The following is a 56,055-nucleotide window of genomic DNA, read 5'->3' as shown; positions in this document are numbered from 1 at the left end:
GTAGTGAGTGAGGTCGGCGCGGTTCTCGGTGCGCATGTCGGCCCCGGGATGCTCGCCGTGATCGTCGTACCCACCCTCGACGGCTAACCGCGACACCGCTACCGCTGTCCACAGGACGGCGTGTCTCCACATCGTGGAGGTTGCGGACGCCGCACGAATCGGAGCATCCGTATCGTCGCGGCCATGAGGAGGGTCGACGATCTCGAACGGGACCGCCAGATCGCCGATATCAAGGCGATCCTGGAGTCCTCGATGCGTGACTATGACCAACGGGCAGCCGAGCCTGATGATCCGTCCGTGCTGGACGACGGCGAGACCGACCGGCGCTCGCTCGACGGCTTCGGCGACGGCTTCGAGCCCCCGCGCTCCGCCTGGCGGGCCAGGCTGCACTCGGGGCGCGTGTCGATCGGCGTCTTCGTCGTCGTCGCCGTGCTGACCGCCGCCGCCACTGCTCTCGTGACGTGGCTGCTGCGACCCGCGGGGACGGCTGTCGAAGGAGCCGCCACCACGATCGCTGCAGCAGATGAGCGAGCCGATCCCGATGAGCCCGGCGGGGAGACCGCGAGCGCGGCCGCATCGCCGGCCTCTACGTCGAGTGCCCCAGGAGTCTTGGTGGTCGCGGTCGTCGGCAGCGTGAACGTCCCGGGCCTGGTCACCCTTCCGGAGGGCGCGCGGGTGAGCGATGCGATCGAGGCTGCGGGAGGGGCGCTGCCCGGCACCGACCTGAGCACGCTGAATATTGCCCGCAAGGTGGCGGACGGGGAGCAGATCGTGGTCGGTCTGCCGGGCCCTCCCGTCGACTCCGGAACGAGCGAGCCGCAACCTACTGCGAACGGCGGGTCTACTGCGCTCGTCGACATCAACTCCGCGAACGTCACGCAGCTGGACGAGCTGCCGGGCATCGGTCCGGTCCTGGCGCAGCGGATCGTCGACTTCCGCGAGGAGAATGGGCCGTTCAAGTCCGTGGAGGAGCTGGAGAACGTCTCTGGTGTGGGTCCGGCGGTGCTGGCCAAGGTCAAGGATCTGGTCACCGTGTGAAGCACTGGCGCGAGCATGACGCGCGGCTGGTCCCCGGGGCCGCGCTGGTCTGGATCGGCGTTGCGTCCGGGGAGCTCGGATGGTCTGCGGGCCTCTGGTGGGCGATGGTCGCAATGGCGGCGACCGGATTGATCGGCGCATTCGCTGGTTGGCGCTCGGTAGTGCACAGATCCCGCTGCTGGCTGGTTGCTTTCTCATGTATGGCCGGGATCGCGGCCGCACTGCTCTCCTCGGCGCGCCTTCAGGACCGGCTGGACTCAGTGGTTGCGCACGCCGCGCGGGAGGATGCGTTCGTGCGCCTCGAGGGAACGGTGGAGAGCAGGCCGCGGCAGGTCGGCGGCACACCTGACCGGGTAGTCGTGCAGGTGGCCGTGAGCCGCATCGAGCATCGCGGCAGGGTGCACGAGGCCGACCAGTCGGTCGTCGTCCTGGGCACGTCCGATGTCTGGGCTGGAACGCTCCCCGGCGCGACCGCGTACATCGTCGGCACCGCGCACCCGCCCGATCGTGCGTCGTCCGTGGTCGCGTTCGTCGTGGCGTCCGATGGCTCGGTGGTCGATCCCGAGGCCCCGAGGTGGAGTGTTGTGGCAGAGGCGATACGGGATGGTCTTCATGAAGCAGCCTCGGTGAACGATCCGGATGCCGCTGGCCTGCTCGTCGCGCTGGTGGACGGCGACACGTCGGGGATCGGCCCGATCGTGCAGGAGGAGTTTCGGCTGTCCGGCCTGGCACACCTCTTGGCAGTCTCCGGTGCCAACGTGGCCATCGTCGTGGGAGCGGTGCTCTGGCTGACCCGGCTCTGTCGCGCACCGTTCGTGCTGCAGATCGGCTGTGCGGCCGGGGCGCTGCTCGCGTTCGTCGTGGTCGCGGGTCCGGAGCCCAGCGTGCTGCGCGCCGCGGGAATGGGCGTCGTGATGCTGGTGGGGTTGGCATCCGGCCGACCCCGCGCGGCGGTACCCGCTCTCGCGACCGCCATCGTCGTGCTGTTGACCTGTGTCCCGGCGCTGTCGATCTCGGTCGGGTTCCTGCTCTCGGTGCTGGCGACGGCGGGGATTGTCGTGGTGGGGGCGGAGTGGACCAGGCGCTGGTCAGAACGCATGCCGATGATGCTCGCCGCGCCGTTGGCGGTCGCGGCGTCAGCGGGGCTGGCGACTTTGCCGGTGATCGTGCTGCTGCTGCCGATGGTGAATCTCGGGTCGCTGGTGGCGAATATCGTGGCTGCGCCCGCCGTCCCGGTGGCCACCATATGCGGCGTCTGCGCTGCGGTCCTCGCGCCCATCGCGATGCCGCTGGCCCAGCTGCTGTGCGTCGTGGGCGGATACTTCACCCGGTGGATCGCGCACGTCGCGCATGTTGCGGCCGAGCCAGGACCGGCCCAGATACCGATGCCGCCGGGGGTCGGGGCGTTCTTCATCGTGGTGGGAGTGCTCCTGGTCGCGGCGCTCGCCTGGTGGCTGACGAGACGGCGTCCGCTGGCGCGTACGTCGCTGGCGGCAGCGGCGGTCGGCGTCCTGGTGCTGGCCACGCCGGTGCGGTGTGCAGTCGATCGGTGGCAGTCGCCGAACTGGGTGATCGCGGCGTGCGATGTCGGACAGGGTGATGCAGTCCTCGCACGGGCGGGACCTGATGCGGCCGTCCTGCTCGATGCCGGGCCCGATCCTGCGCTGCTGGACCGCTGCCTGCGTGAGCTCGGTGTCGAACGGCTGCCGCTGGTGCTACTGACGCACTTCCACGACGACCACGTCGCCGGCGTGCCTGCGGTGCTCGGCCGGCGTGACGTCGAACGGGTCGTCATCGGCTCGTACGACGGCGGGGCGGTCGAACAGTCGATCAGAAGCATCGCCCTCGACCAGTCGATCCCGGTCGACGAGGTAGGCACCGGGCAACGCTATTCCGCTGGGGACGTCGTCCTCGAGGTTCTTGGACCTACCCGCCCGATCCTCGGCACGACAAGCGATCCGAACAACAACTCACTGATAGTCCGGATCGACGTGGGCGGTCTGAGGCTCCTCGTGACCGGCGATGCGCAAGTCGAGCTCATGGCGTCGATGGCGGGGTGCGGTTGCCTGCAGGCGGACGTACTGAAAGTGCCGCACCACGGGAGCAAGAACCGCGACGACTCATTTCTTGCCGCCACCGGGGCGAGCCTGGCTCTGATCTCGGTCGGCGCCGACAACGACTACGGCCATCCGGCTCCGAGCACGATCAGCGAGCTCGAACGGCTCGGGATGACCGTCCGGCGTACCGACCGTGACGGCATGATCCTGGTGTCGGCGGCGGACGAGGGAGTCGTCGTGACGCACGATCGATCGTCCTGAGCAGAGATCTGCTTGCCTAGAAAGGCCGGGCGAAGACCTGCGTTATGCGAAGACGACGCTGGGGTAGCCAGCGTCCGCCTCGGCGGTGATGAGCTTGCGGAACTTCGGCGTACCGCCGTTGTAGACCAGGTAGCGGATCTTGCCCTTCTCGTGCCCCGGGACGTTCGAGTTGTAGCCGGTGAACCAGCCCTGGGCGTTGCGCATCAGCATCATCCCGTAGAGCTGTTCGACCTCCCGGGTCCACGCCTCTCCGGCCTCCGCCGTGGCCTCCACCCGTGAGTACCCGCGCTCCCAGGCGTACTGCAGGAGGTCGGTGCACCAGTCGACGCCGATCTCGATACCCCGCGGAAAGTTGGTGGTGGCAGAGGCGCTCTGCGGGCCGTTGGGCATCAGCATATTCGGGAACCCGGGCACCTGCAGCCCGTAGCTGGTCACCGGGCCGTCGGCCCAGAGCTCGCGCAGTGACTGACCGCCCACGCCCCGGATGTCGATCCGGTCGAACGCACCGGTGATCGCGTCGAACCCGGTGGCGTAGAGGATCACGTCGAGCTCGTACTCGCGCTCGGTCGTCCGTAGCCCCCTCTCGGTGATCCGCTCGATCGGGGTGTGCTGCACCGAGACCAGGTGCACGTTGTCGCGGTTGTAGGCCTCGAAATAGTTGGTCTCCAACGGGAGCCGTTGGACGCCGAACCCGTGGTCCTTTGGGATCAGCAGCTCGGCTACCTCGGGGTCGTGCACTCGAGAACGGATCTTGTCGGCGATGAACGCGCTGATCTCGGCGTTCGCCTCCTCGTCCATGAAGATGTCGCGGAAGTTCGCCAGCCAGATGCCGAAGCCCGGCTCGTCGTACAGCTTCTCCCACATCGCGATGCGCTCATCACGCGGCACCTCGAAGAACGGGCGGCGGTCGGGCTCGTGCAAGAACCCGTTACCTTCTTCGTGACCCCGTACGGCGGGGTTCTGGTCGCCAGGGTCGGCATGACTCAAAGCCCCTGTCTCTTGCATGATCCGGGGGGTGTTGTCACCGATTCTGGTGGCGTTGGCTGACCGCTGATAGGGACAGGGCCGCCCTTGGGTAGGTCTCTTCGTAACGTGGGTGCCGGCTTCCTTCGCCAGACGTGCGACCAGCACCTGCAACGAGCGGAGAGGAATGAACGATGCCGCGACCTGAGTATGCCGTGTTCCTTGGTCTGGACGTCGGCAAGCAGGAGCACCACGCCTGCGGGCTGGGCCCGGATGGCAAGCGCGTCCACGACGGGCCTCTGCCGCAGTCCGAAGCAAGGATCGGCGAGATCCTGGAAGATCTCAGCGGGCGCGGCCGGGTGCTGGTGGTGGTAGACCAGCCCGCGTCGATCGGCGCGCTGGCGGTGACCGTTGCGCGGTCGCTGGGCGTCGATGTGGCCTACTTGCCCGGGCTGGCGATGCGACGGATCGCGGATCTGCATCCGGGCAACGCGAAGACCGATGCTCGGGACGCCTGCGTGCTCGCCGAGGCGGCCAGGCCGATGCCGCACGCGTTGCGTCGCGTTGACGCTGGCGATGAAGCGCTCGCCGATCTAGAGGTCATCGTGGGGTTCGATGATGACCTGGCCGGTGAGGTCACCCGGATCAGTAACCGCATCCGCGGCCTGCTCGCCCAGGTCCATCCAGCGCTGGAACGCGTGCTGGGTCCCAAGGTCCAGCACCGAGCGGTGCTCGAGCTGCTGCAGCGCTTCGGTGGACCTCAGGGACTCGCGAAGGCGACCCGGCGTCAACTCATCGCCGCGACGAAGGTGCGTGCGCCACGCTCATACGAACGCCTCGTCGACGCGGTGGTGAAGGCGCTGACCGAGCAGACGGTGAGCGTGCCGGGCACTCGGGCGGCCGAACTCGTGCTGCCACAACTCGCCGTGACCCTCGGTGGGCTGCTCGACCAACGCGAACAAGCGGCTAAACAGATCGAGGAGATGCTCGATCCGCACCCTCTTTCCCGGGTCCTGACCTCGATGCCGGGGATCGGAGTCAGGACCGGCGCACGGATCCTCCTCGAGGTCGGTGACGGCTCGGCCTTCCCCACCAGCGGACACCTCGCGGCCTACGCCGGGCTCGCGCCGGTGACCCGCAGATCGGGCACGTCGATCCGAGGGGAACACCCCAGCCGGGCCGGGAACAAACAACTCAAGCGAGCGTTCTTCCTGGCCGCTTTCGCATCTCTTTCTGACCCGACCAGCCGGGTCTACTACGACCGCAAACGCGCCGCCGGGAAGAAGCACAACGCCGCCCTGATATGCCTCGCCCGGCGCAGAGTCGACGTACTCCACGCCATGCTCAAGAACGGCACCCTCTACGAAACGAGACAATCCTCAGCTCCGGCAGCTTGACGAACCTGATAGGGACACCCCCCTCTTCGGCAGGGACTGTCCGCCAAACGGTGTTTCTGGCCTGACACGCCGGCTCAGCTGGCGGGGAAGGTCATGTGATGACCGAGAAGATCACGAGCGTGAGCTCGATGCCGAAGAAGGTGAAGAAGACGACCTCGCGCAGCGAGGCCGAGCAGGCTGCGGTCCGGGAGCTGGTCAAAGCCGCCCGGGCCCGTGGTGAGGACCTGACCGGCCCGGACGGGCTGCTCAAATCAATCACCGCCACCGTCCTGGAGACAGCGCTGGAAGAGGAGCTGACCGAGCACCTCGGCCACGAGAAGCACCGGGTACCCACCGCAGAGAACGGCAACATCCGCAACGGCACCCGACCCAAGACGGTGCTGACCGACGCCGCCGGAGAGGTGACGATCGCGGTCCCCCGGGACCGGGCCGGCACGTTCGAGCCGGTGATCGTCAAGAAGCGACAGCGGCGCCTCTCGGACGTGGACGCGGTCGCGATCAGCCTGTTCGCCAAGGGCCTGACGACCGGTGAGATCAGCGCGCACTTCCACGAGGTGTACGGCGCCTCCATCAGCAAGGACACGGTCTCGAGGATCACGGACAAGGTGCTCGAGGAGATGGCCGCCTGGTCCTCCCGGCCGCTGCAACCGGTGTACGCGGCCATCTTCATCGACGCGATCTACGTCAAGGTTCGCGACGGGCAGGTCGGCAACCAACCCTTCTACGCCGCGATCGGCGTCGACCTGAACGGCCGGCGAGACGTCCTGGGCCTGTGGGCCGGGCAGGGAGGTGGTGAGTCGGCGAAGTTCTGGATGAACGTGCTGGCGGACCTGAAGAACCGCGGCGTACGCGACGTGTTCTTCATCGTCTGCGACGGCCTCAAAGGACTGCCCGACAGCGTGAACGCCGTCTTCCCCCAGGCGATCGTGCAGGCCTGCGTGATCCACCTCATCCGGGCGACGCTGCGCTACGCCTCGCGGAAATACTGGGACCAGCTGGCCAAGGACCTGCGCCGCATCTACACCGCACCCTCGATCGAGGCAGCATGGGCGGCGTTCGAGGAGCTGGAGGAGAAATGGGGCAAGCCCTACCCGGCCATCCCCAAGATGTGGAGAGCGGCGTGGGAGGAGTTCATCCCCTTCCTGGCCTACGACGTGGAGATCCGCCGGGTGCTGTTCTCCACCAACGCCCTCGAGTCCCTGCACGCCAGGTACCGGCGCGCGGTCACCGTGCGCGGGCACTTTCCGACCGAGCAGGCCGCCCTCAAGTGCCTGTACCTGGTCACCAGGGGCCTGGACCCCAAGGGCACCGGCCAGGCACGATGGACCATGCGGTGGAAGCCCGCGCTCAACGCTTTCGCCGTCACCTTCGCCGACCGCATGCCGGCCGCGGAGAACCTCTGAGATGAACGCCGGAAACACCGTTCATCGGACAGACCCCTTCGGCATGGTCGATAGTCAATGGTATCCGCTCAGAGGTCGGATCGGGTGGCCTCATCCGGTGCCTCGGTACCGGTCGTGGGCGTGTGGTGTCTCGCCAGTGCGGTTGCGGCGAGGGTGCCGATGGTGGCGAGGACGATGGCTGCGGTGGTGAAGGCGGTGGTCATCGCGTCGGTGAAGGCGGGGCGGACGAGGTCGAGCAGCATTGCGGCGCGGTCCTCGGGTAGTTGTTGGGCGGTGGCGACCGCAGCGCCGAGGGTTTCGGTCACCGCGTCGGCGATGTCGGGTGGGGTGTCGGCGGGGAGGGCGTCGGTGACCTGGGTGCGGTAGATGCTGGTGCCGAGGGCTCCGAGGGTCGCGGTGCCGAGCGCGCCGCCGAGCTCGTAGGCGGTCTCGCTGATGCCGGCTGCGGCTCCGGCCTTCTCGGGTGGGGCGGTGCCGACGATGACGTCGTTGGAGAGGGTGTCGGCGATCCCGATGCCGGCCCCGACGAGCGCTCCGCCGGTGAAGGCGATCCAGGCGATGCCGTCCAGGCCGAGGGCGGTGAGCGTGAGGTATCCGCCGGCGGCGAGGATGAGGCCGCCGCCGATGAGCCACCCGGCCCCGATCACGCGGGCCAGGGTCGCTGCGATCAGCGAGCCGAGGATCGCACCGGCCGCGATCGGCAGCGCCCAGAGTCCGGCGGTCAGGGGCGAGTGGCCGAGGACGAGCTGGAGGTACTGGGGCAGGTAGTACAGCAGCGCGGTGAGCGCGAACACCCCGGCGACGTTCGCGATCACCGCGGTGCTGAACGGCAGCGACCGGAACAGGGCGATGTCGATGAGCGGATCGGACAGGCGGCGTTGCCGGAGCACGAACACCACCGCCAGCGCGAGACTTGCCGTGACCCAGAGGGCGGGAGTGATGCCCCATCCGTGTGCGGCGGCGTCTTTGAGGCCGTAGACGCCGGTGAGCATCGCGGCCATCAGCAGGCCGGCGGAGAGCAGGTCGAACCGTCCGGGGGCGGGGTTGCGGAACTCGGGCACGAGCGGCGGGGCCGCGATCAGCAGGGCGATCATCACCGGCACGTTGATCAGGAACACCGATCCCCACCAGAAGTGCTCCAGCAGGAACCCGCCGACCACCGGGCCCAGGCCCGCACCACCGGCGAACGCCGCGACCCAGACCGAGACCGCACGACGCCGCTGGGCGGGGTCGGTGAAGATGTTGCGGATCAAGGCCAGCGTGGAGGGCATCAAGGTCGCTCCGCCGATGCCGAGCAGGGCGCGGGCGGCGATCAGCACCTCGGGTGACCAGGCGAACGCGGCCAGCATCGAGGCCGCCCCGAACGCGACCGCACCGATCAGCAGGAGTCTGCGCCTGCCGATCCGGTCGCCGATGTTGCCCATGAGCACGAGCAGTGCGGCGAGGAAGAACCCGTAGATGTCCACGATCCACAGCAACTGCGTGCCGGTCGGGGCGAGGTCTTCGCTCAGCTCGGGGATCGCGACCGCGAGCACGGTCAAATCGATGCTCATCAGCAGCACCGGCACGGTCAGGGCCGCAAGCGCGGCCCACTGGCGGGCGCCGGCGCGCTGGGGAACAGGGACGGGCGCGGACATCAAGGGGTCCTCTCCTTCGGCGGACACCTCACACTATCTTGGCCATATGGCCAAGTCAAATGGCCAAGTCGTTTGGCCAAGGTTCGGTAGAGTGGGGCCATGGAGACAGAGGAGCCCACCGAGACGCGCACGCACATGCGCGCAGACGAGCGCCGTCAGCTCCTCGCCCAAGCCGCGCTACGGGTGATGAAGCGCGACGGGGTGAAGGCGGCATCGACCAGGGCGATCTGCGCCGAGGCGGACATGCCGCACGGGGCGTTCCACTACTGCTTCCGATCCAAGCGAGAGCTCTACGCGGAACTGCTCTCAGCCGACATCAACGTCGACCTCGACCACGCCTGGGCACAGATCGACCCCACCGGCGAGGTCCGCGCCAGCATCCACGCCCTCTTGGACGCCTACTGGCGCACCGTCGAGGCCGACCCTGCGGCGCAGATCGTACTCACCGAGCTGACGACCCTCGCCCTGCGCGACCCCGAACTGCGCGAGCTGCCCGAGTGGGAGCAACGCGCCTACCACCGGCGCGTCACCGAACACCTCGAACGCTTCGCCGCACTCGCCGACATCGAGTACGCCATCCCCGTGGCGCTGCTGGCCGAGATGATCCTCGCCGCGCTCTCGGGCATCACAAGCTCCTGGCTCTCGGCACGAGACGACGAGAACGCCAGGCGCGCCCTCGCCGAGTTCGCCGACGTCTTCGCCACCTACGCCCACAGGACCACCCGATAGGCACTGTCCCCCTGCAGCGCACGTCCACAGGTTGACGATGTAGGCACTTCTGCCGCAGTACGGGGTGCGCCTCTCCACCTAGGGCGTGTCTCCTAACCTTGCGGGTTGGTTGACGGCAGGCTTGACGCGTGTCGCGTACTCGTGTTCTCTCGGATGCTGCTTGGGCTCGGATCGAGCCGTTGATGCCGGTCGCCTCCCGCAAGGGCGGCCGGCCGTTCCAGGACCATCGCCGGGTCGTGGAGGCGATCGTGTGGCGGTATCGGACGGGGTCTCCGTGGCGGGACCTGCCGGCGGAGTTCGGGCCGTGGCAGACCGCGTGGAAGCGGCATCGCCGGTTCAGCGGTGACGGCACGTGGGATGAGATCTATGCGGAGATCCTCGCCGAGGGGGACGCTGCCGGTGAGATCGACTGGGCCGTGAGCGTGGACTCCACGATCAACCGCGCGCATCAGCACGCGACGAACCTCCCGCGCGACACGGGGGGCTCTGTCGAGTTACAAGAATCTGCGCGAGGAGCCTCCTGATCATGCGATTGGCCGGTCACGGGGCGGTTTGAGCACCAAGATCCATCACCTCGTCGACGGGCGCGGGCTGCCGCTGGTCGTGCTGGTCGGCCCCGGGCAGGCCGGTGACGCGCCCATGTTCCCGGTGCTCCTGGATCACCTCAGAGTCGCCCGGCGCGGCCCGGGCAGACCGCGCTCGAGGCCGGACCGGGTCCGCGGCGACAAGGCGTACTCGTCGCGCGCGATCCGCACCCATCTGCGGGACCGCGGGATCGTCGCAGTCATCCCCGAGCCCGCAGACCAACAAGGCCACCGCCTGCGCCGGGGCTCCCGCGGTGGCAGGCCGGTCAGCTACGACGCCGAGGACTACAAGGGCCGCAACGTCGTCGAACGCGGCTTCAACGAAGACAAGCAGTGGCGCGGGCTCGCCACCCGCTACGACAAACTCGCTCTCACCTACCGCGGCGGAGCAGTCCTGCGAGCCATCACCCACTGGCAGAAACGGTTAGGAGACACGCCCTAGCTGCGCCCCTCTCGATTGTGGCAATGGGCGAGGGCCTATCACTCTCCGGTGGTGCTAGAGGCCCCGGGGAGGGGCCACCGCCACCCCCTGCCAGTGTTCGGGTGACGGCGTGTCGCGGTCGTTGTGCCAGCTTGGGACACACCTCCGGTGCATGAGAACACGACTCACAGCCTCGCTAGCCCTCTGCCTACTGCTCGCCGGACGCGGTGGCTCAGATGACCAGACCGACGGTGGCACAGCCGGCGGATCTGATGCCCTACCGACAGCCGGCGTCGGCGTTCCGGTGACGATCACCGACGATGTCGAGCTCACTCTGACCGACGGCTACCCGCGCGGCGCGATGACCGCCGAGTGGACGGTCAAGGCCCTCACCAACGGCGCGCCCTGCCCGACGATCGAAGACACATACGTGCAGCGCCAGGACGGCGCGCGGGTCCCGTTCGTTGAGTCCCCGTCGTGGTCCTGCGTCACCCTCATGGAAGGGCAAGAGGGGAAGGCGCGGATGTGGACCGAGAACGGTTATCCGATCAGTGACGGCGACCTCATCGTGTGGGCTCCCGGCGGCCAGCCTGTGGCTACTTGGGTCCTGCGGGATAGGTAATCCCTGCCCGGCTCAGTCGTCGTAAGCACCGAGGAACCGGTGACCGCCACGGGCGGACCTCATGAATCCCCCTCGATCGCGCGGACCCATGGAAGGGCCCCCAGCAAGCCGACCCATGGAAGCCCCGACCCCCGGGGACAGCACCGCCCCGGTGCAGGGTCCGGGGCGGTGCGGTGCGCTGCTGTGGACGGCGCGCGCTCAGCCTACGGTGTCTACCGTCAGACCTAGAGAGCCCCCAGGCATGACTGTGCCCCCGGTCTGGACACCAGGGGCACAGTTCGCTGGGTTGAGCCAGCCGACATACGAAACTCTCGACAGCACCATGGTACCCGAAACCAGCGGTACCGAGTAATAGCTTGCGGGTGTGTCGGGGCCGCCGCTGATGCCGTCGCGGTCGGTCTGTGTGCTGCACGACGTGCACGTCATGCTCTCCTAAAACCGCAGGTCAGGGCGGGGTGTGCACGCTGTGCACGCACGTTTCTATTATCGCCCCCCCCGGGAGTCCGCGAGCACGCGGCGAAGATCTCGTCGTATCGCGCCTTGATTCCGGCCATCTCATCGGGGGAGATCTCGGAGTTGTTCAGCGGGGCACTCCAGTTGGGCCGGCGCTGGAACACCGTCAGGTCCTCGACCTTGTCGGCGATCTCGGCGATCAGCTGGATCGCGGTCGCGCCGGTGCCGATCACTCCGACCCGCTTGCCGGCGAGGTCGACGCCGTCGGGCCAGTCGTAGGTGTGGAAGGACTCGCCCTGGAAGTCATCCATGCCCTCATAGCGAGGCAGCGTGGGGGCCGACAGCAAGCCGAGCGCCATGACCACGAACCGGCACCGCAGTGTCTCGCCGTCGTCCAGGTGCAGCACCCAGGTGCTCGTCTCCTCGTCGAACACGGTGCGCTCGACGGTGACGTTGAAGCGCATGTTCTCGCGCAGATCGAACTTGTCCGCGACGTACTGCAGGTAGCGCAGGTTCTCCGGCTGGCCCGAGAAACGCTCCTTCCAGTCCCACTCCTGCAGCAGCTCGTCGGAGAAGGAGAACCCGTAGGTATAGCTCTCCGAGTCGAAGCGCGCACCCGGGTAGCGGTTCCAGTACCAGGTGCCGCCCAGCTCCGGACCCGACTCGAGCACGAGCGCGTCGATCCCGAGCTCGCGCAACCGGTAGAGCTGATAGATGCCGCACACCCCGGCCCCGATGACGATCACCTCGTGATCGACCTGCGCGTCCTTCTGCTCCGCCATCGCCGCTCCCGCTCTCAACCTAGTTGACATCGATGTCACCTTATGGTGCGTGAGTGGCGTAGGCAACCGGCGAGGCAGCCGATCAGCGCAGGATGTCGGTCAGCCACTCGACGAACGGACGCAGCTCGCGCCAGTCGGCCCGCACGCGGTCGGCGAGGCCCGCGGTGCCCACGATCTCCTCCTCGATGGGGCGGGTGAGGCTCAACGACTTGTGCCGTAGCAGGTCGATCCGCGGATGATCGGCCTCGAACCCGCGGGGAGCGGTCTTCAGCTGCTCGCCACGCAGCTCCCACCCCTTTCGCTGGAGCCGCTCCACGAGGTCTGCGAACGCACCGCCCTTGGCGCCGGCGATCTGGTTGCGCACCCTCTTGAGGCCAGCGGCATCCGCTCGGTAGAACCCGCCTCCGGTCCGGAAGCATGGCGCGCCGATCTCCGCGTACCAGCCGGCGCCCGGAGCGGTCTTCACGTAGGCACCCTGGTGCGTCTTGTACGGCGTCTTGTCGTGGGAGAAGCGCACGTCGCGGTACGGGCGGAAGATCTTCGCGGCGCCGAACTCCTCGGCCAGGGTCTCCATCAGGGCGGTCATCGGGGCGCGGACCGCGTCGTCGTACTGCTGCTTGTGGGCCTGCCAGAAGGTCTTGGAGTTGTCCTGCTCGAGGTCCTCGTAGAACTCGAAGGCTTCCGGCGGAAAGCCGGTGAATCCGGCCGGCAGGTCGGTACTGGATGCCACGGATCGTCCTCTCCTCGCTCGGGCCATCGTACGAACTCACACCACCGGGTGTCGGCCGTGCATGGAAGGATCGAGGCATGCCGCAGACTGCTGAGCGACTCGTGCTGGTCGTGGGCGAGGACGAGTTCCTTCGCTCGCAGGTCTCCTCTGCGGTCATCGCTGCCCAACGGGCGGCGCGGCCGGACGCCGATCCAACGCTCGAGCGGGTCGATGCGGGCGTGGCGGACGCCGCCAATGCGCTCGCCGACGCCATCAGCCCGGCGCTGTTCGGCGGTGAGCGGATCGTCGTGCTGAAGTCGGCCGAGCAGTCCACGAAGGATCTCGTCGCGGTCCTCACGCAGTATGCCGCGGCGCCCGACCCCGACATCTGCCTCATCGTCGAGCACTCCGGAGCGGGGCGGGCCAAGACGCTCGCGGTCGACCTGCAGAAACTGGGAGCGGCGATCGAGCGAGTGCCGGTGGTGAGGTCTGTGGACGACCGCATCAAGTACGTCTGTTCGGAGGTCGTGGCGGCGGGCGGGAAGATCGACGCTAAGGCCGCTGCCGCGCTGGTGGAGGCCGTGGGGGAGGACCTCCGCAGCTTGTCCAGCTCCGCCCGGCAGCTGGTGGCCGACGCCGGCGGCACGATCGACGTCGACACGGTCGGGCGCTACCACCGCGGCCGCGCCGACGTGAAGGTCTACGCCCTCGCCGACGAGATCGTCGGCGGTCGGGTGGAGTCCGGCCTCGAGCAGCTACGGTGGGCGCTGCACGACGGCGCCGCTGAGGTGGTGATCGCGGACGCGATCGCAGAATCCGTGCGGTCGGTTGCGAAGGTCGCTGCTGCCGGCCGGGCCGACCCCAACACACTCGCCCAGCGGCTGGGGATGCCGGCGTGGAAGATCCGCAAGATCCGGCAGAGCGCCGGCACCTGGTCAGCTCCGGGGCTGACCAAGGCGCTGCAGATCGCCGCTCGGCTCAACGGCGAGGTCAAGGGGCAGGCGGCGGACTCGCGCTACGCGTTGGAGAAGGCCGTCCTCGACATCGCCGCGGCGCACGAGATCCGCTCCTGACCGACCGCAGCCGGACAGCACGAAGCCGCGCATCACGACGATGCGCGGCTTCGGAAAGCGCTGAGTGCTACTTGGCGCTCAGGCCGGCGAGCGCCTTGGCCATGCCCGACTTGCGGTTGGCGGCCTGCTTGCGGTGGATGACGCCCTTGCTGGCGGCCTTGTCGAGCTGACGCGAAGCATGTTGCAGAGCAGCGGTCGCCTTGTCGGCGTCGCCCGCGGCGGCGGCCTCGCGGAAGCGGCGGACCGACGTCTTCAGAGCCGACTTGACGGCCTGATTGCGCTGGCGCGCGACCTCGTTGGTCTTGACGCGCTTGATCTGGGACTTGATGTTCGCCACGAAGTGCCTCGTTCAGGTTGGTGGTGCTGGTGCTGAGTCTGGGAGGTGCGTGATCTGTGGATCTGCCGGCGACGAGCGCGTCGGCGGTGCGACAGATCGCAGCGCACACGAAGAGACAGAATATCAAGCCAGCGGGGCGCGGCACAACGGCAGCGGCGTACGCCACACTGCCGCGGCCCTGGACCGGTCGCCTGCCGGAGGGTATACCTGCACGAGTGCAGTACCCCTACGCGCGTCGGGACGACGCGGTCGAGAACGTTCACGGCACCCCGGTCGCCGACCCTTACCGCTGGCTGGAGGCCCCGGCCTCGTCGCAGACCCACCAGTGGGTGCGTGAGCAGAACGCGCTGAGCGGCTCCTACCTGGCCGCACTGCCGGAGCGAGCCTGGTTCGAGCAGCAGGTGACCCGCCTGCTCAACCGCCCGCGCTCTGGCACGCCCTACAAGAAGGCCGGCCGCTACTTCGTCTGCCGCAACGACGGCGCGCAGGCCCAGGACGTGTGGTGCTGGGCGCCCACGCTCGAACGTCTGGCCGAGGGCGGAAAGGTACTAGTCGACCCGAACCGGCTGGACGAGACCGGCGCGACCTCCATCGCGGCCACGGGAGTCTCGGAGTCCGGGCGATACTTCGCCTACGCGCTCAGCTATGCCGGCAGCGACTGGAACACCATCCGGATCCGCGACATCGACGAGCGGCGTGACCTTGACGACGAGCTGACCCTGACGAAGCTCAGCTCACCCGTCTGGCTTCCCGACGGCCGGTCCTTCGTCTACCTGCACTACCCGAGCGCCGAGAACGCCACCGGAGATGTGCGACAGCATGCCGGACTGCTGAAGCTGCATCGGCTGGGTACTGCGCAGACCGATGACCAGGTGCTCATCGACACCGGTGACGACTCCCGGCTGCACGCCTACCCCGAGGTGTCGTACGACGGGCGGTGGCTGATCGTCGAGGTGTACAGCGGCACGAGCAGCAGCAACCGGCTATGGGCCTTCCCGCTGACCACCGGTGGCCGGACCGAGGTGGGGCCGGCCGTGCGAATGTTCGATGAGCCCGATGCGCGCTACGACTCGGTGCGGGTGATCGGCGACGAGATGCTGGTGCGCACCAATCGCGATGCGCCGCAGTTCCGGCTCGTGAGGGTGCCGATCGCGCCCGGCGTACACGAGATGACCGACGTGATCCCGCAGCAGGACGGCCTGCTGGATTCGGTGACCTCCGCCGGAGGCGCGCTAGTCACGGTGCACCTCGACGACGCGATGCCGGTGCTGCACCGGTACTCGCTGGACGGGCGTTTCGCCACCTCGATCCCGATGGCCGGCACGGCCGTCGTCGAGCTGAATGGACGCAGTGCGGACACCGAGCTGTTCGTCGGGATGTCCTCGGCGACGGCCCCCCTGAAGAGCTTTCGCGTGGACCTCGAGACCTTCGACATCGTGAAGCTCGCGGTCAGCATGCGCCGCCCGGCAGGGCAGCGACCGCCGTCCTGGCAGCCACCGATCGCCACCGTCGGTCGCGGCAGCGCCCGGTCGGCAGACGGGACGATGGTGCGCTACTTCCTGATCCACCGGGAGGATCTGGCACTCGACCGGCCTCGGCCCACGATGCTGTACGGGTACGGCGGGCTGAACGTGCGCACCCTGGCTGACTTCCGCCCCGGCTGGCCGGCGTGGCTCGAGGCCGGCGGGGTACTTGTCATCGCCAACCTACGCGGCGGCGGCGAGTACGGCGTCGACTGGTATCACGCCGGACGGGGTCTGAACAAGCAGCGCACGTTCGACGACATGATCGCCGTGGCCGAGGAGCTCATCGAGCAAGGCATCACCACCGCGCCACAGATAGCGCTGCATGGCCGCAGTGCCGGGGGACTCGTCGTCGGGGCGGTACTCACGCAGCGTCCCGACCTGATCGGCGCAGCGGTGCCGATGGTGGGACTGCTGGACCTGCTGCGCTTTGACCAGCTGCCCTCCGGCGCCAGCTGGACCGCGCACTACGGCTCGCCCGCGGATGCGAAGGTCGCCGCGACCTTGCTCGGCTACTCGCCCCTGCACAACATCCGCGACGGGGTGGAATACCCCGCCACCCTGGTGCTGACCGGTGATCACGACGATCGCATCGTGCCCGCGCACAGCTACAAGTTCACCGCCGCGCTGCAGCACGCGCAGGGGGGCAGCGCTCCGGTCCTGGCGCGGATCGAGACGGGCACCGGCCACGGCAAGGGAAAGCCGCGCGCGATGGTGGCGGCCGAATGGATCGACCTGCTCGCGTTCGCGGCCCACCACACCGGCCTGCGCCCGCCCCAGCCGCCAGCCCCGTGACCGGTGCGATGCGGCAGAATGGGATGACTGCCGATTCGCCCCGATGAAGGATGTTCGTGACCGCCGACTACACCGACCCTGCGCTGATCAGGAACTTCTGCATCATCGCGCACATCGACCACGGCAAGTCGACCCTCGCCGACCGGATGCTCGAGGTGACCGGGGTGATCGAGCAGCGCCAGATGCGCGCGCAGTACCTCGACCGGATGGACATCGAACGAGAGCGCGGCATCACCATCAAGGCCCAGAACGTGCGGCTCCCGTGGGCCGGCAACGACGAGCGGGGCTACACCCTCCACATGATCGACACCCCGGGCCACGTCGACTTCACCTACGAGGTGTCGCGCTCGCTGGCCGCGTGCGAGGGTGCCGTCCTGCTGGTGGACGCCGCCCAGGGAATCGAGGCCCAGACGTTGGCGAACCTCTATCTTGCGATGGAGAACGACCTCACCATCATCCCGGTGCTCAACAAGATCGACCTGCCCGCGGCGCAGCCCGAGCGGTACGCCCAGGAGATCGCCGGCATCATCGGCTGCGACCCGGACTCGATCCTGCGGGTGTCCGGCAAGACCGGCGAGGGTGTACCCGCACTGCTCGACCGCATCGTCGAGGAGGTCCCGCCGCCGGTCGGTGACGCGGACGCGCCGGCCCGAGCAATGATCTTCGACTCCGTCTACGACATCTACCGCGGCGTCATCACCTACGTGCGTGTGGTCGACGGTCGGATCTCCGCCCGTGAGCGGATCAAGATGATGTCGACCAACGCGACCCACGAGCTGCTCGAGCTCGGTGTCATCTCGCCCGAGCCGGTCCCGGTGAAGTCGCTGGGCGTCGGTGAGGTCGGCTATCTCATCACCGGTGTGAAGGACGTGCGGCAGTCCCGCGTCGGCGACACCGTCACCCTGCAGGCCAAGCCGGCCGACGAGGCCATCGGCGGCTACCGCGACCCCAAGCCGATGGTGTTCTCTGGTCTCTACCCGATCGACGGCTCGGAGTACCCGTTGCTGCGCGACGCCCTCGACAAGCTTCGGCTCAACGACGCAGCGCTGACCTACGAGCCCGAGACGTCGACCGCCCTCGGATTCGGATTCCGTTGCGGCTTCCTTGGGCTGCTGCATCTGGAGATCACCCGCGACCGGCTCGAGCGCGAGTTCGACCTTTCCCTCATCTCGACCGCTCCGAACGTCATCTACGACGTCACCATGGACGACGGCGCCGAGATGGTCGTGACCAATCCGAGTGACTGGCCGGTCGGCAAGGTCGCCGAGGTGCGCGAGCCGATGGTGAAGTGCACGATCATTGCGCCGACGGACTACACCGGCGCCATCATGGAGCTGTGCCAGGCGCGTCGAGGAACGATGCAGGGCATGGACTACCTGTCCGAGACCCGCGTCGAGCTGCGCTATCTGCTGCCGCTGGCCGAGATCATCTTCGACTTCTTCGACTCGTTGAAGTCGCGGACCCGCGGCTACGCTTCCCTGGACTACGAGGAGGCCGGCGATCAGGTGGCCGACCTGGTCAAGGTCGACATCCTGCTGCAGGGCGAGCAGGTCGATGCCTTCTCGGCCATCGTGCACAAGGACAAGGCCTATTCCTACGGCGTGATGATGACCGGGAAACTGCGAGAGCTGATTCCTCGGCAGCAGTTCGAGGTGCCGATCCAGGCGGCCGTCGGCTCCCGAATCATCGCCCGCGAGACAATTCGCGCGATCCGCAAGGACGTGCTCGCCAAGTGCTACGGCGGCGACATCAGCCGCAAGCGCAAGCTGATCGAGAAGCAGAAGGAAGGCAAGAAGCGGATGAAGATGGTCGGCCGCGTCGAGGTCCCGCAGGAGGCCTTCATCGCCGCGCTGTCGACTGACGACGCCGCGGCCGCCAAGTCCAAGTAGTCGTGGAGCCGATCCGCTGCGGTTGGCGGCATTGCCCCTATTGCGGCGATCCGCTCGATGCCGCCCCGCCGATCCGATGTGCGCGCTGCGGCCGCAGCCTGTACGTGAACTCGAGTCCGGCGGTCGGCGTGGTCGTCGTCCGGGACGGCCGGTTCCTGGCGATCAAGCGGGCGCGTGATCCTTGGCGTGGTTATTGGGACATCCCGGGCGGCTTCTGCGACAGCGGCGAGCACCCGCAGGACGCCGCCGTCCGCGAGATGCGGGAGGAGACCGGCCTTGACGTCCAGATCGCCGGTCTGGCTGGAATCTACATGGACACCTACCCGTTCGAGGGCGACGTCATCTCGATCCTCAATCTCTACTTCGCCGCGACCGTGAACGACTCGCAGCAGCCTCGTCTGGTCGACTCCGAGGCCACTCAGGTGGAATGGCTGCCGGTCGACGCTCATCCGCCGCTGGCTTTCGAACACGAGGAGCAGGCGCTCGCCGACGCGTTGGAGCTGCTGCGGGCGAACCGCTGAGAATGCACCAGACCGTGGCGGTTCCGAGCGCGAGGCCGATCGATGATCCGGAGATCGGCGTGGAGGTGGCGCCGGCGTGGTTGCGCAGGTGCACCTGGTGGCCGCTAGCTCGAAGGCATCCACTCGAGGGCGGCGACGATGATCGCCTTCGTCGCCGACTCCAGGGTCGGATGCATGACGGGGGCGAAGAACGGCGAGTGGTTGCCGGCGATCTCCGTCGCTACAGCGCCGCGCTTCTCGGCGTCCGCGTAGGTCTCGCGGTCGGCCCCACCGATGATCCAGTAGCAGTAGGGGATCCCGAACGCGTTGGGGATCTCGCTGAAGTCCTCGCTGCCGGTCGAGGGCAGCTCCTCGACATAGCGGTCGCCGAACGCGGCGGCGAACGCTTCGCGGATCCGGTGCGTGATCGCCTCGTCGTTGACGGTCATCGGGAACTGGTCGAAGTACTCGAAGGTCGGCGGTGCCGGTGATCCGGAGGCCTCGCACTCGGCGTGCACGATCCGCTCGATGGCCGTCAGCACGCGGGTCCGGGTGTGCTCGTCGAGGTGCGCACGTTCAGCTGCAGCTCGGCCCGGTCGCTGATGATGTTGACCTTCGAGCCCACGGTCATCTTCCCGACCGTCACGACGGCGAACTCGCCTGGCCGCGTCTCGCGCGAGACCACGGTCTGCAGCCGCAGGACGATCATCGAGGCCAGCACCGCGGGGTCGACGGTGGTGTGCGGCATGCTGCCGTGGCCGCCGCGGCCGAAGACGGTCACCTTGATCGAGTCCGCAGTCGAGAACGACGGGCCGAGGCAGGCGTGCACATTGCCGGCAGGAGTGGCCATCACGTGCTGCGAGAAGGCGACGTCCGGGGCGGGGATCCGGACGTCCAGGCCGTCGTCGACCATCTTGCGTGCCCCGCCGGCCCGTTCCTCGGCGGGCTGGAAGAGTGCCAGGAAGGTGCCCGACCACCGCTCGCGGTGCTCGGCAAGCAACCGGGTGGCCCCCAGCAGCGCGCTGATGTGCACGTCGTGTCCGCAGGCGTGCATGATCGGTGACTGCTCGCCGTCCACCGACACGCCTTCGACGATGCTCGCGTACTCCAGGCCGGTGAGCTCACGCACCGGAAGTCCGTCGATGTCGGCGCGCATGAGCACCGTAGAACCCTCACCGTTGCGCACGATTCCCACCAGCCCGGTCTCGCCGATCCGTGGATGACCTCGACGCCCTCCAGCCGCTCGAGCTCGGCGGCGATGCGGTCGTGTGTCCGGTGCTCGACATAGCTCAGCTCGGGATTGCGGTGGAAGTGGACGTAGAGATCGTCCTGCCACTGCGCGATGCTCTGCTGTCCGGCGAGGACGGCGTCCAGGTCGCTGCTCATTGGTACCTCCCGAGAACGAGCGTGGGCTCCGGGACGAGAAGTCTCGGCGCCCACGGTAGCGCTGGGTGCGCTCAGACGGTGAAGACGATCTTGCCGTTGGTCTCGCCGTCGACCATCGCCTGGAAGCCGTCCTTGGCGTCCTTCAGCGGCATGGTCTTGTCGATGGCCGGGCGGACGCCGGTCGTCTTCAGCAGATTCATCAACGCCGTCAGCTCGGTGCGGTTGCCCATCGTGGAGCCGATGATGCGCATCTGCAGGAAGAACACGCGGGCCAGGTCCGCCGGCGGGTTGAAGCCGCTGGTGGCGCCGCACACCACGAGGGTGCCCCCGGGGCGCAGCGAGCGCAGCGAGTGCGACCAGGTCGCCTCGCCGACCGTCTCCAGGACCGCGTCCACCTTGCCGGGCAGCTTCGCGCCGGACTCGAAGACCTGGTGCGCGCCGTTCTCCAGCGCCGTCTGGCGCTTCTCGTCGGAGCGGCCGGTGACCCAGACCTGCAGTCCCATGGCCTTGGCGATCGCGGTCGCCGCAGTGGCGACGCCGCCGGACGCGCCCTGGATGAGCACGGTGTCGCCTGGGTTGAGGCCCGAATCCTTGGTGAGCATCCGGTAGGCGGTCAACCATGCCGTGGGCAGGCACGAGGCCTCCTCGAACGACAGCTCCGCGGGCTTGGGTACCAGGTTCTGCTTCGGCACGGTGACGTACTCGGCGAAGGTGCCCTGGTGCACCTCCGACAGCAGCGAGCGCTTGGGGTCGTAGGTCTCATCGCCGGTCCAGCCGGGCGAGGAGACGACGGAGTGGATGAGGACCTCGTTGCCGTCCTCGTCGAGGCCGGCGGCATCGGTGCCGAGGATCATCGGCATGCGCTCGGCGGGAAGACCCTGGCCCTTCAGCGACCAGACGTCGTGGTGGTTCAGCGAGGCAGCCTTGACCTGGACGCGGGCCCAGCCGTCGGTGATCTCAGGCTCGGGCCGATCGCCGAGCTCGAGCGCGGCCATCGGGTCGTCGGTGTTCGGGGCAGATACGAAGACAGAGAACATAACCGGATACTACGCAGCGCCTTGTGAGAACGCCGGTCGGAGTCACGTCGTCGCATTCGGGTCGAGACTTCCGTAGCCAGCCATCCGTTTCCACAACCGGTAGGCCGGGCTCCGGCGCTCATCGTCGAGCGGGCGGATCGATGGGCCGCTTTCGTAACCGAAGTTAGCGACGCACCACGATGACGGCGCGGCCGGTCGAGCTCGTCGGCCGGCCGCCGCGTACCCGCCCGGCCACCCACGCGACGGCACCGATCAGCACCAGGATCGGCAACGCGATGATCGCCACCATGATGGACAGCGCGGCCAGCCCGGCCACGGCCGCGATGATCAGCACCGCGATCGCGACGCCCTTCCAGCCCAGGATCTTCCAGAGGGAGGGCTTGCCGTCGCGGCCCAGGTACTTCTCCGGGATCTGCGGTGTCGGCATCGCACCGAAGGGCGCCGACCCGAACGGCATACTGCCGAAGGGGATGCCGCCGGGCTGCTGAGCGCGCTGGTCACCGTCGATGAACGGCTTGCCGTCCTCGTCGATGATCGTGGGCTTGCTCTGCTCCTCGCGCACGGTGTGGCTCCTGCCTCGCTTGGAAGGGGGTCTTGCTAGTTACTACGCCTCGCAGGCCGCGGTTGTTCCCTAGAATCGGCTGCTGCACCGTCCGCCACGCGCGAGCGTCCCAGCAGAAGGCACCCCGTGACTCGTCGCACCCGTTCAGCCTCGCGCCGCCGTTCGCCCGAGGCCCAGCTCACCGGAGCGTTCAACCGGCTGGTCGCCGACCGTCCCGTCACCGCGGCGATCGTGCTGGTGGTGGTGGCGCTCGGCGCCTGGCTGCTGCTGAAGGACACCGGAGGCGCGGACGCCGTGCCCTCGTCGGAATCCACCGCAGCGTCGTCCGCGACCGGGACCACCGACCCCTCCGATACCGACCAGACCGACGCCGACCCCTCCGACGCTGGCCAGACCGACCCCGCGAGCGGGCTGCCGTACATCGCGGAGTCGGACCTTCCACCGCAGGCACAGGAGGTGCTCGATGTGGTCCGGGCCGGCGGACCGTTCGAGTTCGAGCAGGACGGCGGGCACTTCGGGAACTACGAGGGGCTGCTCCCGCAGGAGCCATCGGGCTACTACCGCGAGTACACGGTGCAGATGCCCGGCGACAGCGACCGTGGAGCGCACCGATTCGTCGTCGGGGACGGCGGGGAGATCTACTGGACCACCGACCACTACGAGTCGTTCTTGATCGTGAAGGAGGACGCATGATCGCGTGCCTCGGTGCTGACGAGTCGCTGCCGAACACGCTGGCCAGGCTGCGCGCCGCCGGGCGCACCCCGTACGTCGTCGGCGGGGAGACGAAACGAGAGCTGCTCGCGTCGTTCGCCGCTGCCCTGGACTTCCCGCAGTACTTCGGTCACAACCTGGACGCGCTGGCCGATTCGCTCACCGAGGTCCGCTGGCGCACGCCGGCGACCATCGTGTGGGTCCACGCGGCGACGCTGGCCCGCGTGGATCACCGGACCTTCTCGGCGGTCGAGCAGATCCTCGCCAGCAGGCTGCCCGACGGCGTGGACGTGCTGCTGTGCCTTCGGTAGACCTGGACTCGACGGACGTCGTACCACTCGACGGCCGGCTCGCGAGTGATGCGATCGAACGAGCCGCGACTGCGCCGTTCGCCTTCTACGTGCACATCCCGTTCTGCGCCACGCGCTGCGGGTACTGCGACTTCAACACCTACACCGCGCGGGAGCTCACCGCCCGGGACGGCTCGGCGATCGTCAGCAGGGAGAGCTACGCGGCCCTGGTGCGCCACGAGGTGCGTCTGGCGCGGCGCGTGCTCGAGAACGTCGACCTGCCGGCGCAGTCGGTCTTCTTCGGCGGCGGCACCCCGAGCCTGCTGCCGGCCGCCGACCTCGTCTCGGTGGTGGACACCATCCGCGATGAGTTCGGGCTGACCCCCGATGCCGAGATCACCACCGAGGCCAACCCGGAGTCGGTCTCGCCCCGCTTTCTCGAGCAACTGCGCGACGGCGGGTTCACCCGCGTCTCGCTGGGCATGCAGTCGGCCGCGAAGCACGTGCTGCAGGTGCTCGACCGTCAGCACTCGCCCGGGCGGGCCGTCGCGGCCGCCCGTGAGGCTCGTGCTGCCGGGTTCGAGCACATCAACCTGGACCTCATCTACGGCGCCCCGGGGGAGAGCGACGACGACTGGCGGGCCACCCTGGACGTTGTCCTCGACGCGCCGGTCGATCATGTGTCGGCGTACGCCCTGATCGTCGAGGAGGGGACCGCGCTCGCGCGGCGGATCGCGCGCGGCGAGATCGCCGAGCCGGACGACGACGTCCACGCCGACCGATACGAGATGGCCGACGCGGTGCTGAGCGCGGCCGGCTTCGGCTGGTACGAGGTCTCCAACTGGGCGCGTGGGCCGCAGGCGCGCTGCCGACACAACGAGATCTACTGGTCCGGCGCCGGCTGGTGGGGCGCCGGGCCCGGTGCGCACAGCCACGTCGGCGGCGTCCGCTGGTGGAACGTCAAGCATCCCGCGGCGTACGCCTCGCGAGTCGGTGGCGGGCTCAGCCCCGCACAAGGACGCGAGACCCTCACCGCGGAGCAGTCCGCGATGGAGCGGGTGATGCTCGGGATCCGGATGCGCAAAGGGATCGAGCTAGGAGAGCTGAGCCCTCGAGCCCGGGCCGAGACGCCGGCGATGGTCACTTACGGGCTGCTGGATGCAGCGGCGCTCGATGCCGGCCGGGTCGTGCTGACGCTGCGCGGCAGGCTGCTGGCCGACGCCGTCATCCGCGACCTCGTGGACTGACCGGTGACCGTGGCGATGGGCTGCATAGGGTTGTGGCATGTCGATTGTGAAGATCAACGCCATTGACGTCCCGCCGCAGGCCGGCCCCGAGCTCGAGCGTCGGTTCGGGGCCCGCGCGCACACCGTGGACGGGTCGCCTGGCTTCCTCGGATTCCAGCTGCTGCGTCCGGTCGCAGGCGAGTCGCGCTACTTCGTCGTGACGCACTGGGCGGACGAGGAGTCCTACGCCGCGTGGCGGGACGGTGACGCCCGGGCGGCTCACGGCGGTGAGCACGGCAAGCCGGTCGCGACGGGCGCGACCCTGCTCGAGTTCGAGGTCGTGATGGACGTGCGGCCCGACCAGGGCTGAGCGAGAAATCAGACCAGCTCGAGCGACTTGAAGGTGTCGGCGACGTCCTGATCGATCTCCTCGCGCTTCTTGCTCAGGTCGCCGTCCACCCGGTAGGACGCCACGAACACGACCGTCTCGCCGTCCGCGTTCTCGAATCCGAAGGTGGCGATGTGCACCTTCGACGTGCCGCACTCGTCCGCGCCGGTGGGCCGCGGCGCGTCGATCTCGACCAGCTGGCCGGTGAGCTCGTGATCGGTAGACTTCTCCACGGCAGGGGTGGGGTCGGTGATCTTCGCGTCCCCTTGAGATGCCCAGACGCTCTTGGCGACGTCGACTGCCACAGTCTTCGCGGCGCCTGCCGGGTCCTCGGAGGAGGAGACCAGGCCGTAGAGCAGATCCTGGCCGGCTTCGGTGGTGCAGGCGCGCAGGCCGACCAGGTCGGTCATCTCCACGATCCCCAGCTCGGTGTCCAGGGGGCCGTCCCAGGTGCGGCCGTCGTACCCGTCGGTCGGGTAGGTGTAGCGGACGCCGTGTGTGCTCGAGGTCACCTGGGTGCCGGCGGGCGCCGAGGCGCTCGACGGCGCGGCGGAGGAGGCGCTTGACCCGCTGCCGCCGCCGTCCGAGTCGCTGGTGTTCACCACCACGATCACTGTCACGATCGCGAGCACGGCCAGCGCGGCGAGTGCGGCGATGATCGGGGTCGTGAGGATCTTGCGTGGGGCCGGGGCCGGGGACGGCACGGGATGGCTCATGGGGTGCTTTTCTCACCTTCGCGATCGGTGCGGGTATGGGAGTCGTCGAGGTCGAGCACGCGGCCGTGCACGGTGGAGCGCTGATGTAGCGCCGCCCGCAGGGCTCGGTGCAGGCCGTCCTCGAGGTAGAGGTCTCCGCGCCAGCGGACGACGTGGGGGAAGAGGTCGCCGTAGAAGGTGCTCTCCTCGGCCAGCAGGGCATCGAGGGCGAGCTCGCGCTTGATGGTGATGAGCTCGTCGAGCCGGATCTGGCGCGGCGGGATCTGCGCCCAGTCGCGGTAGGTCAGGCCGTGCTCCGGGTAGGGCTTGCCGTCGCCCACCGCTTTGAAGATCACGTCGCTTCGCCGTCCGCCTCGCTCTCACCTGCACCGGAGTCTAGATCGCTTCGGTCGAGGGGCCCGACGCGGGCACCGCGCCACACGTAAACTGGGCTACTGGCACTCTGCCGGTCGGAGTGCCAGCGACCACGAGCAGGAGGAGGTGCCCGATGTCCGCGGACCAGCGACGGCTTGCGGTGCTGCGCGCCGTCGTGGAGGACTTCGTCTCGACGAACGAGCCGGTAGGCAGCAAGGCGATCGTCGAGCGACACGGCCTGGGCGTCTCGGCTGCGACCGTCCGTAACGACATGGCGGCTCTCGAGGAAGAGGGCTACATCACACACCCGCACACCAGTGCCGGGCGCATCCCGACCGACAAGGGATACCGGCTGTTCGTCGACCGGCTCGACGAGCTGCGTCCGATGTCGTCGGCCGAACGCCGAGCGATCGAGCGGTTCATCGCGGGCGCGGTCGATCTGGACGACGTGCTGCGGCGCAGCGTGCGGCTGCTGTCCCAACTGACCCGCCAGGCCGCCGTCATCAGCTACCCGAGCCTGTCGCGCTCCGGCGTACGCCACATCGAGATCGTGCCGGTGGGCGCCACGCGCATCATGGTCGTCGTCATCACCGACGCCGGGCGCGTCGAGCAGCGGGTTGCCGACCTCCCCGACGAGTTGGCGGCCGACGACGTCGCCGAGCTGCGCACCGAGGTCAACCGATCATTGGTCGGCAAACCGCTCTCGGCGTCGGTCGAGCTCGTCGAGACGTTGCCGGAGGAGGTCCGCACGTCGCTGCGGCCGGCCATGGCCATCATCTGCACGCTGCTGATCGACGCGCTCGTCGAACCGGCCGACTCGCGGATCCTGGTCGGCGGCGCGGCCAACCTGACCAGGCACTCCGCCGACTTCCACTCCAGCCTCGGCGAGGTCCTCGAGGCCCTGGAGGAGCACGTCGTCCTGCTGAAGCTCATCGACGAGTCGAACGCCACCGCCGGCGTGCACGTGTCGATCGGCGCCGAGAACCCCACGCCCGGGTTGCAGTCGACATCCGTCGTCACCGCGGCCTATGGCGAGGACGGCAACCTGCTCGGCGGTCTCGGCGTCGTCGGGCCGACCCGCATGGACTACGCCGGCAACATCGGCGCCGTGATGACCGTCGCCCGGTACGTCAGCCGGCTGATCAACAGCGGCTGAGCGCCGCCACCCCCTACCTCGACCACGACTGGAGCACAGTGGCAACGGACTACTTCGCCTTGCTGGGCGTCGACAAGAACGCCTCGGCCGCGGACATCAAGCGTGCCTACCGCAAGCTGGCCCGCGACTACCACCCCGACGTCAACCCCTCGCCGGAGGCGCAGGAGCGCTTTCGGGAAGTTTCGCGTGCCTACGAGGTGCTGACCGACCCGGAGAAGCGGCGCATCGTCGATCTCGGGGGTGATCCCTACGACCAGGGTTCCGGTGGCATGGGCGGCGGGTTCCCGGGCGCGGGCTTCGGCGGGTTCAGCGACATCATGGATGCCTTCTTCGGTGGCGGCGGGGCAGCGCGACAGCGCAAGAGCCGGGTGCGGCCCGGGGCCGACGCGCTGCTCCCGGTCGAGCTCACGCTCGAGGAGACGGCGTTCGGCATCCAGAAGGAGTTCGCTGTCGAGACGGCGATCGTCTGTGACGGCTGCACCGGCCAGGGCACCAGCCCAGGGACGTCGCTCGCCGAATGCGGCACCTGCGGCGGACGCGGCGAGATCCAGGCCGTCCAGCGCACCCTTCTGGGCCAGATGATGGTCTCGCGTGAGTGCCACGCGTGCCGAGGAACGGGCACGATCATCCCGTCGCCGTGCCCGAAGTGCGGCGGTGACGGCCGGGTTCGCGCCCGGCGCAGCGTCGCCGCGAAGATTCCCGCCGGTGTCGAGAACGGCATGCGGATCCGGCTGGCGAGCCAGGGCGAGGTCGGTCCCGGTGGCGGCCCCGCCGGCGACCTCTACATCGAGGTGCGCGAGGCGCCGCACGACATCTTCACCCGGGACGGCGACGACCTGCACTGCCGCGTCTCGCTGCCGATGACCTCGGCCGCGCTGGGCACGTCGCTGGAGCTGACCAATCTCGACGGCTCGGTCGAGGACCTGGAGATCAAGGCCGGCACCCAGCCCGGTGAGCGGATCACGGTGCGTGAGAAGGGAGTCCCGCGGCTGCGGTCGAGCGCCCGCGGCGACCTGATCGTGCACCTCGAGGTCCGCACCCCCACGAAGCTGGACGCCGAGCAGACCCGGCTGCTGACCGAGCTGGCCAAGGTTCGTGGCGAGGAGGGCGAGGCCTCGACCAAGGCCAACCCTGCCGGCGGGCTGTTCAGCCGGATGCGCGACGCCTTCCACGGGCGCTGAGCGTGCGCTCGTCGGCCTATCTGCCGGTCTTCTTCGGCTCGCCCGCGGCCGAGGGCTCGATTATCGAGCTGGATGGTGACGAGGGCGCCCACGCCGCCCGAGCTCGTCGCATGCGGGTGGGCGAGGGAATCCGCATCGCCGATATGCATGGGGAGTACGCCGACTGCGAGATCGTCGAGGTCGCCGGGCGCTCAGTGCGGGCACGCGTCGTCCAGCGGGGGGCGGTACCGGAACCCCGCCCGCGGCTGGCCGTGGCGCAGGCCCTGCCGAAGGGCGACCGGGCCGGCCTGGCCGTCGAGCTGATGACCGAGGGCGGCGTCGACGAGATCATCCCGTGGCAGGCCGCCACCTGCGTCGCGCGGTGGCCGGACCAGCAGAAGGCCGAGAAGGGACGCGCGAAGTGGCAGGCGACCGCCCGTGAGGCGGCCAAGCAGAGCCGTCGGGTCCGTGTCCCGCGAATAGCCGAGGCCGTCAGCACTGCGCAGCTCGCTGAACGCATCGCCGGGAGCACCGCGCTCGTGCTGCACGAATCGACGTCCGACCCGATAGAGAGCATCCGGCTGGACGGCGCTGCCGAGATCGTGCTGATCGTCGGTCCCGAGGGTGGCATCACCGCCGGCGAGGTCGAGCTGCTCCATGACGCGGGCGCCCACCCGGTACGGCTGGGACCAGAGGTGCTGCGCACCTCCACCGCAGGGGTGGTCGCGCTGTCCTGGGTCGCCTCCCGCACCGGACGCTGGGCCTGAGGCGGTCGTGACCGGCCGCGGCGACGCGAACGCGGGTAGCGTCGAGTCATGGACTCGAAGGACATCCTCATCGACGGGATCACCCGCAGCCATCAGGTGTGCGGCGAGGTGCTCGACGGGCTCCGCGCCGAGCAGGCGAACTGGCGCCCGGGAGGCGACCACAACTCCATCGCGTGGCTGGTCTGGCACATCGCCCGCCAGCAGGATGCCCAGATCGCGGCGTTGTCCGGCGACGAGCAGGTGTGGCTGCGCGAAGGATGGGCCGATCGGTTCGGTCTGGATCTGCCTCGGGACTCGATGGGGTACGGGCATTCGACCGCCGAGGCCAGCCAGGTCGCTGTGGAGGACCTCGGGCTGCTGACCGGCTATCTCGATGCTGCGGTCGAGGCGACCGTCCGCTACCTTCACGCGGTCGATCCCGGTTCCCTCGATGACGTCATCGACAGGCAGTGGGACCCACCAGTGACCCGCGGCGTGCGTCTGGTCAGCATCGTCGACGATGCGGCGCAGCACGCCGGTCAGGCGGCCTACGTCAAGGGCATGCTCGCGGGCTGAGCAGGAGCCATCGCCACCGTGCGGCGGGGATTTCGCGTGGTGCTTGTCCGCGGGGCTCACTAGACTCGTCCCTACGACGCCGCACCCACGTCCCGCTTCGCAGAAAGGCCAGGCCCGCCCCCTAGTGTCGAGCACCCACGAACCCGCGACCGTCACGACCACCTTCGACCTCCCGGCAGGAACCTCCATGGTGGCGCTGCTGGGGGTGCGCGACGAATACCTCCGCCTCGTCGAGTCGTCGGTCACGGCGCAGATCGACGTCCGCGGCACCAGCATCACCATCACCGGCCCACCGGGCGAGGTGGCCTTCGCGCAACGTGTCATCGACGAGCTGATCGCGCTCCTGGACGCCGGGCACGAGCTGTCTGCGGACGTCGTACGCCGCAGCATCGGCATGATGCGTCAGGACTCCCGCCAACGGCCGGCCGACGTGCTGAGCATGAACATTCTCAGTCGTCGGGGCCGTTCCATCCGGCCCAAGACGGTCGGTCAGAAGCAGTACGTCGACGCGATCGACGAGCACACGATCGTCTTCGGCATCGGCCCGGCCGGTACCGGCAAGACCTACCTCGCCATGGCGAAGGCGGTCCAGGCGCTACAGACCAAGCAGGTCAGCCGGATCATCCTCACCCGTCCGGCCGTCGAGGCCGGCGAGCGGCTGGGCTTCCTTCCGGGGTCGCTGTCGGAGAAGATCGATCCCTACCTGCGCCCGCTTTACGACGCCCTGCACGACATGATGGACCCCGAGGCGATCCCGCGGCTGATGGAGGCCGGGACCATCGAGGTCGCGCCGCTGGCGTACATGCGTGGCCGGGCGCAACCGGTCGACAGCATGGTTCTCACCCCCCGCGGATTCCGGACGATCGGAAGCCTGCGTGTCGGCGACCTCGTGATCGGGTCGAACGGCCGGCCCACGCCCGTCCTGGGTGTATACCCGCAGGGCGAGAAGCAGGTCTACCGCGTGACTGCCCAGGACGGGTCGAGCACACTTTGCTGCGGCGAGCACTTGTGGAACGTACGCACGCCGGAAGACCGGCGGCGCGGCAGGTGGCGGACTCTCGAGACGCAGGACATGATCGGTCGGCTGCGGCGTGGCTACATACGTCGCTACGAGCTACCCGTCGCCGAGCCAGTGCAGATGCTTCCACGGGAGGTTCCCCTCGACGCGTATGCCATGGGCCTGCTCCTAGGCGACGGGTGCCTGACGACCTCGACGACGCCGAGCTTCACAACAGCAGACCCCGAGCTGGCCGAAGCGGTCCAGAAGGCAGTCGCCGCGGATCTGGGCGACGTCGTGCTGCACCGTAAGTCCGCCTATGACTACGTGATGCGGCACCCGTCCGGCGGTCGCGGGGGGCTGCTCGTTGCCAACCCGGTGACCGAGTTGTTGCGTGATCTGGGCTTGGCGGGCACTCGGTCGAGCACCAAGTTCGTACCGACGCTCTACCTGTTCAACTCGCTCGACGTCCGGCTCGCCATGCTGCAGGGGCTGCTGGACAGCGACGGCGGACCGGTCGTGCAGGCCGGCAGGACTACGCGCGTTCAGTGGACGACGACATCGCAGCGGTTGCGAGACGACATGCTCTTCCTCGTGCGCTCACTCGGCGGCGTGGCGTACTGGCGCACCCGCAAGGCCGAAGGTCGCCAGCCAGGTCTGGCTAACGGGCGGCCCGTTGACTATCGCAACGACTCATATGTGCTCGATATCCGGTTGCCGGCGGGCATCGCGCCCTTCCGCCTTCGTCGCAAGGCCGAGAAGTACGCGTTGGCCGGCGGCGGACGCCCAATGCGACACATCGAGTCGATCGAGCCCGCCGGCCGGCGCACCTGCGTCTGCATCCAGGTCGCCGCGGAGGACAGCCTCTACGTCACGGACGATTTCCTCGTGACGCACAACCCTCTTAATGATGCATTCATCATTCTCGATGAAGCGCAGAACACCACCGCCGAGCAGATGAAGATGTTCCTGACCCGCCTCGGTTTCGGCGCGAAGATCGTCGTCACCGGCGACACGACGCAGGTCGATCTGCCAGGTGGTCAGCAGTCCGGCCTGCGGGTGGTGCGCAGCATCCTCGACGGCGTCGAGGACATCAGCTTCTGCGAGCTGAGCAGTCAGGACGTCGTCCGTCACCGGCTCGTGGGCGAGATCGTCGATGCCTACGCCCGCTTCGATGCCGCCGCCCGACAGCGTGATGATCGCTCGAGGCGCCAGGCATGAGCGTCGAGATCACCAACGAGTCAGCGATCCCGGTTGGAGAGGTGCGGCTCTCGGCGATCGCCGGCTTCGTGCTCGATGAGATGGGCATCCACCCGCAGGCCGAGCTGTCGATCCTGATCGTCGACGTCCCCCACATGGCCGCCCTCAACGAGCGATGGATGGGGGAGGAGGGGCCGACCGACGTGCTGGCCTTCCCCATGGACGAGCTCGAGCCGGCCACCCGGCCGGGAGTAGCGCCCGCAGACTCCGCCGGGCCGGACGACGACAATCCCGCGATCGTCGGCGACATCGTGCTGTGCCCTGCGGTCGCCATCTCGCAGGCCGCCGCGGCCGGCCACTCGTTCGAGGAGGAGCTGCACATGCTCACCACGCACGGGATCCTGCACCTGCTCGGCTACGACCACATGGAGCCGGCCGAGGAGCGCGAGATGTTCGGGCTGCAGGCACAGCTGCTGAAGAAGTGGCGAGCGGAGACCGAACGCAGCCGTGGCTAGCTCCGACATCACGCTCGCCGTCGTCGCCTTCGTGCTGGTGGTGGTGGCGGGACTGTTCGCGGCGATCGACGCCTCGCTTCAGCGAGTCAGCAAGGCCCAAGTCGCCGAGCTCGAGAAGGAGGGCAAGCGCGGGGCAGGTTCGCTGCGCGACGTCGTCGCCGACCTGCCACGCCACACCAACCTCCTGCTGCTGTTGCGCCTCGCCTGCGAGATGACGGCCGTCGTGATGGCCACCGTCGTCATCACGAACTACGTCGAGGCGACCTGGGTCCAGGTCGTTGCCGCCGCGGTCGGCATGACCCTGATCAGCTTCGTGCTGATCGGAGTCGGACCGCGTACCCTCGGCCGCCAGCACCCCTACGCCATCGCGCTGCCCACAGCCGCGCTGGTACGCACCTTCGGCATCATCCTCGGCCCCATCGCGAGCCTGCTGATCCTCATCGGCAACGCGATCACGCCCGGCAAGGGATTCCGCGAAGGACCGTTCGCCACCGAGGTCGAGCTGCGGGAGCTGGTCGACATCGCCGAGCAGACCGGCGTGGTCGAGCACGAGGAACGCGAGATGGTGCACGCCGTGTTCGAGCTCGGCGACACGATCGTCCGCGAGGTGATGGTGCCGCGGCCGGACGTCGTCTGGATCGAGGGGTCGAAGTCGGTCGGGCAAGCCCTCGCGCTCGCGCTCCGGTCGGGCTTCTCCCGCATCCCGGTCATCGGCGAGAACGTCGACGACATCACCGGCGTGGTCTACCTGAAGGACCTCGTACGCCGTACCCAGGGTGCGGGCGCGGACGCCGCGCGCCAGATCCGGACCTCCGAGGTGATGCGTGAGGCCTCGTTCGTGCCGGAGTCCAAGCCGGTCGACGACCTGCTGCGCGAGATGCAGATCAACCGCATCCACATGGCCGTCGTGATCGACGAGTACGGCGGCACCGCCGGCCTGGTGACCATCGAGGACATCCTCGAGGAGATCGTGGGCGAGATCGCCGACGAGTACGACATGCACGAGGTGGCGCCCATCGTCGACCTCGAGGACGGCGCCGTCCGCATGCAGTCACGCGTGACGGTAGAAGATCTCGCGGAGAAGTTCGACGTCGATATCGAGATCAACGACGACGTCGAGACCGTCGGCGGCCTGATGGCCCAGCAGCTGGGTGTCGTCCCGATCCCGGGCGCGGTCGTGCACGTCGCCGGCCTGCGGATTGAGGCCGAGGAGACGGTCGGGCGCCGCAACCGGATCTCCTCGGTGCTGGTCACCCGCGAGGAGTCACCTGCCATGCTGGAGCATGCGGAGGCCGCGCACGGGTCGACCAGCAGCGAGCGCGTGGGCGCAGTGGAGGACGAGCGATGACCCAGCCCGAGTACCGCAGCGGCTTCGTCAGCTTCGTGGGCCGACCGAACGCCGGGAAGTCGACGCTCACCAATGCTCTGGTCGGTGAGAAGGTCGCGATCACCAGCGACAAGCCGCAGACCACCCGGCACGCGATCCGCGGCATCGTCGACCGGCCGCACGCGCAGGTCGTCATCGTCGACACGCCCGGGCTGCACCGGCCGCGCACGCTGCTCGGCGAGCGGCTCAACGACGTCGTCACCGCCACCCTCTCGGAGGTCGACGTGATCGGCTTCTGCCTTCCCGCCGGCGAGAAGGTCGGCCCGGGGGACCGGTATATCGCCCGCATGCTGCAAGAGCACACCAAGGCGCCGGTCATCGGCATCGTCACCAAGACGGACATCGCCGCCTCGAAACGGGTCGTCGAGGCACTGCTCGAGGTCCAGGGTCTGCAGGACGAGCTGGGCCGCGAGTTCGCCGACATCATCCCGGTCTCCGCCGTCGAGCACACCCAGACCGACCTGCTGCTCGAGCTGATCGAGAAGCAGCTGCCCGAGGGGCCTCGACTGTTCCTGGACGACGAGAAGACCGACGAGAGCACCGAGACGTTGATCGCCGAGTTCATCCGGGAGGCCGCGCTCTCGGAGGTCCGCGACGAGCTGCCGCACTCGATCGCGTGCGCCGTCGAGGAGATGCTGCCGCGCGAGGACTCCGAGGTGATCGACGTCCACGCCTTCCTCTACGTCGAGCGCAAGAGCCAGAAGCCGATCATCCTCGGCCCGCAAGGATCGCGCATCAAGAGGATCGGCACTGCCGCCCGCAAGCAGATCGAGCAGCGGCTCGGCCTGCGAATCTACCTGCACCTGCACGTCAGTGTGCTCGACGAGTGGCAGCGCGACCCCAAGAAGCTGACCAGACTGGGGTTCTGATGCCGTACGCCGCCGATCTGTCCTCCGCCGTCCAGCCCGGCATCTGGGTCCTGGTCATCATCGTCGCCCTGCTCGGGTTCGCCGTGCTGGTCGCCAAGCGCGAGCAGAACCGCAAGGCCAAGATCGACGCCGAGCTGCCAGACGGCGCGTGGAGCGCCACCTGTCTGGACGCCGCGGTGCCGAGCACCAAACGGTTGCTGATCGTCACCGACGACGAGCTGGCGATCGCCGAGACCCGCACGGGCTCGCGCGACTCCTGGCCCTGGCCGGAGATCGCCGGGGTCGAGATCAAGAACCTCCGGGTGCGACTGCAGAGCTACCCGGGTCTGCGCATCGAGCTGGCCGACGGGCACGCCCGCGAGCTGCTGGTGTACATCGGCGAGGGGAAGTCCTCGTACCAGGCCGGCGCGACTGCGGCGTACGAGCGCATCACCGCGCACCTACCCCGGAGCACGCGCCCGCAGTGAGAAGATCTAGCGAATGACCACCATTCGCGACGAGGGCGTGGTCCTACGCCTGCACAAGCTCGGCGAGGCCGACCGCATCGTCACCCTGCTGACCCGCCGCAGCGGCATCGTCCGCGCGGTGGCCAAGGGTGTGCGCCGCACCGGCTCGAAGTTCGGCGCGCGGCTCGAGCCGGGCAGCCACGTTGACGCGCAGCTGTACGTCGGCCGATCCCTGGGCATCGTGACGCAGGCCGAGAGCCTGCACGCGTACGGCGCCCGCGTGGTCGATGACTACCCGCGGTATACGACGATGCAGGCGATCCTCGAGTCCGCCGAGCGGCTCGCCGGCGAGGAGGGCGCCGCGTCGATCCGCCTCTACCTGCTCGTCGTCGGGGCGCTGCGCTCACTGGCGGAGAAGGACAAGCCCGCCCAGCTCGTGCTCGACGCCTTCCTGATTCGCGCGATGACCGTCGCCGGCTGGGAGCCGGAGCTCGAGGAGTGTGCGCGCTGTGCCCGCCCCGGGCCGCACCGCCGCTACTCGGTCGAGTCGGGGGGCATCACCTGCATCGAGTGCGCCGTCCCACGCGCGGTCACCATCCAGGCCGAGACGCCCGGGCATCTCACCGCGCTGCTGCGCGGTGACTGGGACACCGCCATGGTGACCGAACGTCGCGTGCAGCGCGAGTCCAGCGGCGTCCTGGCCGCCCATCTGCAGTGGCACCTGGAGCGGGCGCTGCGTTCGCTCCCGTTCGTCGAACGCGACCAGGTCGCGCCACTGACCCGCTCGCCGTACGACGAGCTCGATCCCGACCTGCTGAGCGAGCTGAACCGATGAGCCGCCCGCCGCTGCGCCGTCCGAGCCGGCACCGCTCGGGAGCGGTCGCGCCGGAGCTGCCAGCCGACCTGGTGCCACGACATGTCGCGATCGTGATGGACGGCAACGGCCGCTGGGCCAAGCAGCGCGGACTGCCGCGCACGAGAGGCCACGAGGAGGGCGAGTCCTCGCTCTTCGACGTAGTCGAGGGCGCCATTGAGATCGGCGTCAAATGGATCTCGGCGTACGCGTTCTCGACCGAGAACTGGAAGCGCTCGCCCGAGGAGGTCCGTTTCCTGATGGGCTTCAACCGCGACGTCATCCGCCGCCGCCGCGACGAGATGAACGAGCTCGGGGTGCGCGTCCGCTGGGCCGGACGCCGTCCGAGGCTCTGGCGCTCGGTCATCAAGGAGCTCGAGATCGCCGAGGAGCTCACCCAGGACAACGACGTCTGCACGCTCACCATGTGCGTGAACTACGGCGGCCGCGCCGAGATCGCGGACGCCGCGGCGGCGCTCGCCCGGGACGTCAAGGCCGGCCGGATCGATCCCGACAGGATCGACGAGCGGGTGTTCGCCCGCTACCTCGACGAGCCGGACATGCCGGACGTCGACCTCTTCCTGCGGTCTTCCGGCGAGCAGCGCACCAGTAACTTCCTGCCGTGGCAGTCGGCGTACGCCGAGCTGATGTTCGTGGATCGGCTGTGGCCGGATTTCGACCGCCTTGACCTCTGGGATGCCTGCCTGGAATACGCCGGGCGCGAGCGACGGTTCGGCAGCGCCTGATCGAGGCTAGTGGCGGTGCAGGTGCTCCTGCGCGTGCGTGATCGCGTCGGCGACGATGTGTGCGATGTGGTCATCCGCCAACCGGTAGCGGACCTCCCGGCCGTGCCGGTCCCCGACGACGACGCCGGCCGAGCGTAGGACCCGCAGATGCTGGGAGACCAGCGGCTGGGCGACGTCCAACGACTCGACCAGCTCATGCACACACAACGGGCCGTGCTCGTCGAGCAACGAGACCAGGTGCGCCCGCAACGGCGCGGCCAGTGCCTTCAGCAGATCGCCGGCGGCGATGAAGGATGCGGCGCCACCCCGGGAGGAGACCTTGGGTCCAAGGTCATGGTCGTGAGCGTGCGCGGTGGTCTCCTCGGGCACGGCACCTCCTGAGGTGGGATGACGGTGAATGTGATGCCTGCCCCACGAGCAGTAGTGCGTCACGTCCGGCTCACCAGCCTACCGACCACGGCGGAGACGAAGAACAGCCCGATCGCGAGGACGACGATCAGCGAGCCCGGGCCCACGTTCATCGGATAGGACAACAGCACCCCGGCGACCGCGACCACCACGCCGAACGCGATCGAGCCGACCTGAGTCGCGGTGAACGACCGGGCGAGCTGGGAGGACGCCGCCACCGGGAGCACCATGAGAGCGCTGACCAGCAGCAGGCCCACGACCCGCATCGCCACCGAGACGGTGAGCGCAGCGGTCACCGCGATCAGCACGTTGACCCAGCTCACCGGGACGCCGCCGACCCGCGCGAACTCGTCGTCGTGGCTTACCGCGAGCAGCACGCGGCGCATCCCGATCGTCACCAGGACGACCAGCACCGCCAGGACGCTGATGATCACCAGGTCCGCGCGGTTCACGGTGAGGATCGAGCCGAACAGGAACGACTGCACGCTGATGTTGCTGCCGCCGCTCTGCATCGAGATCATCAGTGCTCCGGCCGCGATGCCTCCGTAGAACAGGATCGCCAGCGCGAGATCGCCGCTGGTCTTGGCGCGGGCGCGCACCAGCTCGGTGAGGATCGCCCCGATCACCGAGACGATGACCGCCATGAGGACCGGCGAGGTCCCGGTGAGCACCCCCAGGCCGACGCCGGCGAAGGCGATGTGACCGATCCCGTCTCCGAGTAGCGACATCTTGCGCTGCACGATGTAGATCCCGACCGCGGGCGCGCAGATCCCGACCAGCACTGCCGCGATCAGGGCACGCTGCATGAACGGCATCTCGAGAACGCTGAGGGAGAGTGCGGTGCTCATCGAGCGCGCCCCGGCGCCGACAGCGCCTCGGGCATCCACGGCTCACCGGAGCTGCGCGGCCCCTCGTGCGGGTGCACGTGGTCGTGGGCGTGCTCCGCGCGCGCATGCGCCTGGCGAACCCAGTCGGGGTGGTCGTTGGTGGCGCAGTGGTCGCCGACGTCCTCGGGCCGCGCCTCGAACTCGATCTGGCCGTCGTGCAGCGAGATCACCCGGTCGAGCAGTGGAGCGATCGCACCGAACTCGTGCAGGACGACGATGACCGTGTGCCCCTGGGCGGTGATCTGCGCGAGGGTGTCGGCGAACGCGGACTGCTGGTCCAGGTCGACGCCGGCCAGCGGCTCGTCGAGGATCAGCAGCTGGGGGCGCCGGATCAGCGCGCGAGCGATCAGCACCCGCTGCTGCTGACCGCCGGAGAGCTCGGCGACTGGGCGCCTGGCCATGTCCTGCAACCCGGTGACCGCGAGTGCCTCCTCGAGCGCCGGACGCCAGTCCTGCGTCGTGCGCCGGAACAACCCGGAGTGCAGGCCGGAGCGCACCACCTCGGTCACTGTGGCGGGAACGCCGCCTGCGGCGCTGACCCGCTGGGGCACATAGCCGATCCGCTCGCGGGAGCGTCTGGTCAGCCGCCGGTCGCCGAAGACCTCGACGCTGCCACCGGTGACCGGTGCCAGGCCGATGATCGCGCGGACCAGGGTGGACTTGCCCGATCCGTTGGCGCCGATGATCGCGAGGACCTCACCGCGGCGGACGGTGAGGTCGATCCCGGTCAGGACCTCACGGTTACCGTAGGAGACGCGGACGTCGCGGGCGTTGACGACGACCTCGTCGGGCGAAACGGGGGACTCGGGCACTGGTCTACGTTGCGCCTGACGGATACCTATTGTCAAAGACGAATACATGCATGGAAGGGGAGTGCCTCGTGCAGTCGATCGTGCGCTTCGACGAGCCGGACGACCGGGAGGACTTCCTCGCCCGCGGCGAGCTGGCGCTGGGCGCGCTCGCGGCGTGCGCGGGATTCGAGGGCGGCGAGCTCGCGTGCAGCACCGACGAGCCACAGACCTGGGTGCTCTGCACGCGCTGGGCGAACGTCGGAAGCTACCGTCGCGCGCTGTCGGCGTACGACGTGAAGCTGTACGCCACACCCTTCATGTACGCCGCGCGTGACGAGGTCAGCGGCTTCGAGCCGGTGCTGGTCGCTGAACCGGGCGCGGCCGGCGTACGCCGTTTCGAGGGCGATCTGGCCGACGATGCCGGCAGCACGCACATCGGCGAGTTCGGTCCGCGCGGGTCCGGGAACGGCGGCCCAGCCGGTCACGTCGAAAGGCGTGGCCGGACGGATCACGGCCGCGAGTGAACCGCGACACTACCGCAGCGTGAACTCGATCGACTGACCGCGCCAGCAGTTATCGTTTCCACGAGCCGCAGCCAGAGGAGTCCCATGAACCAGCCGTATGACCCTAACCAGCCCCAATGGGGACAGCCGCAGACCGGCGGTCAGCCCTCCCAGCCGCATCAGTGGGGCGCACCCACAGGCCAGCCCTACGGCCAGCAGCCCGGGTACGGCGGGGCGCCGCATTGGGGACAGCAGTCTGGGTACGGTGCGCCGCAGTACGGACAGCAGGGGTACGGGCCTCAGGGGGCGCAGCCGTGGGGCAGCCCGCCGCAGCAGAAGGGCAACGGCAAGCTCATCGGTCTGATCGTGGGTGGCGTGGTGTTGCTCGCTGCGATCGGCGTCACGCTGTGGCTCGTGCTCGGCAGTGGCGGCGGGCGGAGCGTCGAAGAGACGATCGACGGGTACGTGGCGGCCGCGAAGGCGAACGACCCCGAAGAGGCCAAGAAGTTCACCTGCCCGCAGGTTGACTCGGAGATCGACGCTTCAGGCGATCCCGGCTACAGCGGGGGGCAGTTCGATATCGAGGTCAAGAGCGTCGAGGAGAACGGCGACCAGGCGACCGCGGAGGTCTCGGCGGTCTACATGGGCGAGTCCGTGGACGCCACCGTCCAGCTTGAGAAGAACTCGGACGACGACTGGGAGATCTGCGAGATTCAGGTCGACTTCGGCGCACCGAGCACGACGACCGTCGACTGACCGGATCCCGACAAACCTTCCCCGAGACAGAGGAGCCCCATGAACCAGCCGTATGATCCGAATCAACCCCAATGGGGACAGCCGCAGACCGGCGGACAGCCCACCCAGCCCCCGCAGGGGGACCAGTCCTACGGCCAGCAGGGCTACGGCCAGCAGGGCTACGGCCAGCAGCCGGCGTACGGCGCTCAGCAGAGCTACGGCCAGCAGCCCGGTCATGACCCGCAATCCGGCTACGGCCAGCAGGGCTACGGCCAGCAGGGCGCTCAGCCGTGGGCCTCGGCGCCGCAGAAGTCCGGCAACGGGAAGATGATCGGCCTCATCGTCGGCGGCGTCGTGCTGCTCGCGGCCATCGGGATCACCCTCTGGCTGGTGCTGGGCAACAGTGGCGGTCGCAGTGCACAGGAGGCCGCCGAGACCTGGATGGACGCCGCGAGCAAGGGCGATGTGGCAGCCGCGCAGGCCGTCAGCTGCCCGTCGCTGGATGACGCGATCGACGTCGATAACGAAGACGGATCGAAAGGCGGGGGAAGCCTGGCCCAGATCGACTACACCGTCCACGACGTCGAGGAGGACGGTGACACGGCCACCGCCGTCGCGACGATCGAGGAGGATGGGCAGTCGTCCGATATCGACGTGGAGCTCGAGAAGAACGACGACGGCGATTTCGAGGTGTGCGACCTGAAGGTCGCCGGCCAGTCCTACAAGGACAGCTTCAGCTAAGCACTCTGTCTCGGGCTCACCGCTCGGGCCGGTAGCATGGGGGGTTGGACGCCGCGGGCGTCCGACCCCCCAAAGCATTTGACCGCCGACCGCCAGCCGGATGGAGCAGCACACCGTGGCCAAGCCCGCACCCTCGAAGATCGACCAGGTCGTCAGCCTCGCGAAGCGCCGTGGCTTCGTGTTCCCGAGCGGTGAGATCTACGGTGGTACCCGGTCGGCCTGGGACTACGGGCCGCTGGGCGTCGAGCTGAAGGAGAACATCCGCCGGCAATGGTGGAAGTCGATGGTGCACGGCCGCGACGATGTCGTCGGTCTGGACTCCTCGATCATCCTGCCGCGCGAGACCTGGGTCGCCTCCGGTCACGTCGGCACCTTCACCGACCCGCTGGTCGAGTGCCTGCAGTGCCACAAGCGGCACCGCCAGGACCACCTGCAGGAGGCGTATGCCGCGAAGAACGGCATCGACGACCCCGACTCGGTCTCGATGGAGCTCCTCGCGTGCCCGGACTGCGGGACCCGCGGCCGGTGGACCGAGCCGCGCGACTTCCAGATGATGCTCAAGACTCATCTCGGTGTGATCGAGGACGAGTCCGGGCTGCACTACCTGCGCCCGGAGACCGCGCAGGGCATCTTCGTCAACTACGCGAACGTCGTCCAGGCCGCGCGCAAGAAGCCACCGTTCGGCATCGCGCAGACCGGCAAGTCCTTCCGCAACGAGATCACGCCCGGCAACTTCATCTTCCGCACGCGCGAGTTCGAGCAGATGGAGATGGAGTTCTTCGTCAAGCCCGGCGAGGACGAGGAATGGCACCAGTACTGGATCGACGAGCGCACCCGCTGGTATGTCGAGCTCGGTATCGACCCCGACAACCTGCGGCATTTCGAGCACCCGCAGGAGAAGCTCTCGCACTACGCCAAGCGGACCGTCGACATCGAGTACCGATTCCAGTTCACCGGCTCGGAGTGGGGCGAGCTTGAGGGCATCGCGAACCGCACCGACTTCGACCTGTCGAGTCATACCAAGCACTCGGGGACCGCGCTGGAGTTTCACGACCCGAACTCCGGTGAGCGTTACACGCCGTACGTCATCGAGCCCGCGGCCGGCCTGTCACGCTCGCTGATGACCTTCCTCGTCGACGCGTACGCCGAGGACGAGGCGCCCAACACGAAGGGCGGCGTCGACGTCCGCACTGTGCTGCGCCTCGACCCGCGGCTGGCCCCCCTGAAGGCCGCCGTGCTGCCGTTGTCGCGCAACGCAGATCTGTCACCCAAGGCGCGAGATGTCGCAGCCAAGCTGCGGCAGAGCTGGAACATCGACTTCGATGACGCCGGCGCGATCGGCCGCCGCTACCGCCGCCAGGACGAGATCGGAACGCCCTTCTGCATCACCGTCGACTTCGACTCGCTGGAGGACGACGCGGTCACCGTTCGCGAGCGCGACACCATGCGCCAGGAGCGGGTCGGCATCGACGCATTGCCGGCATATCTGGCCCCGAGGCTCACCGGGGCGTAGGGACGAAGGACGACACCAGGACACGGAGGAGGGGAGCGACGATGACCTACGGTCCGCCGCCGGGCTACGGTCCGCCGCCGGGCCCGCCTCCGGGTCGTGGTCCGCTACCAGGACCGCCCCCGGGTACGGCCCTCCGCCGGGGTATGGCCCGCCTCAGGGCCCGCCACCCGGTTACGGCCCTCCGCCGGGGTATGGCCTGCCCAGGGGCCGCCGCCTGGGCACCCGAGACCTCCCGGCCCACCCCGGGCTACGGTCCACCTCGGCTACGGCCCGCCGCCGGGCTATGGGCCACCGCCTGGTTCGCCGCCGGGCTACGGCCCGCCTCAGGGCCCGCCTCCTGGGTACGGCCCTCCATCGCCGGCAGGCCCACGCAACGTCCGCCCCGCCGGCCGAGCACGACTGGCCCCCTCGGCCTCGCCGCGGGCCGGACGGCGTGAGCGAGCCCAGCGGCGTGTTCACCAACGACGAGCTGATCGCCCCGCGGTCGGGGAAGGTCGGCGAGACGCTCGAGGGCGACGGCAGCTTTTGCGCGCCGGATGGCGCGTGCTGTCTATCGAGTACCCGCCGACGACGTGTTCATCGACGCCGGCCTGACGATCCCGGATGGCTACGCCTCGGCCATCGTCGGCGCCCTGTTCACCAACAAGGGCGACGAGCCCGTCGAGTGCGTTCCCGCGCGCGGGCTCTGCCTGATCGACAGCGACGACGGAATCCACCTCTCGGCGCCCGCCGAGGTCGAGACGCACCCGGGCTTCCGTGACGGGATGGTGAGGCCGGAGGAGACCATCGCCGGCCATGCCTTCTACCTGATCCCGAAGGAGCTCGGCGTCCGCGGCGTTCAGTGGCGAGACGGCGGCGAGAAGTTGACGTGGATGCGATGAGCGGGCTGCGTTTCGGGACGATCCCGGTCGACCCACCTGTGGTGCTCGCGCCGATGGCCGGCATCACCACCAGCGCGTACCGGAGGGTGTGCCGCCAGTACGGCGCGGGCCTGTACGTCTCGGAGATGATCACCTCCCGGGCGCTCGTCGAGCGCACCCCGCTGACCATGGACATGCTGCGCTTCCACGAGAGCGAGACGCCGCGTTCGGTCCAGCTCTACGCGGTCGATCCGCAGATCGTCGGCGAGGCGGTGCGGATTCTCCTCGAGGAGGATCGCGCCGACCACATCGATCTCAACATGGGCTGCCCGGTCCCGAAGGTGACCCGCAAGGGTGGGGGCGCGGCTCTCCCGTGGCGACGAAACCTGTTCCGGGCCATCGTCGGATCTGCGGTCACCGCGGCCGACGGCCGGGTGCCCGTCACGGTGAAGATGCGGATGGGCATCGACGAGGAACACCTCACCTTCCTCGAGGCCGGCCGCGCGGCACAAGAGGAGGGGATCGACGCGGTCGCGCTGCACGGCCGTACGGCGGCGCAGATGTATGGCGGCACTGCGGACTGGAACGCGATCACGATGCTGGTCGAGGAGCTCGACGTCCCCGTGCTGGGCAACGGCGACATCTGGGAGGCGGACGACGCGATCGCGATGGTGGCGCAGACCGGCTGCGCCGGGGTGGTGGTCGGGCGCGGTTGCCTGGGCCGTCCCTGGCTGTTCGCCGACCTCGCCAACGCGTTCGCCGGCCGGCCAGAGCGGGTGCGGCCCGCGCTGTCCGAGGTGGCGGACACGATGCGCCAGCATGCGGCCTACATGGCCGAGGATCTCGGGGAGATCCGTGCCTGCCGCGACTTTCGCAAGCACGTGGCCTGGTATCTGAAGGGATTCCGGGTGGGCTCCGAGCTGCGCCAGCAGCTCGGCCTGATCGACTCGCTCGCCCGACTCGACGACCTGCTCGACGGTCTGCTGCAGGTTCACGGCGACCAGCCCTACCCGGAGAGCATCCTGGGGCTAGCGCGTGGGCGGTCGACCGGCACTCGGAAGGTCACACTGCCCGAGGGCTGGCTGGCGGATCGTGACAGCTGCGCGGTGCCCTTCGGAGCCGAGGTAGACGTCTCCGGTGGCTGAGCGCACACGTTGTCCGGCGCCCATACACTGGCGGGCGTCCCTCGTCGTCGTGAGCAAGGCAGCAGCGTGATCGGCAAGCTTTTCGTACGCCTCGGCGCCGGTCTGCTGCTCGGCAGCGTGCTCGGGGTGCTCGCTGTTGCCTACAGCGTCTGGAAGGTCGCGCGTGAGACTGACGACCAGCCCGCCGATGTGATCATCGTGCTGGGAGCCGCGCAGTACAACGGTGAGCCGTCGGCAGTCTTTCAATGGCGGCTGCAGCACGCTCTTGACCTGTGGCGCGATGGCTATGCCGACACCATCGTGACCGTCGGCGGCAACCGCGCCGGGGATCAGTTCACCGAGGCCTCCGCCGGCAAGAAGTGGCTCGTCGAGCAGGGGGACGTACCCGAGTCCGCCGTCCTGGCTGTCGAGTCCGGCAGCAACACGCTGACCAGCGCTGAGGCTCTCGGCCCGGTCTTCGCCGACCGCGGCTGGAACGACGCTCTTGTCGTCACCGATCCGCCGCACATCCTGCGTGCCAAGACGATGATCGCCGATCAGGGCATCGTGGTCTATGGATCACCGCCCCGCGCCGGGCCGGCGGTCCAGACCCGCCGCACCCAGCTCGAGTACATCGTCCGCGAGACCGGTGCCTTGCTGTACTACGGCGTGTTGGGTGACTCGGGCGAGTCGGGGATGTCGATCTCATGAGCTACACCGCAGCAGACACGCAGCGCTTCGTTCGCGAACCGGGCAAGTCGAGCTACTTCGCCGGGGGAGAGGGCGCCGTCCGCTCCGAGTTCGCCCGCGACCGCGCCCGGATCCTGCACTCCTCGGCGCTGCGTCGGCTGGCCGGCAAGACCCAGGTCGTCGTACCGGGCGAGGACGACTTCCCGCGCACCCGGCTGACCCACTCTCTCGAGGTCGCGCAGATCGCCAGGGAGATGGGGGCCGCGCTCGGTCTGGACCCGGACATCACCGACGCCGCAGGCCTGGCACACGACCTCGGTCATCCGCCGTTCGGTCACAACGGGGAGCGTGCCCTCGACGAGGTCTCGGACGAATGCGGGGGGTTCGAGGGCAATGCGCAGACGCTCCGCGTTGTCGCCCGGCTCGAGTCGAAGGTGCTGGCCGGCGAGATCAATGCGGGCCTGAACCTGACCCGGGCGGTGCTGGACTCGACCTGCAAGTACCCCTGGCCGAGGCGGGCCGGGGTGCGCAAGTTCGGCGTGTACGCCGACGACCTGCCGACCTTCGAATGGGCGCGCGCCGGGATCGATCACCAGCGGCCCTGCATGGAGGCCCAGGTGATGGACTGGGCAGACGACATCGCCTACTCCGTCCATGATGTGGAGGACGGCGCGATCACCGGCCTGCTCGACCTGTCCCGTCTGGCCGACCCGGAGGAGGCGGCCGTGGTGTGCGCGATCGCGGCGGGATCGTTTGTAGCGGCCGATCCCGCCGGCCTGCAGAGCGTGCTCAGCGACCTGCTCGCGCTGCCGGTCGTGCAGGACGTCGCGGCGTATGGCGCAGAGGTCGGGTCCTCCCGGCGTGGCCGGGTCGCGCTCAAGCGCGCGACCAGCGAGTTGCTCGGTCGCTTCAGTGCCGCGGCGATCGAGGCGACCCGTCGCGAGTACGGCGAGGCGCCGTTGACCCGTTACCACGCGTCGCTGGTGATCCCGGACGTCGTTGCTGCCGAGTGCGCGCTGCTGAAGGCGACCGCCGTCCGCTATGTGATGGAGCGCGAAGGAGCCGCGGAGCTGCAACGGTGGCAGCGGTCGGTGCTGAAGGACCTCGTGGCGGCGCTGCGTGAGCGACCGGAGGAGCTGGTCGATCAGCATGCCGATGCGTACGCGGCCGCGAGCGACGACGGCGCTCGGTTGCGCGCGATCATCGACCAGGTCGCCGAGCTCACCGACAAGAGCGCCGTGCTGTGGCGCAACCGGCTGTGCGGGGACGACTGATCCATGGCTGGTCTGATCCGCAACGAGGACATCCAGGAGGTGCGTGAGCGCGCCGGGATCGCAGATGTCATTGGGGAGTACGTCACGCTGCGTAATGCGGGCGGCGGCAACCTGAAGGGACTGTGCCCCTTCCACGACGAGAAGACTCCCTCGTTCAGCGTCTCTCCGGGCCGCGGGTTCTTCTACTGCTTCGGGTGCGGGGAGTCGGGCGACGTCATCTCGTTCGTTCAGAAGATCGATCACGTCGGGTTCGCCGAGGCGGTCGAGCAGCTCGCGGACCGGGTCGGCATCCAACTGCGTTACGAGAGCAGCGGTGGCCCCGCCGGCGGGCAGCGTCAGCCGGGGATGCGGCAGCGTCTCGTGGCGGCGAACAGGGCGGCGGTCGACTTCTACCGCGAGCAGCTGTCGGCGCCGGGCGCGGCTGCGACGGCCCGCGCATTCCTTGCAGAGCGCGGTTTCGGCCAGCAGGCCGCCGCCGACTTCTCGTGCGGGTTCGCCCCGGACGGCTGGGACCTGCTGGTGAGGCATTTACGGCAGAAGGGCTTCAGCGAGAAGGAGCTGCTGATGGCCGACCTGGCGCGCCGCTCGTCACGGGGGACGCTGATCGACCGCTTCCGTAAGCGGCTGATGTGGCCGATCTTCGACCGACACGGAGATCCGATCGGTTTCGGTGCTCGTCGACTCTTCGACGACGACCCGAGCGAGGCGAAGTATCTCAACACCTCGGAAACGCCGCTGTACAAGAAGAGTACCGTGCTGTTCGGCATCGAGAAGGCGCGTCGCGAGATCGCGAAGAGCCGCCAGGTAGTGGTCGTCGAGGGCTACACGGACGTGATGGCGTGCCATCTCGCCGGCGTGCCGACCGCGGTCGCCTCGTGCGGCACGTCCTTCGGGTCGGAGCACATCTCGGTGATCCGGCAGCTGCTGATGGACAGCGACGTGTTCCGCGGCGAGGTCATCTTCGTCTTCGACGGCGACGAGGCAGGCCAGAAGGCCGCGTTGAAGGCGTTCGCCGACGACCAGAAGTTCACCGCACAGACCTTCGTCGCGGTCGAGCAGGACGGTCGCGACCCGTGCGAGCTCCGGCAGGACGTCGGCGACGCCGCCGTCCGCGACCTGATCGCGCGACGCCAGCCGCTGGTCGAGTTCGCCATCACGTCTCGGCTGCGGCTGCATGATCTCGACACGGTCGAGGGGCGAGTGGCCGCCCTGGACGAGACGATCCCACTGGTTGCACAGATCAAGGACGTCGCGCTGCGTACGGAGTACGCGCGCCGGCTCGCCGGGTTGATCGGGGTGGACGACCCGAACCGGGTGGTGGCACGGGTGCGGGCGTGGCGCCCGGATCACCAGCATCCTAGGCAGCGACGGGTCGCCCGCGAGCCTGAGGCGCCGGCAGAGCGGGCCGGGATGGCGCGGCCACGGCCGGATGACCCGGCGGCGCGCGCCGAGCGCGAGTCCCTGAAGCTGGCGCTGCAGGCGCCGGCGATCGTCGGTCCGTCACTGGACGCCGCCACCGAGGAGCTGTATCGGGTCCCGGCGTACGCGGCGCTGCGCAGGCACATCGAGGCTGCCGGCGGGGTCGCCGCGGCGCCGAACGGCCAGGCCTGGGTCGGCCAGATCGCCGAGACTGTGCGGGGAGAGGACGCGGCAGTGCTCGTGAGCCTGCTGCACGAACTCGCGGTCGAGCCGTTGCGAGTGCCTGGGGAGGCCCCCGACCACCGGTATGTGACGTCGGTGATCGCCGCTCTGCAGCTGCCGCGGGTTTCCGAGCAGATCAGGCAGATCAAGTCGCGGTTGCAGCGGATCAACCCACTGGAGGACGACGCGACCTATCGGCGCACATTCGGTGAGCTGGCGACGATGGAGCAGCTGGCGCGTGGGCTGCGCGAGCAGGCGGCGGGAGGGCCGTGATGGGGATCCTGAAGAAGCTGTTCTCCCGGCGTCCGCCGGTTCCGGTGTCCGCCAAGCGCTATCTGGAGCCGGAGGAGCGGGAGCTGGCGTGGGCCGAGGCGGTCACCGGCCAGGTGCTCGTGGCGACGCCTCGGGGTCTGCATGTCACGGGTGAACGTGCACACCGCCTAGTGCCGTGGCACACCGTCACGAAGGCGACCTGGGCCGATCGCAAGCTGACCGTGATAGAGGCCAAGCCGGCCGAGGGCAGCGAGATCGTCGATGAGAGGCCTTGGCAGCTCGAGTTCGACGAACCCGGTGGGATCCCCGTCATCTTGCGGAAGCGGGTGCAGAACAGCGTGGCGGTGACCGAGCACCAGCCGATTGTGGGCGGCGTCCGGTTCGTAGGGCGCCGGGTCGCCGGCCAGGATGGTCTGCTGTGGCAGTACCGCCTCGACCGGCCCAGGGTGCTCTCTCACGAGGAGCGGGCGATGGCCGAGTCGGCGCTGGAGCAGATCCGCCGTGAGAACACCCCGACTGATCTCTGACAGCGGGGAGGCCAGCCGCTTCCGATCTTCTTCATGGGCGCAGCGTCTTTCATCTGTGACCTGGGACTCGGCGCCTCGAACCTAGCTGCGTGGAACGGGATGACAAAGCCCCGCCGGCCAGCGCCAGCGGGGCTTTGGGGTGGTGTATCTAGACCGTCGTACCGGGGTTGGCCTTGATCTCGTCGATCTCTGAGGTTGGGTACCCGCCCCCGGCGACCTTGGACTTGACGGTGTCCACGACGGTCTCGGCCTGCGCCTCGAGCATTCCGGCGACGCCCTGGACCTTGGGGTTGTCCTTCACCTGGCGCGACAGACGCTTGATCTGCTCGTAACGCTGGCGACCGGCTTTTGCTCCAAGTACGTAGCCCGCGGCAACGGCGGCGAGCAGGAACAGCTTGCGCATGATTTTCGACCTTCTCTCGTGATGCTGGTCATCTCTGGCGGGGTTGCTGTTCTCCACCCTAGTCGTCTGAGGTATTGTTTGTCGGTCGGTTCCCGATACGGTCCCCTATAGCTCAATTGGCAGAGCATTCGACTGTTAATCGAAGGGTTCTTGGTTCGAGTCCAAGTAGGGGAGCCGCCAAAAGCCCAGGTCAGAGCCTCTATCGGCTCGCCTGGGCTTCGTCGTTCTCCAGGTCGAGAAGGCGTCAAGAGGCCGTCATCCCCGGGGATCTCTCGGCGTTGGTCGAGTCTCGAAGCGCAGCGAAGCACTGGGTGAGTAGTGTCTCGTGCAGGAGGCGACGAATGGACCCTTTTGACCTCATTCCGGACGCGACGCGCGAGGCGCTCAACGCGGCGGCGTTGAGCGCGGCCCCGAGCCTCAACCGCGCTGTGCTCGATGCCGTCAGTAAGGCGTCCATCCCGCCGGACCTCCTGCGGTTGAGTGCGAAGGCTGCTAACCAGGCTGCCGAAGCCGCCAGTGTTGCGCTCCAGCAGTCCCTCGTTGTTAACGCCCGTCAATGGCAGGTCGACGTGTCGAAGCTTGCCAATTCGGTCGTCCCCGAAGCCGCGCTCAAGGCTGTGTACGCGAACATGGCCGGCGCCGCAGTCCCGATCGCGCGCGACATCTTGTCGAGCGTGGCTACCCACCCCTCTTTGACCGAGGTCATTTCCAACGCTGAGGTAGCCTTCGAATCCCTTCGGCAGCAGATCCACAGGGACATCGGTGGCGAGGGCATAGAGGTCTCCGACGATGGCTGGGTCAGTAACATTGATCGAGACGTAGAAAAGGACGAGGCTTGGGCGAATGTCCTCGTCGCATACGGGATCGTTTTTCGTTACGTCGCTGCTCTCTTCGGCGCTGCCGGCATCGTCGCGGATGACGCGCGACGAGTGGCCAACTACAACACGGACCAAAGGCTGGCGGCGGCGAGCGGGCTCGGGCTTCTCGCGGCACCGGCGGCGCCGTGGGCGCCAGTTGTCGCTGGCATTGCCATCTACCTGGCGCTGGCGGCGTGCGGCGCGCTCGCGAGGGAAGATTTCGGCGAGCAACTCGCGGACGACGGCGAGCCGACAGATGGTTGTTCCGCTTAGGCATGCAAGACTGAGAGAACCCGCGAGCGCTTCGAGGTGTCTAGCATCTCGAATCGCTTGCGGGTTCTTAAAGCCACCAAAACCCCACGTGGGAGCGTAATTGTTGGCGTGGGCTTCAGCATTCTCCGCACCCGGGGGCGCCATATACCGGGGGCTCTGACGTCGCAGTGGAGATGCCCCGGGGCCACAAGGTTGCCGGCACCGAGAACAGCATCGCGTCAGCTGCTTAGGCGGCTCTGGTCAGGCCCGGGCGGCCGAATGGCGTCGATGGCTTTCGCGAGTCGCTGTTCGATGCCGGGCGGTGCGGACCCTCGGGCACGTTCACCGCTCGTGGCGACTGTCTCGGCTCTCGGCCGGTCGGGTGTGATGAGGAGCGGTGGGGGTGGGTGGCTGGTGTAGCGGTGCCCGGTCGGGGTCCGGATGACGGTGACGTGTGCTCCGTCGACCTCGAAGGCGCCGGTTCTCCATCCGGGCAGGGTCTTGGTCTGGTTGCAGCGCCGGCATAGCCCCTGCCCGTTGAGCCAGCTCGTGGCGCCACCGGCGGCATGGGGATTGATGTGGTCGATGTCGCGGATCGGGGCGCCGCAGACGCGGCAGGCCTGGTCGCGGACCTGGATGGCGTGCCGCAGTGCTCCGGTGAAGGAGCGGCGGCGTTCGTCGACCTGGCGGACCTGACCGGAGACCGGGTCGGTGAACACGCGGCGGATCCACCGCCTGGCCTTCTCGTCGGTGATCAGCGCGATCTGGCGGGCCAGGGGCGCGGGGATGACGTGCTCCCCGATTCGTCCCGGCAGCTCCCCGCACCTACCCACCGGCTCCGCCGGTTCTGTCGGTTCGGGGCTGCGGGGTGGTGTCCGGGTGCCGAACGGCCAGGGCGCCGGACTCATCGCCGCGCCGTACGGCGCGACGTACTCACCCGGCACCGCGGGCTCGATGTCCGCGGTGGGCTGGGTGCTGGGGTCAGGCTCGAGAAGGGCTTCGGCGGGCATCACCAGCTGGATCTCGACCGGGACCAGGTCGGCATCACTGATCCCGGTGAGGCGGGCGAATAACTCGTCGGCCATGATCTGCCCGCGTGAGCGGGGGTCGCCGGCCGCTTTCTGCGCGTCCGCGTGCTTCGCGAGGGAGGCGTAGGCCGCCACGCCCTCCTTCACCGGCAACAAGCCGGTCAGGTACAGCATCGCATCCGGTGCCGGGCGGGTGGTCACGGTGCGGTCCTTGTGCGCCATCGCGATCCGCCGCGTTACCGACGCGGCATCCACTCGGGCGGCCTCAGCGCGAGCGATTGCCGCGGCGCGGCGAGCACTCGTGCCCGCGGCCAGCCTGGGCGCGAGGCGTTCGTCGACGATCGCGCGGTCCTGCGGCATCAGGCACACCGTTTCCTTCGCCACCGCCAGCGCCACACCCTCACTGACCGCGCCGCACGCTAACCGGCCCATGGTCTGGGGCAGCTCGCCCACCAGACCCTTGGCAAGAGCCAGGTCGTTCGCGGCGCGGTGCGCACTCACCCCACGCGCCAGCGCGATCTGATCAGCGATCCCCCTCCCGCGCTCGGCCCTCGGCACCCCGCGCTGCTCGGCCGCGGCACGCTGGGAAGCATCGAACGCGACCTGGACGCGTGCCTCACCGGCAGCGAGCACCGCCCGCAGTTGCCGGTAGGCCTGTAGCAGGTCGATCAACCCGGCATCACTCACCTGAGCAAGTCGCCCATCGGCGTCCGCGCCGGCCAGCGATCCCAGACACTCCAGGGCAGCGCGCAGCGACTCGATCGGACGCACATCGTCCGCGAGCGTGACCGCTACTTCGCCGTCCTGCCTGAGATCCATGACACACACGCTACGGACCAGCACCGACAATCCCGCCGACAAGAAAACCGATCCGGGCGCATCTGTGGACAACCACCGGTCTGTGGACAACCGACGCCCCAGCCCCGGCCCTCGTCCGCCTCATCTGCTACCGGCCCCTCACCTCTCGACACTGGCCAACCTGCACCAGCAGGCGCGTGGTTGCGTGAACCAGCACCCTGCGGCGTCTCCACGCGCCTGCGGCGCTGGTCGACGACCCTGCCAAGCGGCGCCTCCACGCGAGCAGTTCCGGCAGGCGTGATTGACACACGGTCGTCGATGGCGGCCGGAGGCCGCTAGAGACGTAGCGGGACGCCGATGTTCGCATCCCACTGATCGATTGCAGCGGCCGACGGACTACCGGCGGCAGGGTGGCCAACTCGGCTGGCAGAATAGGTGCGCGCGACGCGGGGTGTCCGGTCGCGATGGGGCGGTAGCTCAGTTGGTCAGAGCAGTGGACTCATAATCCATCGGTCGCCGGTTCGAGCCCGGCCCGCCCTACCGGTCCTCGTCCCCAGACCTGCCCGGCTGGTCCTCGAGGGCGCGGTGCAGCGTGGCGGGCCCGATGGTTCGGGCGCCGTGGCGCTGCACACGGGCTCGGAGGTCGCGGTCGGCGGTTACCACCGCCACGTCCTGCTCACCGAGTCGGGCCACGTGATCGACGATCGCGCTGTCGCCGTCCCGCTCGGCACGGACGACCGAGATGGTTGTCTCGCCGGGGATCGTTGCCTGCTTTGCCTGGCCTTCGAGGACGACGCTGAGTGTCGGCCAGAGACGCCATGAATCGTCGGAGCCGAACCAGTGGCCGGGGACGCCGACGTCCAGCAGTCCGGTGAGTCGGCCAAGGAGCTGCTCTGCAGCCCCGGAGCGGTCGTGCCACCAGCCGTCAGGACGCGAACCGATGACGTTGGCGGCGTCCACGACCAGGACCGTGGGTCGCAAGAGCCGCTGGTGCATCGATGGCCAGGCGTTGCCGAATCCGGGGTGGAGGGGTAGATCGTCGACCTCGTCGAGGGCGACCCAACGGAGTTCTACGCTCTCGGGATCGGTGATCTGGGCCTCGAACGGCTCGTCGACGTTCACGGCGACCGTCGTATAGCTCCAATAGCCGACGTCGAAGGTGAAGGTGAACCGCAGGCTCATCCCGCCGTCCGGCACACCGGCTTCCTCACGTGCCTCGCGCAGAGCGCCGTCGATAGCGCTTTCGCCAACGTGCCTCGCTCCGCCTGGGAGACCCCAGGTTCCGCCTTGATCGCTCCAGGCGACCCGGTGTTGCAGCAGGATTCCCCGCGTTGGATCATGCGCGAGCAGGCCGGCTGCGCCACCGCGCCCCCAGAATCGCCCCCGCGGACCAGTCGCCCAGCCGTCATTGGGATCCCGGGGACCATGCGGTCGCCGCGGTTCGAATCTCGCCATCCGCCCAGCCTACGTGCGTCAGCATCGATCGCGGCTGTCCGTCGCTGCTTGCGGAGATTGTCGTCCTGCGGCGTATCTAGCGGCCTGCGGCCGCAATCGACGACCGTGGTGGTACACAGCCGTGATCGATGGTCGTAGTGGTGCGCGGCCCGCTATATCGACGGCACGGCCGATAGGTCAGGCTGCCGGCTCGAGGGCGGCCGCCAGGAAGCAGCGTACGGACTCCTCGAACAGCTCGGCCTGACCATACGGGTTGGCGGCAAGTGCCGCCTTCAAGTACGGCTGCTTGCGGGCCGTGACCCCCGGGATGACGCGGGTGCGAGGTGCGGCCGGAAACTGGGCTTCAGCAGCAGTGCCGCCGAAGATGATCCGCTGTAGCCCGTCGATGATGAGGACCTGCCGATCGGTGGGCACGTCGTCCGCGTCCAGGTACTCGGCGATACGCTCCTGCATCTCCAGCAGCGACTCACGAGGCAGATAGCGAAGGACGACGTCGGCGGCCTTGCGATGACTCAGAATAGTGCTTCTGGCGCTGCAGCACAGCGTGACGAGCCATTCGAACACGTGCTCGTTCTCGTCGTACTCGGGGACCGGGATCGACGCCAGGACGTGCTTCGCGACCTCGGTAAGCAGCTCTGCCTTGTCGTTAAAGTGATGGTAGAGCGACGGAGCGCGGACGCCGAGCGCCTGCGCCAGCCGCGGCAGGCTGAACCCGTCGAACCCGTCATCCGCGATGATCTTCAGGCTGGTGGTGACGGCGATCTCGCGGCTGATGAGAGGGGACGACGGACGTGGCATTGCTACAACAACTCCCGGGGGGCGTCGGGACATGACGCGGATTGCTTCCGCATCTCCACTCTAGTCGCAGCGAGCGAATCGCGACGACATCTAACTGCATTAGTTTTGACCTACTGGTCACCGTGCGCAGCGGTTCGACACAGACTCCGTCATGCGGTGACGCTGAACCGTCTTTCCAGCGAGAGCCTAGATCTCCCGGGTCATCGAGACCTCGACGAAGAGGTCCGCGCCAGGCTTTCCTGCGTAGATTCCGCGTAGCGGTGCCACGTCCGCGTAGTCGCGGCCACGTCCGACGATGACGTGCGAGTCGTTGATCTCCAGCGAGTTGGTGGGGTCGTATCCCGTCCAGTCGCCAGCGTACCACTCGATCCACGCGTGGGACTCGCCGGAGAGCTCCTGACCGACCTCGAACGACGAGGTCGGTTGCACGTAGCCCGATACATAGCGAGCCGGAATCCCGATCGAGCGCAGAGCCGAGACCGCGACGTGGGCGATGTCCTGGCAGACGCCCTTCTTGTGCTCCCAAACCTCAGCAGCGGTGGAGGCGACATGGGTGGCGCCACGGACGTACTCGATCTCGTCGGCGATCGCGTCGCAGATCTCACGGGCAGCAAGGGCAGGAGTGGCCGCCCGTGCTCGCACCTCCTCGGCCAGGGTGACGATCGGCTCGGTCGGTGTGGTGTGCACGGTCGCGAACAGCTGGTCGGACAGCTCCACCGACCGATCGCCGATGCCGTCCAGGTCCTCCCACGTCAGGTCGCCCGGGTCGTGCTCGCGTGGCTGGATCTCGATCAGGCTCTCGGCGGAGAGGGTGAGCTCCTCGTGCTGCTCCAGGATCTCGAATGCCGTCACGCGGGTGCCCCAGTAGTCGATGAACGAGTCGCGAGAGGTCAGCGGATTGATCTCGATCCGCGAGTGCAGCAGGTACTGCCGCTGGGTGTCCATCGGCTGCATCCGCGCCTCGTTGTACGACGCGCTCACCACGGCGGGGTAGTGGAAGCCGGTCTGGTGCTTGATTCGTAGCCGCCTCATGCGCGATCTCCCGTCCACTCCGGTGCGTAGCTCTGGAAGTACCGCCGTTGGATCGCCTCGGAGATCGTGGCGGCGGCGGTCTGGATCTGATCGACGTAGTCGTGCAGGTTGTTCACGAGCTCGTCGGTCTCCAGGTACTCCAGCCGGTTGCGGAGGTTGCCGACCTGGCGTGCCGCGGGGTCGTTGACCCCGGCGCGTTCGACCGTCGGGTCGATCCGGCGCAGGCAGTCCTCGGCCAGCCGCAGCGAGTACAGCGCGGAGCGGGGAAACAGCCGGTCGAGAATTAGGAACTCCGCGGCGGACGACGTCTTCGGCGCGCCGCGATAGGTGCGCAGATAAGCCTCGTACGCGCCACAGGACCACAGGATCGTCGTCCACGACGGCCGAGTCGGCAGCATTCGGGTCGCGACCATCCGCGCAGTCATGTCGGCCCGCTCCAGCGAACGGCCGAGCGTGAAAAACTGCCAGGTCTCATCGCGGCTCGTGGCAGACTCGATCATCCCGATCGTCATCGCTGTACGGTCGCGGACCCACCCGTAGTGCTTGTGCGACTGCTCGGCCGACAGCCGGCGCGGCATGCGCATCTGGGTGGTGTTCATGCACTCCCAGACGTCGCTGGCGATGATCTCGCGGGCCCGCCGCGCGTTCTCGCGAGCGGACAGCAGGGAGTGCGCGATCGATCCCGGATGGTTCGCGTCGAGCGTGAGCTTGTCGATCACGTGCTGCCCGGTCACGAGCATGTCGTCCTCGACCGGGCTGCCGAGCACGACCATCAGCGATCGGCAGGCCTGGTCCTCGGAGACACCGCTGTCCTCCAGCAGCAGCTGCAGGTGGATGTCCAGGATCCGGGCCGTGGAGTCGGCCCGCTCGATGTAGCGGCCGATCCAGAACAGCGACTCGGCGATCCGGCTCAGCACGAGCTACCTCCCTCGACGCGGGCCTGCTGTTGCTGTTGTTGCTGCTGCTGTTGT

At 68.5% G+C, this 56,055-nt stretch carries 58 protein-coding genes, 2 tRNA genes and 2 pseudogenes (2 of these 62 only partly in view); 41 read left to right on the top strand and 21 right to left on the bottom strand.

All coding sequences use genetic code 11. The annotated features are described in order from the left end of the window. The 3 genes from DAA40_RS03585 to DAA40_RS03575 all read left to right on the top strand — a co-directional run. Positions 1-87 carry the 3' portion of a DegV family protein gene (locus DAA40_RS03585; protein WP_106848322.1) on the top strand. It extends 792 nt beyond the left edge of the window, so only the last 87 of its 879 coding nucleotides appear in the window; its start codon lies off the left edge, out of view; the stop codon is at positions 85-87. 96 nt (positions 88-183) lie between these two features. Continuing rightward, positions 184-1,038, top strand: a complete 855-nt coding sequence (locus DAA40_RS03580) for a ComEA family DNA-binding protein (RefSeq protein ID WP_106848321.1) — start codon at positions 184-186, stop codon at positions 1,036-1,038. Continuing rightward, positions 1,035-3,356 (top strand): ComEC/Rec2 family competence protein, encoded by a 2,322-nt coding sequence (locus DAA40_RS03575; protein ID WP_106848320.1) that lies wholly within the window; start codon positions 1,035-1,037, stop codon positions 3,354-3,356. The genes DAA40_RS03580 and DAA40_RS03575 overlap by 4 nt, the downstream gene beginning before the upstream one ends. A gap of 42 nt (positions 3,357-3,398) precedes the next feature. On the opposite strand, the gene DAA40_RS03570 is transcribed toward DAA40_RS03575, so the two are convergent. Next, positions 3,399-4,277: a hypothetical protein gene (locus tag DAA40_RS03570; RefSeq protein ID WP_106848319.1), complete on the bottom strand. Its 879-nt coding sequence runs from the start codon at positions 4,275-4,277 to the stop codon at positions 3,399-3,401. 236 nt (positions 4,278-4,513) lie between these two features. Here DAA40_RS03570 and DAA40_RS03565 point away from each other — a divergent pair, with 236 nt between their 5' ends. Both DAA40_RS03565 and DAA40_RS03560 read left to right on the top strand, forming a co-directional pair. After that, a complete protein-coding gene (locus DAA40_RS03565) occupies positions 4,514-5,716 on the top strand; it encodes an IS110 family transposase (RefSeq protein WP_106848318.1) in 1,203 nt (400 codons plus the stop codon). Between the two features lie 128 nt (positions 5,717-5,844). Next, positions 5,845-7,119: an IS256 family transposase gene (locus DAA40_RS03560; protein ID WP_106849243.1), complete on the top strand. Its 1,275-nt coding sequence runs from the start codon at positions 5,845-5,847 to the stop codon at positions 7,117-7,119. Positions 7,120-7,187: 68 nt separating this feature from the next. On the opposite strand, the gene DAA40_RS03555 is transcribed toward DAA40_RS03560, so the two are convergent. Then, positions 7,188-8,756: an MFS transporter gene (locus tag DAA40_RS03555; protein ID WP_106848317.1), complete on the bottom strand. Its 1,569-nt coding sequence runs from the start codon at positions 8,754-8,756 to the stop codon at positions 7,188-7,190. A gap of 99 nt (positions 8,757-8,855) precedes the next feature. On the opposite strand from DAA40_RS03555, the gene DAA40_RS03550 reads away from it, so the two are divergent. From DAA40_RS03550 to DAA40_RS03540, 3 genes are all read left to right on the top strand, one after another. Continuing rightward, positions 8,856-9,485: a TetR/AcrR family transcriptional regulator gene (locus DAA40_RS03550; protein ID WP_106848316.1), complete on the top strand. Its 630-nt coding sequence runs from the start codon at positions 8,856-8,858 to the stop codon at positions 9,483-9,485. A 128-nt stretch (positions 9,486-9,613) separates the two neighbouring features. After that, positions 9,614-10,511 (top strand): IS5 family transposase gene (locus tag DAA40_RS03545; RefSeq protein WP_255413444.1). Its coding sequence is split into 2 segments (ribosomal slippage): positions 9,614-9,949 and positions 9,951-10,511, totalling 897 coding nucleotides; the frame shifts between segments, so codons are not numbered across the junction. Positions 10,512-10,794: 283 nt separating this feature from the next. Next, a complete protein-coding gene (locus DAA40_RS03540) occupies positions 10,795-11,112 on the top strand; it encodes a hypothetical protein (protein ID WP_106848314.1) in 318 nt (105 codons plus the stop codon). A gap of 422 nt (positions 11,113-11,534) precedes the next feature. Here DAA40_RS03540 and DAA40_RS03535 read toward each other — a convergent pair whose 3' ends face one another. Both DAA40_RS03535 and DAA40_RS03530 read right to left on the bottom strand, forming a co-directional pair. Beyond that, positions 11,535-12,347, bottom strand: coding sequence for an NAD(P)/FAD-dependent oxidoreductase (locus DAA40_RS03535; RefSeq protein WP_106848313.1), 813 nt, complete (start codon positions 12,345-12,347; stop codon positions 11,535-11,537). A gap of 82 nt (positions 12,348-12,429) precedes the next feature. Beyond that, a complete protein-coding gene (locus tag DAA40_RS03530; protein WP_234356223.1) occupies positions 12,430-13,077 on the bottom strand; it encodes a DUF2461 domain-containing protein in 648 nt (215 codons plus the stop codon). A 77-nt stretch (positions 13,078-13,154) separates the two neighbouring features. Between DAA40_RS03530 and holA the strand changes: the two genes are divergently transcribed. Then, on the top strand, positions 13,155-14,129 hold the full coding sequence (gene holA, locus DAA40_RS03525; RefSeq protein ID WP_158716211.1) for a DNA polymerase III subunit delta: 975 nt from the start codon (positions 13,155-13,157) through the stop codon (positions 14,127-14,129). A 67-nt stretch (positions 14,130-14,196) separates the two neighbouring features. Here holA and rpsT read toward each other — a convergent pair whose 3' ends face one another. Next, positions 14,197-14,466 (bottom strand): 30S ribosomal protein S20, encoded by a 270-nt coding sequence (gene rpsT / locus DAA40_RS03520; RefSeq protein ID WP_106848311.1) that lies wholly within the window; start codon positions 14,464-14,466, stop codon positions 14,197-14,199. Positions 14,467-14,681: 215 nt separating this feature from the next. Between rpsT and DAA40_RS03515 the strand changes: the two genes are divergently transcribed. The 3 genes from DAA40_RS03515 to DAA40_RS03505 all read left to right on the top strand — a co-directional run bounded on the left by DAA40_RS03515 (position 14,682) and on the right by DAA40_RS03505 (position 19,194). Continuing rightward, on the top strand, positions 14,682-16,784 hold the full coding sequence (locus tag DAA40_RS03515) for a prolyl oligopeptidase family protein (RefSeq protein ID WP_106848310.1): 2,103 nt from the start codon (positions 14,682-14,684) through the stop codon (positions 16,782-16,784). Between the two features lie 56 nt (positions 16,785-16,840). After that, entirely contained in the window at positions 16,841-18,673 is a 1,833-nt protein-coding gene (lepA, locus tag DAA40_RS03510) for a translation elongation factor 4 (RefSeq protein ID WP_234356222.1), read from the top strand. A gap of 104 nt (positions 18,674-18,777) precedes the next feature. After that, the gene (locus DAA40_RS03505; RefSeq protein WP_158716210.1) at positions 18,778-19,194 is read left to right on the top strand and encodes an NUDIX hydrolase; all 417 of its coding nucleotides are present in this window, start codon (positions 18,778-18,780) and stop codon (positions 19,192-19,194) included. Between the two features lie 104 nt (positions 19,195-19,298). Here the strand turns inward: DAA40_RS03505 and DAA40_RS16330 are convergent, their stop codons facing one another. The 4 genes from DAA40_RS16330 to DAA40_RS03490 form a co-directional block, all read right to left on the bottom strand. Beyond that, a complete protein-coding gene (locus DAA40_RS16330) occupies positions 19,299-19,715 on the bottom strand; it encodes a M20/M25/M40 family metallo-hydrolase (RefSeq protein ID WP_199849490.1) in 417 nt (138 codons plus the stop codon). Beyond that, positions 19,709-20,329, bottom strand: a complete 621-nt coding sequence (locus DAA40_RS16325) for a M20/M25/M40 family metallo-hydrolase (protein ID WP_234356221.1) — start codon at positions 20,327-20,329, stop codon at positions 19,709-19,711. The genes DAA40_RS16330 and DAA40_RS16325 overlap by 7 nt, the downstream gene beginning before the upstream one ends. A gap of 301 nt (positions 20,330-20,630) precedes the next feature. Next, positions 20,631-21,596, bottom strand: coding sequence for a zinc-binding dehydrogenase (locus DAA40_RS03495; protein ID WP_106848307.1), 966 nt, complete (start codon positions 21,594-21,596; stop codon positions 20,631-20,633). A 163-nt stretch (positions 21,597-21,759) separates the two neighbouring features. Next, a complete protein-coding gene (locus DAA40_RS03490) occupies positions 21,760-22,158 on the bottom strand; it encodes a hypothetical protein (protein ID WP_106848306.1) in 399 nt (132 codons plus the stop codon). A gap of 126 nt (positions 22,159-22,284) precedes the next feature. Here DAA40_RS03490 and DAA40_RS03485 point away from each other — a divergent pair, with 126 nt between their 5' ends. From DAA40_RS03485 to DAA40_RS03470, 4 genes are read left to right on the top strand one after another with little or no spacing between them, the layout of a single operon-like run. Further along, positions 22,285-22,851, top strand: a complete 567-nt coding sequence (locus DAA40_RS03485; protein WP_199849488.1) for a ribonuclease domain-containing protein — start codon at positions 22,285-22,287, stop codon at positions 22,849-22,851. Beyond that, on the top strand, positions 22,848-23,180 hold the full coding sequence (locus DAA40_RS03480) for a barstar family protein (RefSeq protein ID WP_106848305.1): 333 nt from the start codon (positions 22,848-22,850) through the stop codon (positions 23,178-23,180). The genes DAA40_RS03485 and DAA40_RS03480 overlap by 4 nt, the downstream gene beginning before the upstream one ends. Next, positions 23,168-24,406 carry a radical SAM family heme chaperone HemW gene (hemW, locus tag DAA40_RS03475; RefSeq protein WP_106848304.1) on the top strand — a complete coding sequence of 413 codons (1,239 nt, stop codon included), beginning with the start codon at positions 23,168-23,170 and terminating at the stop codon, positions 24,404-24,406. Before DAA40_RS03480 ends, hemW begins: the two co-directional genes overlap by 13 nt. A 37-nt stretch (positions 24,407-24,443) precedes the next feature. After that, a complete protein-coding gene (locus DAA40_RS03470) occupies positions 24,444-24,755 on the top strand; it encodes an antibiotic biosynthesis monooxygenase (RefSeq protein WP_106848303.1) in 312 nt (103 codons plus the stop codon). A gap of 8 nt (positions 24,756-24,763) precedes the next feature. Here the strand turns inward: DAA40_RS03470 and DAA40_RS03465 are convergent, their stop codons facing one another. Both DAA40_RS03465 and DAA40_RS03460 read right to left on the bottom strand, forming a co-directional pair. Further along, positions 24,764-25,489: a hypothetical protein gene (locus tag DAA40_RS03465; protein ID WP_158716209.1), complete on the bottom strand. Its 726-nt coding sequence runs from the start codon at positions 25,487-25,489 to the stop codon at positions 24,764-24,766. Further along, positions 25,486-25,824, bottom strand: a complete 339-nt coding sequence (locus DAA40_RS03460; protein ID WP_106848301.1) for a type II toxin-antitoxin system VapB family antitoxin — start codon at positions 25,822-25,824, stop codon at positions 25,486-25,488. The genes DAA40_RS03465 and DAA40_RS03460 overlap by 4 nt, the downstream gene beginning before the upstream one ends. A gap of 152 nt (positions 25,825-25,976) precedes the next feature. Between DAA40_RS03460 and hrcA the strand changes: the two genes are divergently transcribed. The 12 genes and pseudogenes from hrcA (at position 25,977) to DAA40_RS03405 (ending at position 36,494) form a co-directional block, all read left to right on the top strand. After that, the gene (gene hrcA / locus DAA40_RS03455) at positions 25,977-26,999 is read left to right on the top strand and encodes a heat-inducible transcriptional repressor HrcA (RefSeq protein WP_106848300.1); all 1,023 of its coding nucleotides are present in this window, start codon (positions 25,977-25,979) and stop codon (positions 26,997-26,999) included. Positions 27,000-27,037: 38 nt separating this feature from the next. Beyond that, positions 27,038-28,180, top strand: coding sequence for a molecular chaperone DnaJ (gene dnaJ, locus DAA40_RS03450; protein ID WP_106848299.1), 1,143 nt, complete (start codon positions 27,038-27,040; stop codon positions 28,178-28,180). A 2-nt stretch (positions 28,181-28,182) separates the two neighbouring features. Next, positions 28,183-28,926 carry a 16S rRNA (uracil(1498)-N(3))-methyltransferase gene (locus DAA40_RS03445; protein WP_234356220.1) on the top strand — a complete coding sequence of 248 codons (744 nt, stop codon included), beginning with the start codon at positions 28,183-28,185 and terminating at the stop codon, positions 28,924-28,926. Positions 28,927-28,974: 48 nt separating this feature from the next. Further along, the gene (locus DAA40_RS03440; protein ID WP_106848298.1) at positions 28,975-29,481 is read left to right on the top strand and encodes a DUF664 domain-containing protein; all 507 of its coding nucleotides are present in this window, start codon (positions 28,975-28,977) and stop codon (positions 29,479-29,481) included. Then, positions 29,426-31,111, top strand: a pseudogene (locus tag DAA40_RS03435) (PhoH family protein); the annotation flags it as partial. The gene DAA40_RS03440 and the pseudogene DAA40_RS03435, both read left to right, overlap by 56 nt. Positions 31,112-31,381: 270 nt before the next feature. Further along, positions 31,382-31,699: pseudogene (locus DAA40_RS16935) on the top strand (PhoH family protein); the annotation flags it as partial. Next, positions 31,696-32,193 (top strand): rRNA maturation RNase YbeY, encoded by a 498-nt coding sequence (ybeY, locus tag DAA40_RS03430; RefSeq protein ID WP_106848297.1) that lies wholly within the window; start codon positions 31,696-31,698, stop codon positions 32,191-32,193. The pseudogene DAA40_RS16935 and the gene ybeY, both read left to right, overlap by 4 nt. Next, positions 32,186-33,541 (top strand): hemolysin family protein, encoded by a 1,356-nt coding sequence (locus DAA40_RS03425; protein ID WP_106848296.1) that lies wholly within the window; start codon positions 32,186-32,188, stop codon positions 33,539-33,541. The genes ybeY and DAA40_RS03425 overlap by 8 nt, the downstream gene beginning before the upstream one ends. Continuing rightward, positions 33,538-34,449, top strand: coding sequence for a GTPase Era (gene era / locus DAA40_RS03420; protein ID WP_106848295.1), 912 nt, complete (start codon positions 33,538-33,540; stop codon positions 34,447-34,449). Before DAA40_RS03425 ends, era begins: the two co-directional genes overlap by 4 nt. Continuing rightward, positions 34,449-34,916 (top strand): hypothetical protein, encoded by a 468-nt coding sequence (locus DAA40_RS03415; RefSeq protein WP_106848294.1) that lies wholly within the window; start codon positions 34,449-34,451, stop codon positions 34,914-34,916. The genes era and DAA40_RS03415 overlap by 1 nt, the downstream gene beginning before the upstream one ends. A gap of 13 nt (positions 34,917-34,929) precedes the next feature. Further along, complete coding sequence (gene recO, locus DAA40_RS03410; RefSeq protein ID WP_106848293.1) at positions 34,930-35,730, top strand: DNA repair protein RecO; 801 nt, start codon at positions 34,930-34,932, stop codon at positions 35,728-35,730. Next, positions 35,727-36,494, top strand: coding sequence for an isoprenyl transferase (locus DAA40_RS03405; protein ID WP_106848292.1), 768 nt, complete (start codon positions 35,727-35,729; stop codon positions 36,492-36,494). Before recO ends, DAA40_RS03405 begins: the two co-directional genes overlap by 4 nt. A 6-nt stretch (positions 36,495-36,500) precedes the next feature. Here the strand turns inward: DAA40_RS03405 and DAA40_RS03400 are convergent, their stop codons facing one another. From DAA40_RS03400 to DAA40_RS03390, 3 genes are read right to left on the bottom strand one after another with little or no spacing between them, the layout of a single operon-like run. Next, positions 36,501-36,863 (bottom strand): helix-turn-helix transcriptional regulator, encoded by a 363-nt coding sequence (locus DAA40_RS03400; RefSeq protein WP_199849486.1) that lies wholly within the window; start codon positions 36,861-36,863, stop codon positions 36,501-36,503. A 59-nt stretch (positions 36,864-36,922) separates the two neighbouring features. Next, complete coding sequence (locus DAA40_RS03395) at positions 36,923-37,750, bottom strand: metal ABC transporter permease (protein ID WP_106849237.1); 828 nt, start codon at positions 37,748-37,750, stop codon at positions 36,923-36,925. Further along, on the bottom strand, positions 37,747-38,601 hold the full coding sequence (locus tag DAA40_RS03390) for a metal ABC transporter ATP-binding protein (protein WP_199849485.1): 855 nt from the start codon (positions 38,599-38,601) through the stop codon (positions 37,747-37,749). The genes DAA40_RS03395 and DAA40_RS03390 overlap by 4 nt, the downstream gene beginning before the upstream one ends. A gap of 68 nt (positions 38,602-38,669) precedes the next feature. Here DAA40_RS03390 and DAA40_RS03385 point away from each other — a divergent pair, with 68 nt between their 5' ends. The 10 genes from DAA40_RS03385 (at position 38,670) to DAA40_RS03345 (ending at position 48,461) form a co-directional block, all read left to right on the top strand. Beyond that, positions 38,670-39,104, top strand: a complete 435-nt coding sequence (locus DAA40_RS03385; RefSeq protein ID WP_158716208.1) for an antibiotic biosynthesis monooxygenase — start codon at positions 38,670-38,672, stop codon at positions 39,102-39,104. Positions 39,105-39,188: 84 nt separating this feature from the next. After that, a complete protein-coding gene (locus tag DAA40_RS03380) occupies positions 39,189-39,839 on the top strand; it encodes a hypothetical protein (RefSeq protein ID WP_106848289.1) in 651 nt (216 codons plus the stop codon). Between the two features lie 39 nt (positions 39,840-39,878). Next, complete coding sequence (locus DAA40_RS03375; protein WP_106848288.1) at positions 39,879-40,559, top strand: hypothetical protein; 681 nt, start codon at positions 39,879-39,881, stop codon at positions 40,557-40,559. Positions 40,560-40,659: 100 nt separating this feature from the next. Then, the gene (locus DAA40_RS03370) at positions 40,660-42,072 is read left to right on the top strand and encodes a glycine--tRNA ligase (protein WP_106848287.1); all 1,413 of its coding nucleotides are present in this window, start codon (positions 40,660-40,662) and stop codon (positions 42,070-42,072) included. Between the two features lie 536 nt (positions 42,073-42,608). Beyond that, entirely contained in the window at positions 42,609-42,953 is a 345-nt protein-coding gene (locus DAA40_RS03365) for a hypothetical protein (RefSeq protein ID WP_199849484.1), read from the top strand. Continuing rightward, positions 42,950-44,077: a tRNA dihydrouridine synthase DusB gene (gene dusB / locus DAA40_RS03360; protein ID WP_106848285.1), complete on the top strand. Its 1,128-nt coding sequence runs from the start codon at positions 42,950-42,952 to the stop codon at positions 44,075-44,077. Before DAA40_RS03365 ends, dusB begins: the two co-directional genes overlap by 4 nt. Before the next feature lie 66 nt (positions 44,078-44,143). Further along, on the top strand, positions 44,144-44,767 hold the full coding sequence (locus DAA40_RS03355) for a YdcF family protein (protein WP_106848284.1): 624 nt from the start codon (positions 44,144-44,146) through the stop codon (positions 44,765-44,767). Further along, entirely contained in the window at positions 44,764-46,020 is a 1,257-nt protein-coding gene (locus DAA40_RS16320; RefSeq protein ID WP_199849483.1) for a deoxyguanosinetriphosphate triphosphohydrolase, read from the top strand. Before DAA40_RS03355 ends, DAA40_RS16320 begins: the two co-directional genes overlap by 4 nt. Before the next feature lie 3 nt (positions 46,021-46,023). Next, positions 46,024-47,934 carry a DNA primase gene (gene dnaG / locus DAA40_RS16315; protein WP_199849482.1) on the top strand — a complete coding sequence of 637 codons (1,911 nt, stop codon included), beginning with the start codon at positions 46,024-46,026 and terminating at the stop codon, positions 47,932-47,934. Then, positions 47,934-48,461 carry a hypothetical protein gene (locus DAA40_RS03345; protein WP_106848283.1) on the top strand — a complete coding sequence of 176 codons (528 nt, stop codon included), beginning with the start codon at positions 47,934-47,936 and terminating at the stop codon, positions 48,459-48,461. The genes dnaG and DAA40_RS03345 overlap by 1 nt, the downstream gene beginning before the upstream one ends. Positions 48,462-48,609: 148 nt before the next feature. On the opposite strand, the gene DAA40_RS03340 is transcribed toward DAA40_RS03345, so the two are convergent. Further along, positions 48,610-48,864, bottom strand: a complete 255-nt coding sequence (locus DAA40_RS03340; RefSeq protein ID WP_106848282.1) for a hypothetical protein — start codon at positions 48,862-48,864, stop codon at positions 48,610-48,612. A 101-nt stretch (positions 48,865-48,965) separates the two neighbouring features. On the opposite strand from DAA40_RS03340, the gene DAA40_RS03335 reads away from it, so the two are divergent. Together DAA40_RS03335 and DAA40_RS03330 are read left to right on the top strand one after the other, a co-directional pair. After that, positions 48,966-49,038, top strand: a tRNA-Asn gene (locus DAA40_RS03335). 167 nt (positions 49,039-49,205) lie between these two features. Next, the gene (locus DAA40_RS03330; RefSeq protein ID WP_106848281.1) at positions 49,206-49,994 is read left to right on the top strand and encodes a hypothetical protein; all 789 of its coding nucleotides are present in this window, start codon (positions 49,206-49,208) and stop codon (positions 49,992-49,994) included. A gap of 218 nt (positions 49,995-50,212) precedes the next feature. Here the strand turns inward: DAA40_RS03330 and DAA40_RS03325 are convergent, their stop codons facing one another. Further along, positions 50,213-51,820: an HNH endonuclease signature motif containing protein gene (locus DAA40_RS03325; protein ID WP_106848280.1), complete on the bottom strand. Its 1,608-nt coding sequence runs from the start codon at positions 51,818-51,820 to the stop codon at positions 50,213-50,215. Positions 51,821-52,265: 445 nt separating this feature from the next. On the opposite strand from DAA40_RS03325, the gene DAA40_RS03320 reads away from it, so the two are divergent. Further along, positions 52,266-52,339, top strand: a tRNA-Ile gene (locus DAA40_RS03320). On the opposite strand, the gene DAA40_RS03315 is transcribed toward DAA40_RS03320, so the two are convergent. The 5 genes from DAA40_RS03315 to DAA40_RS03295 form a co-directional block, all read right to left on the bottom strand. Further along, a complete protein-coding gene (locus DAA40_RS03315; protein ID WP_106848279.1) occupies positions 52,337-53,254 on the bottom strand; it encodes an NUDIX domain-containing protein in 918 nt (305 codons plus the stop codon). The genes DAA40_RS03320 and DAA40_RS03315 overlap by 3 nt on opposite strands. Positions 53,255-53,431: 177 nt before the next feature. After that, complete coding sequence (locus DAA40_RS03310; protein ID WP_158716207.1) at positions 53,432-54,052, bottom strand: TetR/AcrR family transcriptional regulator; 621 nt, start codon at positions 54,050-54,052, stop codon at positions 53,432-53,434. Positions 54,053-54,238: 186 nt separating this feature from the next. Then, a complete protein-coding gene (locus tag DAA40_RS03305; protein WP_106848277.1) occupies positions 54,239-55,084 on the bottom strand; it encodes a transglutaminase family protein in 846 nt (281 codons plus the stop codon). Further along, positions 55,081-56,001 carry an alpha-E domain-containing protein gene (locus DAA40_RS03300; RefSeq protein ID WP_106848276.1) on the bottom strand — a complete coding sequence of 307 codons (921 nt, stop codon included), beginning with the start codon at positions 55,999-56,001 and terminating at the stop codon, positions 55,081-55,083. Before DAA40_RS03300 ends, DAA40_RS03305 begins: the two co-directional genes overlap by 4 nt. Next, positions 55,995-56,055 carry the 3' portion of a circularly permuted type 2 ATP-grasp protein gene (locus DAA40_RS03295; RefSeq protein WP_106848275.1) on the bottom strand. The gene runs 1,649 nt beyond the window's last position, so only the last 61 of its 1,710 coding nucleotides appear in the window; the start codon falls outside the window, past its right edge; its stop codon occupies positions 55,995-55,997. The genes DAA40_RS03300 and DAA40_RS03295 overlap by 7 nt, the downstream gene beginning before the upstream one ends.

Source organism: Blastococcus sp. Marseille-P5729 (assembly GCF_900292035.1).
Classification (GTDB): domain Bacteria; phylum Actinomycetota; class Actinomycetes; order Mycobacteriales; family Antricoccaceae; genus Cumulibacter.
Note: the sequence above shows the minus strand (reverse complement) of the source record. Positions and strands in the feature narration are given on the sequence as shown.

Coding starts and splice junctions, on each gene's coding strand:
- DAA40_RS03580 (WP_106848321.1), top strand. CDS start 184: ATGAGGAGGGTCGACGATCTCGAACGGGACCGCCAGATCGCCGATATC.
- DAA40_RS03565 (WP_106848318.1), top strand. CDS start 4,514: ATGCCGCGACCTGAGTATGCCGTGTTCCTTGGTCTGGACGTCGGCAAG.
- DAA40_RS03560 (WP_106849243.1), top strand. CDS start 5,845: ATGCCGAAGAAGGTGAAGAAGACGACCTCGCGCAGCGAGGCCGAGCAG.
- DAA40_RS03555 (WP_106848317.1), bottom strand. CDS start 8,756: ATGTCCGCGCCCGTCCCTGTTCCCCAGCGCGCCGGCGCCCGCCAGTGG.
- DAA40_RS03550 (WP_106848316.1), top strand. CDS start 8,856: ATGGAGACAGAGGAGCCCACCGAGACGCGCACGCACATGCGCGCAGAC.
- DAA40_RS03535 (WP_106848313.1), bottom strand. CDS start 12,347: ATGGCGGAGCAGAAGGACGCGCAGGTCGATCACGAGGTGATCGTCATC.
- holA (WP_158716211.1), top strand. CDS start 13,155: ATGCCGCAGACTGCTGAGCGACTCGTGCTGGTCGTGGGCGAGGACGAG.
- DAA40_RS16325 (WP_234356221.1), bottom strand. CDS start 20,329: ATGCGCGCCGACATCGACGGACTTCCGGTGCGTGAGCTCACCGGCCTG.
- DAA40_RS03495 (WP_106848307.1), bottom strand. CDS start 21,596: ATGTTCTCTGTCTTCGTATCTGCCCCGAACACCGACGACCCGATGGCC.
- DAA40_RS03480 (WP_106848305.1), top strand. CDS start 22,848: ATGATCGCGTGCCTCGGTGCTGACGAGTCGCTGCCGAACACGCTGGCC.
- DAA40_RS03470 (WP_106848303.1), top strand. CDS start 24,444: ATGTCGATTGTGAAGATCAACGCCATTGACGTCCCGCCGCAGGCCGGC.
- DAA40_RS03465 (WP_158716209.1), bottom strand. CDS start 25,489: ATGAGCCATCCCGTGCCGTCCCCGGCCCCGGCCCCACGCAAGATCCTC.
- hrcA (WP_106848300.1), top strand. CDS start 25,977: ATGTCCGCGGACCAGCGACGGCTTGCGGTGCTGCGCGCCGTCGTGGAG.
- DAA40_RS03440 (WP_106848298.1), top strand. CDS start 28,975: ATGGACTCGAAGGACATCCTCATCGACGGGATCACCCGCAGCCATCAG.
- ybeY (WP_106848297.1), top strand. CDS start 31,696: ATGAGCGTCGAGATCACCAACGAGTCAGCGATCCCGGTTGGAGAGGTG.
- era (WP_106848295.1), top strand. CDS start 33,538: ATGACCCAGCCCGAGTACCGCAGCGGCTTCGTCAGCTTCGTGGGCCGA.
- DAA40_RS03415 (WP_106848294.1), top strand. CDS start 34,449: ATGCCGTACGCCGCCGATCTGTCCTCCGCCGTCCAGCCCGGCATCTGG.
- recO (WP_106848293.1), top strand. CDS start 34,930: ATGACCACCATTCGCGACGAGGGCGTGGTCCTACGCCTGCACAAGCTC.
- DAA40_RS03405 (WP_106848292.1), top strand. CDS start 35,727: ATGAGCCGCCCGCCGCTGCGCCGTCCGAGCCGGCACCGCTCGGGAGCG.
- DAA40_RS03395 (WP_106849237.1), bottom strand. CDS start 37,750: ATGAGCACCGCACTCTCCCTCAGCGTTCTCGAGATGCCGTTCATGCAG.
- DAA40_RS03380 (WP_106848289.1), top strand. CDS start 39,189: ATGAACCAGCCGTATGACCCTAACCAGCCCCAATGGGGACAGCCGCAG.
- DAA40_RS03375 (WP_106848288.1), top strand. CDS start 39,879: ATGAACCAGCCGTATGATCCGAATCAACCCCAATGGGGACAGCCGCAG.
- DAA40_RS03370 (WP_106848287.1), top strand. CDS start 40,660: ATGGAGCAGCACACCGTGGCCAAGCCCGCACCCTCGAAGATCGACCAG.
- DAA40_RS03365 (WP_199849484.1), top strand. CDS start 42,609: ATGGCGCGTGCTGTCTATCGAGTACCCGCCGACGACGTGTTCATCGAC.
- dusB (WP_106848285.1), top strand. CDS start 42,950: ATGAGCGGGCTGCGTTTCGGGACGATCCCGGTCGACCCACCTGTGGTG.
- DAA40_RS16320 (WP_199849483.1), top strand. CDS start 44,764: ATGAGCTACACCGCAGCAGACACGCAGCGCTTCGTTCGCGAACCGGGC.
- dnaG (WP_199849482.1), top strand. CDS start 46,024: ATGGCTGGTCTGATCCGCAACGAGGACATCCAGGAGGTGCGTGAGCGC.
- DAA40_RS03345 (WP_106848283.1), top strand. CDS start 47,934: ATGGGGATCCTGAAGAAGCTGTTCTCCCGGCGTCCGCCGGTTCCGGTG.
- DAA40_RS03340 (WP_106848282.1), bottom strand. CDS start 48,864: ATGCGCAAGCTGTTCCTGCTCGCCGCCGTTGCCGCGGGCTACGTACTT.
- DAA40_RS03330 (WP_106848281.1), top strand. CDS start 49,206: ATGGACCCTTTTGACCTCATTCCGGACGCGACGCGCGAGGCGCTCAAC.
- DAA40_RS03325 (WP_106848280.1), bottom strand. CDS start 51,820: ATGGATCTCAGGCAGGACGGCGAAGTAGCGGTCACGCTCGCGGACGAT.
- DAA40_RS03315 (WP_106848279.1), bottom strand. CDS start 53,254: ATGGCGAGATTCGAACCGCGGCGACCGCATGGTCCCCGGGATCCCAAT.
- DAA40_RS03310 (WP_158716207.1), bottom strand. CDS start 54,052: ATGCCACGTCCGTCGTCCCCTCTCATCAGCCGCGAGATCGCCGTCACC.
- DAA40_RS03305 (WP_106848277.1), bottom strand. CDS start 55,084: ATGAGGCGGCTACGAATCAAGCACCAGACCGGCTTCCACTACCCCGCC.